This window comes from Pseudotabrizicola sp., assembly GCF_030656345.1.
Lineage (GTDB): Bacteria > Pseudomonadota > Alphaproteobacteria > Rhodobacterales > Rhodobacteraceae > Pseudotabrizicola.
In genome coordinates, this window is record NZ_JAUSNR010000002.1 from 284982 (window position 1) to 341984 (window position 57003).

A 57003-nucleotide genomic window follows, 5' to 3' on the forward strand; every position below is an offset into this window, starting at 1 on the left:
CCCTTCCAGCACCGCGCGACGCAACACGGCCAGCGCCGGGGTGCGGTGGATGTTCGGGATCAGGTCGATGATGGACAGCGCCGGTTTCATGCGCGTCCGGATTTCCCACAGCATGGATCTTTGCCCTTTCCACAGCGCAAGCGGCTGCAAGGCTGTGGTCTATAGCTCAGGTTGCGCCGCAGTGCCACCCGCTGCGCCCGGTCCGGCTTTGCCCTTTCTGTGCCGCAATCAAGGCATGGTCATGCCGTGAAGCCATGGCAAGACCCGCAGCAGCGGCAAGACAGGGGGCACGATCCGTGCTATCGCCGCCCCGGAAAGCAGCAGCCAGACACCGATGCCGATTGCGAATACGCTTGCCTATCTGATGCTGGCCCTGTGGCCGGTGGCTTCGTGGATACTGTTCACGAAGCTTGATCCGGCACGCGCGCTGATCTGGACAGTGCTGGGCGCCTATATGCTGCTGCCGCCGGTCATCGCGCTTGATATGCCGGTGGTGCCGGGCATCGACAAGGATGCGGTGGCCGGGCTGGCGGCGCTGCTGGCGGTGCTGTTTTTGCTGCGGCAGCGGGTCGGCGTCCTGCCCGCATCGCGCATCGGGCGTGGGCTGATCGTGCTGTATATCCTCAGCCCGTTTGCCACCGTGCTGACCAATGGTGACGAGATCTGGTTTGAGGCCTCTGGCCTGCAGGCGCTGCGGATCTATGACAGTGTGGCGGTTGTGGCCAATCAGGCGATTGCGCTGGTGCCGTTCTTTCTGGCCCGGCGGTTTCTGGCGACAGATCAGGCGATGCGGGCCATCGTGGTGGCGCTGGTAATCGCCGGGCTGATCTATTCCCTGCCGATGTTGTTTGAAACGCAGATGTCGCCGCAGCTGAACCTGTGGATCTATGGCTTTTTCCAGCATGAATTCAGTCAGGCCATCCGGTTTGGCGGCTACCGGCCCTTTGTGTTCATGCCGCACGGGCTGTGGGTCGCGTTCTTTGCGATGATGTGTTTCATCGCGGCAGTCACGCTGATGCGGGTGGGGCCAGCGGCCTCGCGGCCGGGGCAGGTGCTGGTGGCGGGCTATCTGTTGGTGGTGCTGCTGCTGTGCCTCAGCGCCGGGCCGGTTGTCTATGCCCTGCTGCTGGCCCCGCTGGTGCTGATCGCGCCGCCACGGTTGCAGATATTGGTCGCAGGTCTGATGGTTGCGGTGGTGATCACCTATCCGCTGCTGCGCGGGCTGCAAATGGTGCCGGTGCAGGACTTGCTGACCTTCTTCACCGGGATGAACGCCGAACGCGGGGCCTCGCTGGCGTTCCGGATCACTAATGAAGAGCTGCTGCTGGACCGTGCGGCAGAGCGCCCGTGGTTCGGCTGGGGCCTCTACGGGCGCGGGTTGTTGCACGACCCTGTCACCGGCCAGATCAATGTGATCGCCGATGGCGGCTGGATCATCACGCTGGGCACCTTTGGCTGGGCCGGGTATATTGCGGAATTCGGCCTGCTGTCCCTGCCTGTGGGGCTGATGGCGCGCGAGGCGTTGCGCCAGCCTGCCGCCCTGCTGTCGCCCTTTGCCGCAGCGGTGGCGCTTTTGCTGGCGGTCAATCTGGTGGATCTGTTGCCCAATGACACGCTGATCCCCTTTACCTGGCTGATGGCCGGGGCAATGCTGGGCCATGCCGAGGCGCTGCGCAGCGCGTGGAAAGCCGGGCGCGGGCAGGCAGCAGGCCACGCCCTGCCGCCGGGGCGGACCGTGATATGAGCCGGGTTTTCCGCCCCCGCGTGTTGCTGCTGGCCGAGGCTGCGAACCCCGAATGGGTATCGGTGCCGCTGGTCGGCTGGTCGATGGCGCAAGCCTTGGCCCGGGTGGCCGATGTGCATCTGGTGACACAGGTGCGCAACCGCGACGCTGTGCTGCGCGCCGGGCTGGTCGAGGGCACGGATTTTACCGCGATTGACTCCGAGGCGTTGGCGCGGCCCTTGTGGAAGCTGGGCAGCTTTCTGACCGGCGGGCGCGGGGGGTGGACGATTCAGCAGGCGGTGGCCACCATCAGCTATCCGTACTTTGAGCGTCTGGTCTGGCAGCGCTTTGGTGCCGACATCCGCGCCGGGCGCTATGACGTGGTGCACCGGATCACACCGCTGTCGCCGGTGCAGCAAAGCCCGATCGCCGCGAAGTGCCGCCGTGCGGGCGTGCCCTTCGTGCTGGGGCCGATCAACGGCGGCGTGCCATGGCCATCGGGATTTGAGGCCGAAATGGCGCGCGAACGCGAATGGCTGTCGCAGGTGCGGGGCCTCTACCGCGCGCTGCCGGGGCGGCAGGGCACTTTGCGGGCCGATGCCATTCTGGCCGGATCGCGGCAAACGCTGCGTGAGATTCCGGCGGCGCATCGGACCCGTGTGATCTACCTGCCCGAAAACGCGGTGGACCCGGCGCGGTTCAACGCGCTTGCCAGCCACAACGCGCCGGGGCCGATGCGCGCCTGCTTCATCGGGCGTCTGGTGCCGCTGAAGGGCGTTGATATGCTGATCGCAGCTGCCGCGCCCCTGCTGCGCAGCGGCAGGCTGGTGCTCGACATCATCGGCGACGGGGACATGATGCCCGCGTTGCGCGCGCAGGCCGCCGAATTTGGTGCGGCTGTCACCTTCCACGGCTGGCAGGACCATGCGCAGGTGCAGGATCTCGCCGCGCGCTGTCAGCTGCTGGCCTTTCCGTCGATCCGCGAATTCGGCGGCGGCGTGGTGCTGGAGGCGATGGCGCTGGGCCTTGCCCCCATTGTCGTCGATTACGCGGGCCCGGCAGAGCTGGTCACCGATGCGACCGGCTGGAAGGTCCCCATCACCGGGCGCACGGGGGTGATCGCCGGGCTGTCCGCGCGGCTGGCATATTGCGTGGACCATCCGGACGAGGTGGCGCAAAAGGGGCAGGCCGCGCGCGACCGGGTGCAGGCGTTGTTCACATGGGACCGCAAGGCGGCGCAGATCCTCGACATCTACCGCTGGGTGCTGGACCCGGCGCAGCCAAAGCCCGCGCCGTTCGGCCCGGGTTAAGTCAGTAAAAGTTCCTTATTTCGGCCAAGTTTATTCTTTATCCACAGCACCGATTGTGCCTTCTGAGTATGCCAATAATGTCCGATACCCCGCCGCGCACCGACCTGTCCGACACCGACATCGCGATAGTCGGTATGGCCGCCCATCTGCCGGGGGCCGAAGACATTGCCACCTACTGGCGCAATCTGCGCGACGGGGTGGACTCGATCCGCGTGCTGGATGAAGCGGCCCTGCTGGCGGCAGGTGAAACCCGCGCCCGGATGGCGCGCCCGAATTACGTGCCATCAGCGGCGGTGCTGGACGGGTTCGAACGCTTTGACGCCGAGTTCTTCGGATTTTCCCCGAAAGAGGCCGCCATCCTCGATCCCCAGCACAGGCAGTTCCTTGAGGTGGCATGGGAGGCGCTGGAAAACGCCGGCCACCCGCCCGAGAATTTCCCCGGCCCCATCGGGGTCTGGGCCGGCTGCGGCATGGGGTCGTATTTCTATTTCAACCTGTGCTCGCATCGCGATCTGGTCGATCAGACCGGCATGTTCCTTTTGCGCCACACTGGCAATGACAAGGATTTTCTGGCCACCCGCGTCAGCCATATCCTTGATCTGAAAGGGCCAAGCATCAACGTGCAGACCGCCTGTTCCACGAGCCTTGTGGCGGTGCATTACGCGTCGCAGGCGCTGCTGAACGGCGAATGCGATATGGCTTTGGCAGGTGGTGTCACCATCGAGCTGCCCCATGCGCGCGGCTATCTGTACACCGAGGGCGAGATCCTGTCGCCTGACGGCCATTGCCATGCCTTCGACCACCGGGCGCAGGGCACCGTGTTCGGCTCGGGCGCGGGCTGTGTGGTGCTGCGCCGCGCGCAGGATGCCGTGCGGGATGGCGATCACATCTGGGCCATCCTCAAGGGATCGGCCGTCAACAATGACGGCGCGGCCAAGGCGGGCTATCTGGCCCCGTCGGTCGATGGTCAGGCCCGCTGCATCGCCGAGGCGCAGGCGGTGGCCGGGGTTACGGCGGACTCCGTCACCTACGTCGAATGTCACGGCACCGGCACCTATCTGGGCGACCCGATCGAGGTGGCAGCCCTGACCGCCGCCTTCCGCGAAACCACCGATGCGGTGGGCACCTGTCGCATCGGGTCGGTGAAAACCAACATCGGCCATCTGGATACGGCGGCAGGTGTGGCCAGCCTGATCAAGGTGGCCCTCGCGTTGCACCACCGCGAACTGCCGCCCTCGCTGGGGTACGAGGCCCCGAACCCCTCCATCGACTTTGAAACCTCGCCCTTCCGCGTCAATGACCGGCTGACCGCGTGGAATGCGCCGGTGCTGCGGGCCGGGGTGAACAGCCTTGGCGTCGGCGGCACCAATGCCCATGCGGTGCTGGAACGTGCCCCGCCCCGCCCCGCATCGGGGCAAAGTGACTGGCCGTTCCAGCCGCTGGTGCTGTCGGCGCGCAGCAAGGCCGCGCTGGACGGCGCATCGGCCCGGCTGGCTGCGCATCTGCGCACAAACCCCGATCAGCCCTTGGCAGATGTGGCCTATACGCTGAAAGAAGGCCGCCGCGCCTTTGACAAGCGCCGGGTGCTGGTGGCAGGCAGCCATGAGGCCGCCGCCGATATCCTTGACAGCAACGATCCCCGCCGCGTCTTCACCCATGACCATCTGGGCGATGACCCGCAGGTCATCTTCATGTTCCCCGGCGGCGGCGCGCAATATGCAGGCATGGCACGCGATCTGTATGAAACCGAGCCGGTGTTCGCCGACTGGATGGACCGTGGCCTCGCTGTGCTGGACCCCAAGCTCGACTACGACATCCGCGCGCTGTGGCTGCCCGAAGCCGGGGCCGGACCAGCGGCAACCGAGGCGCTCAAGCGCCCCTCTGTCCAGCTGCCGCTGATCATGATCACCGAATATGCGCTGGCCAAACTGTTTGAGAGCTGGGGCATCACCCCCACCGCCCTCGTCGGCCATTCAATGGGCGAAAACACCGCCGCCGCGCTGGCCGGTGTCATGCGCTTTGAAGACTGCATCGGCCTCGTCCACCTGCGCGGCACGCTGTTTGATACGATTGCGCCGGGCGGTATGCTCTCGGTGCCGCTGTCTGAACCCGACCTGCGCCTCCGGCTGACCGACCGTGCCATTCATCTTGGCGAAAGTACTCCGGGGGCCCGGGGGCTGGCCCCCGGTTCACCGCCTCAGCTGGACATCGCCTCGGTCAATGCGCCTGACCTTTGCGTCGTCTCCGGCCCCGATGCCAGCCTCGCCGAGCTTGCCGCAAAGCTCGCCGCCGAAGGCATCGAGACCCAACGTATCGCCATCGACATCGCCGCGCATTCCGCGATGCTGGACCCGATCCTCACAAAATTCGGCGATTACCTCCGCGCCATCCCGCTCAACCCGCCGACCCTGCCGATCATCTCCAACCGCACCGGCGTTGCGCTGACACCGCAGCAGGCGACGGACCCCGACTATTGGGTGCAGCACCTGCGCGGCACGGTGAACTTCCGCGCCTGCATGGCGACGCTGATGGCGGAGCCCGGGCGGGTTTATCTGGAAATGGGGCCGGGCCGCGCGCTGTCATCCCTGGCGCAGGCCAATGGTGTGGCTTCCGGTCAGGTGATCCCGGCCTTGCGCCACCCGGATCAGACCATGGCCGATGACGCCTGGCATATGGTCACGCTCGCCCGGCTCTGGGCCTGCGGCGTGGCGGTGGACTGGGGGCAGATCTGGGGCGACGCACCCCGGCAGCGCGTGCCGCTGCCCGGCTATGCCTTTCAGCGCAAACCCTATTTCATCGCTCCCGCCGAAACCCAACACACACAGGTCGAGGCTCCGCCCGTGCGCATTGACGACCTGTCAAACTGGGGCTGGGCCCCGCATTGGCGGCCCGTGGCGGCGGGGTTCGATCTGGATGACCTCTCTCTCACCCCGCCCGAGACTTGGCTGATCTTTCTGGATGACACCGGCCCGTGCGCCAGCGTGGCCGACCGGCTGGTGCAGGCCGGGCACCGGGTGGTGCGGGTGCGTCCGGGCGATGCCTTTGCCCGCGATGCGCAGGGTGATTACCGCTTGTCGCCCGAATGCGGGCGCGAAGGCTATGACAGCCTGATCCGCGATCTGGTGGCGCGCGGGCTGGCCCCCAGCCGGATCGTGCACGGCTGGCTGGTGACGGCCAAGGAAACCTTCCGCCCCGGTTCCAGCTTTCTGCACCGCAATATCGAGCAGGGGTTCTACGCCCTGCTGTTCCTTGGGCAGGCACTGGCCGAAGAAAACCTGCCGCGCCCGATCCGCATCACGGTGCTGACCACAGGGGCGGCGCAGGTGAAGGCTGAGCGGCTTTCCTATCCCGAAAAAGCCATGGTGCTCGGCCCCGCCCGCGTGATCCCGCGAGAGGTGCCGGGGGTGCTGGTCGGCCTCCTTGATCTGGGTCCCGGCGATGCGGCGGATGTGGTGCTGGAAGAGGTGCTGTCGGACCAGCCCGCGATTGCCGCATGGCGCAAGGGGCGGCGATACGAGTCTGCCATCAGGGCCGTGGCCCTGCCTGACACCGGGATTGACCTGCCAAAAGGCGCGCATGTGCTGATCACCGGCGGCTTTGGCGGCATCGGGCTGACCATCGCCGAAGACCTGATCCGGCGCTTTGGCGTGAAAATCACCCTGATCGCGCGGCGGCCCTTGCCCGAACGTGCGCGCTGGCCTGCCATGTTGGCCAAGGCATCCCCCGATGATCCGCTGGCCCGGCGCATATCGGCGCTGCAACGGCTGGAAGCCTTGGGCGGGCAGGTGCTGGTCGCCCGCGCCGATGTGGCCAATGTCGATGAGATGCAGGCGGCACGCGCGGCGGGTGAGCAGCGCTTTGGCGCTGTGCATGCGGTGATCCATGCGGCGGGCGTGGTTGATGACGGGCCGCTGCTGGTCAAGACCAGTGCCGAGGTGGAAGAGGTGTTCGCCCCCAAACTGCACGGCACGCAGGTGCTGGAGCGGTTGTTCCCCGACGGGTCCATCGCGCTTTTGGTGCTGTTCTCCTCCACCTCCACCGTCACTGGCCCTGCCGGGCAGATCGACTATGTGGCGGCGAATGAATACCTCAACGCCTATGCAAAACACCGGGCGGGCGGCAAAACCCGCGTGGTCGCGCTGAACTGGGGCATCTGGCAGGGCGTCGGCATGGCCGCAGAGGCGCTGGCCGACCGCACGGGGCGGGTGGAGAGCCCGCGTGTGCCGATTGCATCGCCGATGCTCGACGAATCCGGGTTCGACCGCCACGGCAACCGGGTGTTTCACGCGACCTATGGCCTTGACCGCTGGGTGCTGGACCAGCACCGCACCAAAGATGGCACGGCACTGGTGCCCGGCACCGGCTATCTGGAGGTGATGGCCGAGGCATGGGCGGCGCAGGGCGAAGGCGACGGGTTCGAAATCCGCGATCTGACGTTTTTCCGCGCGCTGGATGTCGGCGCGCAGGCGCTGCCGGTCCGGGCACGGCTGCTGCGCAGTGACGAAGGCTATGGGTTCGAACTGCACTCCGGCCTGACGGTCAAGGCCCGCACCGGCTGGCTGCTGCATGCATCGGCCCGGCTGCTGCCGCTCACCGATCCGGCCCCGCGCATCGACGTGGCCGCAATTGCGGCGCGTCTGCCGCCGCCGGAAACCGGCGACGGCCTGCGCAGCCCGCAAGAGGCGCATCTGAACTTTGGCCCGCGCTGGCGCGTGCTGCGCTCGCGCACCATTGGCAGCGGCGAAGGGCTGGCGCATCTGGCCTTGCCGGATGCCCACCGGGCAGAGCCGGATCAGGGCTGGCGCATCCACCCCGCGCTGATGGATCTGGCAACCGGCTGGGCGATGGGGCTGATCGACGGCTACCAACCCGATCATCTGTGGGTGCCGGTGTCTTATGCCCGGGTGCGGGTCTACCGCCCGCTGCCCGCCCGCATCGTCAGTCATATGCGCAACGCTGGCCACAATACGGCGGCACGCGGCGCGGCGGTGTTCGACATCACACTGGCCACGCCTGAGGGTGAGGTCTGCATCGAGGTCGAGGGCTTTGCCATCCACCGGCTGGACGGCGGCTTGACGCTCACCGCGCCCGACCCGCGCAGCCTTGAGTTTGATGACGTGCAGGCAAAACCCACCTCCACCGCCGAAGGCCGCCTGCTGCACGCCTTCTCGCAAGGCATCCGCCCGGCAGAAGGGGCCGAGGCCTTTGGCCGCGCCTTGGCGCTGGGGCAAAGCCAGATCATCGTCTCATCGCTCGACCTGCCCGCGCTGATCCGCAGCACGCAGGTGGTTGAAGCCACGCGGGCCGAGGGCACCAGCTTTGACCGCCCCGATCTGGACAGCGATTATGTCGAGCCGAGCAATGACATTGAGCGCACTCTGGTCGGGTTCTGGCAGGATCTGCTGGGCGTGGCGCGGGTGGGGGTTGACGACAGTTTCTTTGATCTTGGCGGCCACAGCCTGATTGCGGTGCGGCTGTTTGCCATGGTCAAAAAGGCCTACCGCGTCGATTTCCCGATTTCTGTGCTGTTCGAGGCCCCGACCATCGCCGCCTGCGCCGCGCTGATCGAAGCGCAGATCGGCCCGCAGGAAACTGGCACGGCCAAGCCGGTGGCAACGCCCGCCCCGCGCCGGTTCACCCATATCGTGCCGATGCACCGCGGTGAAGGCGGGGCCAAAACGCCGTTCTTCCTTGTGGCCGGCATGTTCGGCAATGTGCTGAACCTGCGCCATCTGGCGCAGCTGCTGGGCGGCGACCGGCCATTCTATGGCTTGCAGGCGCGCGGGCTATACGGCGATGCGCGACCGCATTCAGACTTTGTCGCAGCGGCGCGCGACTACATTGCCGAGATGCGGCAGGTGCAGCCACATGGCCCCTACCTTCTGGGCGGGTTTTCGGGCGGCGGATTGATCGCCTGGGAAATCGCCCGGCAGCTGGAGGCGGCAGGCGAGGCAGTGCCGCTGGTTGTCCTGCTGGATACCCCGGTGCCGCTGCGCCCGGTGCTGAGCAAGCTCGACAAGCTGATGATCCGCGCGGCGGAACTGCGGGCCGAGGGGCCTGCGTTCTTTGCCCGCTGGTGGCGCGAAAAACAGGCCTGGAAACAGGCGCAGGGGGCCACGTCCACCGATGACATCGCCTTCCACAATGCCGCGATCGAAGCGGCGTTCCGCGCCGCCCTGCCGCTCTATGACATGACAGCGCGCCAAGGGCCGACCGTGCTGTTCCGCCCGGCGCTGGACCGGCAGTGGCAGGTGACGGGCGGGCGCTGGGTCAGCAAAGCGCGGGAATTTGTGGTGCCCGACAATGATCTTACCCCCTTCGCCCCCGCGCTGGAGGTGATCGAGGTGCCGGGAAACCACGACTCGATGGTGCTGGAACCCAATGTGCGGGTGCTGTCGGCCCGGATGCGCGCGGTGATTGCGGCAGCCGAAGGCCCGGCGTCCCCTTTGGCACAGGCGGCGGAATAGCATGGCCAGCGTGCTGACAGTCATTCTGAACTGGCGGACGGCAGAGATGACCCTGCGCTCGGCCGAGGCCGCGTTGGTGGCGATGCAGGGCATCGACGGCGCGGTGGTGATCGTGGACAACGATTCCGGCGATGGCAGTTTTGAGCAGATGACATCAGAAGTGGCCGCGCGCGGCTGGGACTGTGGCCCGCACGCCGTGCGGGTGCTGCAATCGGGGCGCAATGGCGGCTTTGGCGCGGGCAACAACTTTGGCATCAGGGCCGGTCTGCCGGGGGGCGCGCAGCCTGATTATGTCTACCTTTTGAACTCCGATGCCTTTCCGGCCCCCGATGCCATCGGTGCCCTGCTGGCGCATCTGGAGGCCCATCCGGCCACCGGCTTTGCCGGCAGCCGCATTCATGGGACCGACGGCGTGCCGCATCACAGCGCCTTCCGCTTTCCGTCGATTGCGGGCGAATTTGAACAGGCCGCGCGCTTTGGCCCGATCACCCGCCTGCTGCGCGGATCAGTCGTGGCACCCCCATTGCCCGAAGCCACGGGCCGGGTGGACTGGCTGGCCGGGGCCAGCCTGATGATGCGCAGCACCGTGCTGGACCGCATCGGGTTGTTTGATGAGACGTTTTTCCTGTATTTTGAGGAAACAGAACTGTGCCTGCGCGCCGCCCGCGCCGGGTTCCCCACCGATTATGTGGTGGAAAGCCAGGTCACGCATATCGGGTCGGTGTCGACCGGCATGAAAGGGTGGCAGCGGGTGCCAGGGTTCTGGCTGGATTCTCGGATGTATTATTACACCCGTTCGCATGGCCGGGCCTATGCGCTGGCGGCCACAGCGGCGCATGTGGCGGGCGGGCTGATCTGGCGGCTGCGGGCGGTGATCCAGCGTAAAGATGTGATCGACCCCGCGCATTACCTTCGGGATATGTCTGCCCACGCGCTGCGCTGGGCGGTTTCCGGCTTCCGGCCGGTGGCAAAGTAAAGCCGCTGCGGCGGCGAGGAGAGTGTGATGGGTCTGACAGCGCTTCTGATCGGCAATGAAAGTCTGACACAGGCCTGCGGGGCCGCATGGCTGGCGCGCGGGCATCGGCTGGTGGCAGTGGTCACGCGTGATCCGCAGGTGCGCACCTGGGCAGTGGCGCAGGGTCTGCGGGTCGAAGCGCCGGGTGCGGGGCTTGAGGCGCGGCTGGCGGGGCTGTCGTGTGACTGGCTGCTGTCGATCGCCAACCTGTCACTGGTGCCTGCGGCGGTGCGCGGCATGGCGGCGCGCGGCGCGGTGAATTTTCACGACGGCCCCCTGCCACGCTATGCCGGGCTGAACGCGCCGGTCTGGGCATTGCTGGCAGGCGAGCCGCAGCACGGCATCACCTGGCATTTGATGACCGACGGCGTGGATGAGGGCGACATTCTGGAGCAGCGTCTGTTTGATGTGCTGCCCGGCGATACAGCGCTGACCCTCAACACGCGGTGCTTTGGGGCGGGGGTGGAAAGCTTTCCGGCAGTGATGGCGCAGATGGAAAGCGGGCTGCGGCCCGTGGCGCAGGATTTCAGCGCGCGTCGGGTGTTTGCCCGCGCCGACCGGCCAGCGGCCTTCGGGCGGCTGGACTTTGCGCAGCCCGCCGACACGGTGGCGCGGATGGTGCGGGCGCTGGACCATGGCCGCTACTGGAACCCGCTGACCACGGCCAAGATTGAGGGCGCGTTCGGCGTGCTGAACGTGGGCGCGGCGGATGTGGCGGATGGGCAGGGGGTGCCGGGGGCGGTGCTGTCGTCCTCGCCCGAAGGGGTGGTGGTGGCTTGCGGGTCGGGCGCGGTGCGCCTGCACCGGCTGACCTGCCAGACACGCGGTCTGCCGGTGTGCCCGTCTACGGTGCGTGATCTGGCACCTTTGACCGATGCGGGCGCACTGACCGACGCCTTGGCAGCCTTGGTGCCGGTTGAGGCCGGGCTGCGCAAGCGGCTGGCGGCGATGTCGCCGCTGGTGGTTACAGGCGCGGGCGAGGGCGCCGGCTGGCTGCGGCTGGAAGTTGCGGGCGACGCCACCACGCTTGCGGTGGCCATGGCGCGGGTGTCGGGGCAGGACAGCCCCGATGTGGCGCTGTCCGTCGCACCCGGGCTGGCGGGCTATACCAGCGGCTGGGTGCCGGTGCGGGTGGCGACCCATGGTACGGTTGGTGCTGCGCGCGCCGCGTTGCTGGCCGAACGCGCGCCGGGGTTCCCGCTGGACCTGATGACGCGCGACGCGAGCCTGGCCGATCTGGCGATGCCGCAGGTGGCGGTGTCGCTGCACGGCGCGCCGGTGCCGGGCGCTGTGATCACGCTTGCCGATCGCGCATTGCATGCCGACCTGTCGAAGGTCTCTGAGGCCGAGGCGCGGGCGCTGGCCGGGCGTCTGTCTTACGTCGCGGGGGAGGCCCGCGATGCAGATGCGATATCGTCGCTGCCCATGCTGTCACCGCACGAACGTCATGCTGTTTTATACGACGTGAACCATACGTTTGCCATACGTGAACCATACTGCGTGCATCAGGCGTTTGAGGCGCAGGTGCAGCGCACACCGGACGCCCCGGCAATCAGCTTTGAGGCGGTGGAACTGACCTACGCCGCCCTGAATGCGCGGGCGAACCGGGTGGCCCATGTGCTGCGCAATATGGGCGTGGGGCCGGGGGTGCTGGTCGGCCTGCACATCCGCCGCAGTGTCGATATGCTGGTGGGCGCGCTGGCCATTCAAAAGGCAGGCGGGGCTTACGTTCCGATGGACCCGGCCTATCCCCTTGAGCGAACAGCGCTTTTTATTGAGGATTCCGCCTGCCCGGTGATTGTGACCACCAGTGATCTGGCGGCTGACCTGACCGGGCAGGCGCCGCCGCTGTGTCTGGATACCGATGGGCGGATCGCCGGGGCGTCTGATGCAAACCCCACATCTGGTGTCACTCCGGGCGATCTGGCCTATATGATCTACACGTCCGGCTCCACCGGGCGGCCCAAGGGCGTGATGGTCGAACACCGCAACGTGGCGAACTTCTTCACCGGGATGGACCAACGTATCGGCACCGATCCGGGGGTCTGGCTGGCCGTCACCTCGCTGTCGTTCGACATCTCGGTGCTGGAGCTGTTCTGGACCCTGGCGCGCGGGTTCAAGGTGGTGATTTCGTCGGATGAGAACCGGGCACTGGTGTCTTCGGGGCGCATCGTTTCGGATAAAAAGATAGATTTTTCATTGTATTACTGGGGGAATGACGATGGCATCGGCCCCAAGAAATACGAGCTGCTGCTGGAAGGTGCCAAGTTCGCCGACAGCCACGGCTTCGTGGCCGTATGGACGCCTGAACGGCATTTCCATGCTTTTGGCGGCCCATATCCGAACCCCTCGGTAACAGGCGCGGCCGTTGCGGCGGTCACCAGGAACATTGGCGTGCGGGCGGGGTCTTGCGTGGTGCCGCTGCACCATCCGGCGCGGATTGCCGAGGAATGGGCGGTGATCGACAACCTGACCGGCGGCCGCGCCGGGATGGCGATTGCCAGCGGCTGGCAACCGGATGACTTTGTGCTGCGCCCGGAAAATACCCCGCCAAACAACAAGTTGGCAATGTATGCCGCCGCCGATCAGGTGCGTCGGCTGTGGCGCGGCGAGGCGGTGGAATTCCCCACCGCTGACGGCACGATGTTCCCGGTGGTGACCCAGCCGCGCCCTGTGTCGGCGGAACTGCCGCTGTGGGTGACCACGGCGGGCAACCCCGAGACATGGCGCGAAGCGGGGGAAATGGGGGTCAATGTGCTGACCCACCTGCTGGGCCAGTCGGTGGATGAGGTGGCGGGCAAGATCAAGATCTACCGCGAGGCGCGCGCCAGGGCGGGCCATGACCCGCAGGCGGGCGTGGTGACCTTGATGCTGCATTCCTACGTCGGGCGCGACCGGGCGCAGGTGCGGCGCGTGGCCGAAGCACCGATGAAAGCGTACCTCGCGGCGGCGGTCGGGCTGGTGAAACAATATGCCTGGGCCTTTCCGGCCTTCAAGAAACCCCACGGTGTAACCAACCCGATGGAGATCGATCTGCGGTCGCTAAGTGCCGAGGAAAACGAGGCAATTCTGGATTTCGCCTTTCAGCGCTATTTTGAGGATTCGGGTCTGTTTGGCACGGTTGACGATGCCTTGGCGCGGGTCGAACAGCTTAAGCGTATCGGCGTGGGCGAGGTGGCCTGCCTGATCGATTATGGCATCGCGCCCGAGCAGGTGATGGAGGGGCTGTACCCGCTGGCCGAAGTGGTGCGGCGCGCTAACGCGGGCGGCGGGGTTGCGGCGGATGATTATTCCATCGCGGCGCAACTGATCCGGCACCGGGTGACCCATCTGCAATGCACGCCATCCATGGCGCGGATGATCGCGATGAATGAAGACTCGCGCGGCGCGCTGGCGGGGGTGAAAACCCTGATGGTGGGCGGCGAGGCGCTGCCGGGGGCCTTGGTGCAGGATCTGCGGGCCGCCTGTAATGCGCGCATTCTGAACATGTATGGGCCCACGGAGACCACGATCTGGTCTTCGGTGGAAGAGGTGACCACCACGGAAAGTGTGTCGAACATCGGCACGCCCTTGGCCAATCAGCAGATGTATGTGCTGGATGCGGCGCAACAGCCTGTGCCGGTTGGCACTGCGGGCGAGTTGTGGATCGGCGGCGATGGCGTCTCGCGCGGCTATTGGCAGCGCGACGATCTGACGGCAGAGCGGTTTGTGGATGACCCGTTCGTGACGCCAGACCGGGCCTGCCCATGGCGCGCGCAGATGTACCGGACCGGCGATCTGGTGCGCAGGCGCCCGGATGGAAAAATCGATTTCCTTGGCCGCACCGACCATCAGGTCAAGCTGCGCGGCTACCGGATTGAACTGGGCGAGATCGAGGCGGTGCTGGAGGCGCAGCCGGGGGTGCGCCAAGCCGTGGTGATGGCGCGCGAGGACAGCCCCGGCGATGTGCGGCTGGTGGGCTATGTGACCGGGACGGCACAAGAAGTTGCGCTGCGCGCGGCGCTGGGCGCGGTGTTGCCCGACCATATGGTGCCCGCGCATATCGTGACGCTGGAGGCATTCCCGCTGACCCCCAACCGCAAGGTGGACCGCAAGGCGCTGCCGATGCCGGGGGTGCGGGTGGCCGAAGCGGCGGCTTTTGTCGCGCCCACATCGGATATTGAGGCGCAGATCGCCGCGGTCTGGGCGCGGGTGCTGGGGGTGCCAAAGGTCGGGGCCAGGGACAACTTCTTTGCGCTGGGCGGCCACTCCCTGCTGGCGGTGCAGGCGCATCGTGAGATCCGCGAGGCGCTGGGGGCTATGAGGCTGTCGATCACCGATATCTTCCGCTTTCCCACATTGTCCGCCTTGGCCGCACATCTGGATGACGGGCCAAAGCCGGTGGCAGTGGTGACCCTGCCCGCCGGGCTGGCCGGGCAGGCGGGGGCGCGGGTGGATGCCATGGCGCGCAGGCGTGCGATGCGGGCAGGGCGGACGGGCGTGGATGCCTGACGCGGGCCTGCTGGCCGCCCTGCGGGAGATTGCTCCCGGGGGTGCCGGGATCGGCTGGGCCGATCCGCGCGCCGAATATGCCCTGATGCCGGGAGAGGTTTTGCCGGGCGCAGTGCCTGCGCGGATGCGCGAATTTGCGGCGGGGCGGACGGCGGCGCGCACCGCCTTGGCCGGGATCGGGCTTGCGCCGCTGGCCATTGGGCAGGGGGCTGATCGTGCGCCGGTCTGGCCTGCAGGGGTGGCCGGGTCGATCACCCACAGCCGCAGCCAGTGTCTGGCGGTGGTGATGTCCGCGCAACTGTGCCGGGGGATTGGGATTGATCTGGAGGAGGATACCCCGCTGGAGCCTGCCTTGTGGCCTGATATCCTGCGCCCCGAGGAACAGGCGGGGATCACCGGCGCGCAGGCCAAGGCGGTGTTCTGTGCCAAGGAAGCGGCGTTCAAGGCGCAGTACGCGGTCAGTCGCACGCTTTATGGTTTTGACGGCATGCGGGTAGAGATGGAGGGCGACCGCTTTGCCGCCGTTTTCATGCGAAGCGTGCCGCCCTTTGCCATCGGCGACCGGATCAGCGGGCGCATTCTGCGGGCCGGGGGCCATGTGCTGACGCTGGCCAGTCTTTGACGTTGTCCTGTCATTGACGCAGGGCGGCGACGAATTGTCGCGACAGGCGCGCGCGATGCGCTATCCTGCGCCAACCCGCATGCCTTGAGGAGGGGATGCGGTGTCTGGGAGGATGCAATGAACAAACTTGTCGCGGTTGCCTGTGTGATCAGCTGGTCGGGTTTCTGGGCCTTTGGCTATCTGGCGCTTTCGGCCGATATTCAGGATCAGGGGCAGATTCTGGTGGCCAGCCTGCTGGCGGCACTTGGGTTTTTGTCGGGGATGTTTGCCTATATCAGGCTGGCCCGCGACCGGCCGGTGGATTACACCCGTGTGCGGCAGGGCTAAACCCGGGCCAAACGCCGCTTTGCCCTTGTTCGGGGGCGGGGTCCGACTTACCTCTGGGGCATGAAGCACCTCATCCCCTTTTTGCCCAAACCGCCCCTTGTCGCCGTCATCCGCCTGCAGGGCGCGATTGGCACCGGCGCGCGCAGCCTGTCTGATCAGGCCCTTGCCCCGTTGCTCGAACGGGCGTTTTCCCGTGGCAAGCCGGCGGCGGTGGCGCTGGTCATCAATTCTCCGGGCGGATCGCCGGTGCAATCGTCGCTGATCGCGGCGCGCATCCGGCGGTTGTCGCAAGAAAAGCGGGTGCCGGTGCATTGCTTTGTCGAAGATATCGCGGCCTCGGGCGGCTATTGGCTGGCAACGGCGGCGGATCAGATCTGGGTGGATGAGTCGTCGCTGGTCGGATCTATCGGGGTGATCTATGCCAGTTTCGGGCTTCATGAGCTGATGCAGAAAAACGGTGTCGAACGCCGGGTTCATACGGCGGGCAGGTCGAAATCTTTTGCCGACCCGTTCAAACCCGAACGACCCGAAGATGTGGAACGCATCCACAAGATGCTGGCCCCGCTGCACGAGAATTTCATCGCGCAGGTCAAGGCGCGGCGCGGGGTGCGGCTGAAACCGGACGCCGATCTGTTCAACGCCGATATCTGGGTGGGTCGTGCCAGTGTGGACAACGGGCTGACCGACGGGGTTGCGCATCTGGTGCCCAAGATGAAAGAGCTGTTCGGCGACAAGGTGCGGCTGGTGCCCTATGGCCAGCGGCGCGGCTTGTTGCAGCGCTTTGGGATGACGATGGGTGATACGCTGATGGCCTCGGTCGAGGAGCGTGCCCTGTGGGCGCGCTATGGGCTGTAGATGCTGTTCAAGATCATCCTGATCTTTCTGCTGGCCATGGTGCTGGTCGGCATGGTGGGCAAGCTGGTGTTTCCGTCGGCGATTGACCGGATGAAGTCCAAAGCACTGGGGCGCGGGCCTGTGTGCCGGTCTTGCGGGCGCTATATCATCGGCAAACAGTGTGATTGCGAAAAGAAGGGCTGAGGCATGGCGGCTTTGGTAACCGGGGCGGGCAAGCGGCTTGGCCGCGCGATGGCGCTGTATCTGGCGGCGCGCGGACATGATGTTGCGGTGCATTACGACTCATCCGCCGATGAGGGGCGGGCGGTGGTGGAGGAGATCACCGCCATGGGCCGCCGCGCTGTGGCCTTGCCGGCCGATCTGCTGGTTGAATCGCAGGTGGAAACACTGGTGCCGCGTGCGGTGGCGGCTTTGGGGCCGCTGACAGTTCTGGTGAATAACGCGTCGATCTTTGAGTATGACACGGTACAGACCGGCACGCGGGCCAGTTGGGACCGCGCGATGGAAAGTAACTTGCGTGCGCCCTTTGTGCTGATTCAAGGCTTTGCCGCGCAATGCCCGCAGGCGGTGCCGGACGCGCAGGGCGAGCCGGTGGCGCAGGGGCTGGTGGTGAACATGATCGACCAGCGGGTGCAAAAGCTGACGCCGGAGTTTGCCAGCTACACCCTTGCCAAGATGGGGCTTTGGGCACTGACGCGGACGGCAGCGCAGGGGCTGGCCCCGCATGTGCGGGTCAATGGCATCGGGCCGGGGCCGACCTTGCAGGGCGGCCGCCAGTCTGCCGACCACTTTGCACGGCAACGCGCTGCCACTGTTCTGGGGCGGGGCGCGAACGCCTCCGATGTGACGGCGGCGCTTGGATTTTTCCTCGATTCCCCTGCCGTGACCGGGCAGATGATCGCGGTGGACGGCGGGCAGCATCTGGGTTGGAAAACGCCTGATGTTCTGGGTGTCGAGTGATCCTGACAAGGACACCGGCTAAAGTTGTCCACTTTTCTTAAGACGTTCACACATCCGTTACACAAGCCCCTGATTTTGCATATCTTTACTCTGATGAGAAAATTATATCCAACATTTTCAGTATCTTATGTTTTTGCCCAAAAAATGGGCATGTTAACGAAATGGGCGAAATACAAGGGAAATTCGGCGCTGATGAAACTTTCTCCGCAGAGTTATCCACAGAAACGGTGGACTTCTTCCCCCTTGCCCCCCGCGCGATATCATTGCAGCGGTAGGGCAGAATCGATGACTTTGAACCGGATCTTTTCAGGGGGTCTGATGTGAGCGACGAAAACCCGCAGACCGAGGTCGTAGCCACCGGGCAGGCGGTGATTCAGGGCTATCTGAAGACTCTGGATGCCTCGCCCGGCGTGTACCGCATGCTGAACCCCAAGGGCGAGGTCCTGTATGTCGGCAAGGCGCGCAACCTCAAAGCGCGGGTGTCGAATTATGCACGCGGCACTGGGCATTCAGCCCGGATCGCGCGGATGATATTCGAGACCGCCAGCATGATGTTCCTGACCACCCGCACCGAGGTGGAGGCGCTGCTGCTGGAGCAGAACCTGATCAAGCAGCTGAAGCCGCGCTACAACGTGCTGATGCGGGATGACAAAAGTTTCCCCAACATTCTGATTTCCAAAACCCATGCCTATCCGCAGTTGAAAAAGCACCGTGGGAAGAAGACGGAAAAGGGTGCATATTTTGGCCCCTTTGCCAGTGCGGGCGCGGTGAACCGGACGTTGAACCAGTTGCAGAAGGTTTTTTTGCTGCGCAATTGTACTGACGCGATGTTTGAATCGCGCACCCGGCCCTGCCTGCAATACCAGATCAAACGCTGCGCTGCGCCCTGTGTCGGCAAGGTGTCGGGTGAGGGATATGCCCAGTTGGTGGCCGATGCCGAACGGTTCCTGCAAGGCAAGACGACCACGGTGCAGGCCAATCTGGCGGGTGAGATGGCCCGTGCGTCAGAGGAGATGGAGTTTGAACGCGCCGCCGCCCTGCGCGACCGCATCCGGGCGCTGACGCAGGTGCAGCAGACGCAAGGCATCAACCCGCGCGGCGTGGCCGAAGCGGACATCGTGGCGCTGCATCTGGAGGGTGGGCAGGCCTGCGTGCAGGTGTTTTTCATCCGCGCCAACCAAAGCTGGGGCAACCGCGACTTTTACCCCCGCACCGGGGCGGGGGCCGAGGAGGCGGAGATTTTAACCGCGTTCCTGACCCAGTTCTACGATGACAAGGACCCGCCCCGGCTGATCCTGCTGTCGCACGCGGTCGAGGACGAGGATCTGGTGGTGCAGGCGCTGTCAGATCGCGCCGGTCGCAAGGTTGAGCTGGCGGTACCGTTGCGCGGTGAAAAGGCCGAGCTGGTGGAAAACGCCACCCGCAACGCACGCGAAAGTCTGGCCCGCAAGATGGCCGAGGGAGCCACGCAGAACAAGCTGCTGGCCGGGCTGGCGGAGGCGTTCGATCTGGATGCACCGCCCACGCGCATCGAGATCTACGACAACGCGCATATTCAGGGCTCTGATGCGGTGGGTGGCATGGTGGTTGCCGGGCCGGAAGGGTTTGTGAAATCGCAGTACCGCAAGTTCAACATCAAATCGGCGGCGGGGGCGAACTCGGATGACTTCGGCATGATGAAAGAGGTGCTGACCCGGCGGTTCGAGCGGCTGATCAAGGAAGACCCCGACCGCAAATCCGACATGTGGCCTGACCTGTTGCTGATCGACGGCGGGGCGGGGCAGGTGTCAGCCGTGGGCGAGATCATGGCCGAGCTGGGGGTCGATGATGTGCCATTCATCGGCGTGGCCAAGGGGATCGACCGTGACGCGGGCAAAGAGGAATTTCACCGCCCCGGCGTGCGGCCCTTTGCCCTGCAGCGCAATGACCCGGTGCTATATTTCGTGCAGCGCCTGCGCGATGAGGCGCACCGCTGGGCCAACGGCGCACATGTGGCCAAACGGGCCAAGCAGGTGGGGGTGACGCCGCTGGATGATATTCCGGGCGTCGGGGCCACCCGCAAACGGGCGTTGCTGGCGCATTTTGGCAGTGCAAAGGCGGTGTCGCGGGCCGGAGTGTCGGACTTGACGGCGGTGGACGGCATATCCGAGGCGATGGCGCAGGTGATCTACGACACGTTCAACGCACGCGGCTAAGCGGCTCGCGCTGCCAGTCGGGGGCGTAATCGCAGGTGGTGCCACTGGCAAGGGCGGCCAGCCGGTCCAGCTCGCGTTCCAGTCTGGCAAGCCGGGCCTTGGTCAGCCGGATGCCCGGTTCCGGCCAGAAGGCGCGGATGCGCAGGGTGGCGCTGCTGCGGTCTGCCTTTGCGTCGATGCGGCCGATCAGTGTCGTGCCTTCCAGAACTGGAAAGACGTAATAGCCGTATTGGCGCTTTGGTTCGGGTACGAACACCTCAATCCGGTAGTGAAAGCCGAACAGACGTTCGATCCGCGCCCGGTCACGCAGGGCGGGGTCAAAGGGCGACAGGATGCGCAACCCGGCGGGGGTGTCGGGCAGGGCCTGCACGCGTGCCGCCAGATCGGGGCGGGCGAGGGCGGGGCGCGGGCTGCCATCGGCCTGTTCAACGGCAATGCGGATCAGCCGACCGGCGGCGATTTCCGCCCGCACCCAATCCTGCACCGCCGCTTTGTCAACGGCATGCCAGTACCGGGCGATTTCCGTCTCGTCGGCAAAGCCGAGGTTGGCAAGCGCGGTGGCGCAGGCCCAGTCGCAATGCTGTCGGGGCGAGGTTTCGGTGCGGTAAATCTCTGCCGGGATGACATTTTCGGTCAGGTCATAGACCTTGCGGAAGGCATCGCGGCGGGTGACGGCGATCTGCCCGGTGCGCCAGAGCCATTCCAGCGCGGTTTTGGACGGGTGCCAGTCCCACCAGCCGCCTTTGCCGCGCTCTTCCCCGATACCCACATCGCTGCTGCTGACCGGGCCATGCGCGGCGATATGGTTCAGAATGGTGTCAAATTGTGCAGCGTACCCGTCACGGAACCAGCGCTGCCAGTTGGCGTGCAGGCGGGTGGCGTCGCGGGCAAAGCGGTGCTTCCACTGTGGGAACAGGTCCATTGGGACAAGAGAGGCATCATGCGTCCAGTGTTCGAACAGGGCGCGGTCCCGTTCCAGCAGGGGTTTCAACGCCGGGGGGCGGTAGCTGTGTCGCCTTGCCCAGAGGATCATGTGATGCGCGCGTTCCACCGTGGTGATGCTGTCGACCTGTACAAAGCCGATCCGGTCGATCAGCCCCGACAGATGCGCGCCCTTGGCCGGGCCGCTGCGCGGTTCGGTCAGGGCGTGGTGGTGCAAGAACAGGTGGCGGGCGGTGGGGTTGGGCAGGTGCATGGCGTCAGAAAACGCCGGGTGGCCGGTGCGGTCAATGAGGATTCGTATGCACCCGAAGTTGCCAGGCTTGCGAATGGCCGGGGAAAGGGGCGTGAAATTTGCGCAACAGTGCAGAATAGCTGTGGCCGAGTTCAGAGCCTTTGCAGAGCCGTTCGCCTTGCGGATGGGTGATCAGCACCAGCCCGCCGCCGGATTCTGCCAGACGATAACCCTTGGCAATCAGGCGCGATTGCAGATCTTGCCAGCCCTGCGCATAGGCAAAATCATTAGCGAGGAGCGCCCGCAAGGGAGCGACGAGCCGCTCATCCGCCCTGACGGGCGTCTTCGCTGAGGCGCGGCGGCGCAATTCACGCTCCACCGCGTCGCGGATCAGCTGGCCCGGCGTCACATAATCCTGTTCGGCCAGCCGCTTCAGTGCCGCGACAGTGGCGAGGGGCAGTTTCAGTGTTAGGTCTTTGGTGTCCATGCGCCGAGTTTCCCAGCACATGGTTAAGGTGGGGTTAAGCCCCTCAGGCCGCCTGAGCCGCCCGGGCCTGATGCGCTTCGCGGAAGGTGACCAGACGGCGGCCTGCTTCGTCCCACAGGTGCAGGCGGGCGCAGGACAGGCTTTCGCGCAGGGTCAGCACCTGGGCTTCGGCCAGCACCGGATAATCGCGCAAGATCTCGGACAGGCGGTAGAACGGGATGCGGCTGTACAGGTGATGCACATGGTGGATGCCGATATTCGCGGTCATCCAGCGCAGGGGCTGCGGGAGTTTGTAGTGTGAGCTGCCCAGCAGCGCCGCATCATGCATCTGCCAGTCGGCTTCGTTGTCCCAATAGGTGTCTTCGAACTGATGCTGCACAAAGAACAGCCAGACCCCGATGGTGGCAGCAGCGACGACAGTTGGAAAGAAGATCACCACCGGAAGCTGCCAGCCGCCCAACAGGTACAACCCGGTGATCAACCCGGCCAGCACCAGATTGGTGCCCATGGCCGACAGCCAGTAGCGCCAGCCTGCGGTCATCAGACCCAGTGGCAGGCGGTATTCCAGAATGAACAGATAGGCGGGGCCGATGCCGAACATCACGATCGGATGGCGATAGGCCCGGTACAGAAGGCGGCCAAGCCAGCTGCGCTGGTTGTATTCGTCAATCGTCAGCGTCATCACGTCACCGATGCCGCGCCGGTCCAGATTGCCGGCATGGGCGTGGTGAATTGAGTGCGTGCGCTTCCACACCGTATAGGGCGTCAGCGTCAGCACGCCGATGGCGCGGCCAACCCAGTCATTCACCTCGCGATTGGCAAAGAACGACTGATGGCCGCAATCATGCTGGATCAGGAACAGCCGCACCAGCCAGAAGCCGTTCAGCACGGCAATGGCGAGCGCCAGCCAGGGGCTGACCGACAGCGCCGCCCAGGCTGCGGCCCAGAAGGCCAGAAATCCGGCCAGCGTGACCGCCAGTTCAAACAGCGAACGCTTGGTCGAAGGATCGCGGTATTTGGCCAGCAACGGCACCCATTTTCTGGCGCTCGCCTCTTGGGCTTGCGCCAGGTCGTTCTGCATCATCGTCATTCAGGGGCCTTTGCGGCTTGTCGTTCGGGTGTCTTTACAGATCCGGACCGTAGCGGAACGGTCCCGGACTGGTATGTCGGGTAACACAAATATGCTACAGAAATTTGCACAACAGCGGGAACGCGGCAATTTGCCCACCCGGCGTTATCCATGCGCAAGACCCGCCTCGGCCGCGATGGCGCGTGACGATTTGCGGGCGCGTTCGGTCGCTGATTTCAGCTGGCCGCAGGCGGCCATGATATCTTCACCGCGCGGGGTGCGGATCGGGCTGGCGTAGCCGGCCTGATAGATGATGTCGGCAAAGGCATGGATGCGGTTGCCGCTGGACCGTTTGTAGGGCGCGCCGGGCCATTCGTTGAACGGGATCAGGTTGACCTTGGCCGGAATGCCGCGCAGCAGTTCGACCAGTCGATGCGCGTCTTCCTTGGTGTCGTTCACCCCGTCCAGCATCACATATTCAAAGGTGATCCGTTCGGAATTCGACAGGCCCGGATAGTCGCGCAGCGCATCCAGCAGTGTGGCGATGTTCCAGCGTTTGTTGATCGGCACCAACTGGTCGCGCACCTCGTCAGTCGTGGCGTGGAACGACACCGCCAGCAGACAGCCGATTTCAGTCGCGGTGCGGGCGATTTCGGGCACGACACCGCTGGTGGACAGGGTGATGCGGCGGCGGCCAAGGGCAATGCCTTCGTTGTCCATCACCACTTTCATCGCGTCGCGGACGTTGTCGAAGTTGTACAGAGGCTCGCCCATACCCATCAGAACGATATTGCTGATCAGCCGGATCTCATTCTTGGGGTCGCCCTGCACCGGCCATTCGCCCAGATCGTCGCGCGCCAGCATGACCTGACCGACAATTTCGCCCGCCGTCAGGTTGCGCACCAGTTTCTGGGTGCCGGTGTGGCAGAACGAACAGGTCAGCGTGCAACCGACCTGAGAGCTGATGCACAGCGTGCCACGGTCGGTTTCGGGGATGTAGACCACCTCTACCTCGTGCCCGCCCGCGATGCGCACCAGATATTTGCGGGTGCCATCGGTAGAGACCTGTTTGCTGACCACCTCGGGCAGCTCGATCGTGAAGTGGTCGGCCAGCAGGGCGCGGTAGTCTTTCGCCAGATTGGTCATCTGCGCAAAATCGCGCACGCCCCAGTGGTAGACCCATTGCCAGATCTGCCCCAGCCGCATTTTCGTCTGCTTTTCCGGGGTGCCTGCCGCGATCAGCGCGTCGCGCAGCTGGTCGCGGGTCAGGCCGATGATATTGGTCAGCCCCCCCTCGGGCAGCTTGCGCGGCAGGGTCAGCACATCCTGAGTGATCGGGGCAGTCGGGGTCATCGGCGTTTCCATTGGCGGGCTAAGGCATTCATATAGGGGATTCGGTGCCAAAACGGAACCGGGCAAACGAAACCGTGCGATTCAGCACACCGGACCGTTGGGGCGGGAAACGCAAAACGCCCCGGGGTGGCCGGGGCGCCGTGTCTTTCCTGAGCCCGGGGCTTATTTGCAGCGGGTTTCAGCCTCTGTCATGGCGGCGGTAAAGCCGCGCAGGCTGAAGGTATCCTGGGTCTGGGTGCCGCGCCCGGATGCGCCGGTGATCACCGCAGTGGCCCCGCGCTTCATCGCGGTGAGCAGGGCACCGTCGGCCTCGGCGCTTGCGGGCCAGGCCCATTCGCCATCGGCAAACAGATCATAGCTTTGCCCGTCGATCACGACTTTGACGGTCGAGCCGTTGGCAAAGGGGTAGCCGCCGGTGAACGACACTTCGCCGCGCGCACCTGCGCCCGGACGGAAGGTCACGAACAAAAGGATATCGCCCCGGCGCACGGAAACCGCCTGGCCATCACGGCTGTTCACGGTTTCCTTCGGGCTGGACACGCCCCAGCATTCCTTGGGATTTTCTTCTGTAAACACGCTCCAGTCCGTGAGGGTGGCGACGCGGTTCGTCGATTCTTGCGCGAAGGTGGACGATGCGGCCAGGGCCATGGCAACGCCAAGTGCGGTGCGCACGAAGATGGATGTCATAATGTTACAGCCTCCAAGCTGTCCTTTGCCTCTGCCCCTCCGCCGCCGTTTTTGTGATACGGCTTTTCCTGTGGCATGGGGGCGTTCAACCCGATATCCCACCCATAACGCAAAAAGGCCAATCCGCGAAAGCCCCATGGGCAACAAATCGCGCATCTGTGAGGGGGGACGCTGATGAAAAACGCGGTGCCGATGGTAGAGCTGTGGCGCGGCGGGCGGCTGGAAAGCTGCCACGCAGGTCATGCGGTGATCTGGGATGAGGGCGGCGTGCGGGAAAGCTGGGGCGATCCGGCGACCATCATCTTCCCCCGGTCGTCGTGCAAGATGATTCAGGCGCTGCCCTATGATTCAGGCGCTGCCCTTGGTCGAAAGTGGTGCCGCAGATGCGGCAGGTCTGACCGACCGGCATCTGGCGCTGTCCTGCGCCAGCCATCAGGGTGCGGCTTTGCATGTGGGGATGACCGGGCAATGGCTGGCGGAGCTGGGTCTTGCCGAGGCGGATCTGCGCTGCGGGTCGCACGAACCCTATGACCGCGAAGAGCGCAACCGGCTGATCCGCGCGGACGACCCGCCCTGCCAGTTGCACAACAATTGCTCGGGCAAGCATTGCGGTTTTCTGACCGCCACGCAGTACATGAAAGCCGGGCCGGAGTATGTGGAGATTGACCATCCGCTGCAACGCGCGATCAAGGCCGCAACCGAAGAGGTGACGGGTGAATCCGTGGCGGGCTACGGTATCGACGGCTGTTCGGCCCCCAATTTTGCGATGTCTTTGGCGGGTCTGGCGCGGGCGATGCAGGGCTTTGCCGCTGCGCGCGACAGTGGCGATGCGCGGCAGCGGGCCATGGCCCGGCTGCGCGACGCGATGGCGGCGCATCCTGAAATGGTGGCGGGCGAAGGCCGGGCCTGCACCGAACTGATGCGGGCCATGGGCGGGCGCGTGTCGATCAAGACCGGGGCCGAGGCGGTGTTTGTCGCGATGATCCCTGAGCAAAAGATCGGCATTGCGTTGAAGATCGCCGACGGGGCCACCCGCGCATCCGAGGCGGCGGTGGTGGCGCTTCTGGTGCGGCTGGGGGTGCTGGCGGCAGATCATCCGATGGCACAAAAGCGGCTGCCCGGCGTGCAGAAGAACTGGCGCGGGCTGGAAACCGGCGAGGTCCGGCTGGCGGCTGGATTTACCTGACAGGCGCGGTGACCGGCACGGGCAACAAAAAAAGCCCCCGTCACGAAGACGGGGGCTTTGTGTCGCGGCGTGACGGTCCGGGGACCGGGCATCTGGGCGGGGGCAGTCAACACCCGATCCCCGGACTTTACTCACACAACGTAGGCTCTGTATCGCGGGGTGGTGTGGCGGCAATCGGGTCGGCCCGCGGCAGGGCCGGGGTCTTTTCATGGTGGAAGTGGGGCAGCGCATCCGGGCTTGATTTAAACGGCCCCGGCAGTAAGCTGATCGGATGACGGTTCAACCCCCGAGCCACTACCCCTTCACCACATCCCTGCCCGAGCAGGTGTGTTTCGACCGGCCGGAGTTGTCGGCGATTCTGGCGCTGTATGGCCGGATGGTGGCTTTGGGCGAATGGCGCGATTATGGCATTTCCACCCTGCGCGATTTCGCGGTGTTCGAGGTGTACCGGCGCACGGCCGAACAGCCGCTGTACCGGATCGAAAAGCGCCCGAAGCTGCGCGGCAAGCAGGGGATGTATGCGGTGGTGGGCATGGATGGTCATATCCTGCGGCGCGGCGGCGATCTGGCGCAGGTGCTGCGGGTGCTGGAACGCAAGCTGATCCGGCCGATAGACTGACCGGGCGCTCCTCCGCTCTGTCCTGTTTACCGAAGATCGACCGTCAGGGAGAGATGAGACGTCGGCGCGCCGTCACCGGGCCGCCGTCCTGCGCCAGAATGCGGGCGATGGCACCGGCGATCGGCTCGTAGGCCACGGTCATCGTGTGGCCATTGGCATGAAGAATGCGCCGGGCATCCACCACCCATGCGACATGTCCGGCCCAGAACATCAGGTCACCGCGCTGCACGGCCATGTTATCGGCCAGATCCTGACCCAAGGATTGCTGCTGGTCGCTGTCACCGGGGCAGGGCAGGCCGCAAGCCAACAGCGCCGCCTGCACCAGCCCGGAACAGTCGATCCCCGCTGCCGAGTTCCCGCCCCACAGATAGGGCGCGCCCAGAAAGGCTTCGGCCACCGCCACCGGATCATCCGGGCGGTCGTGCGTCCCGCGCAGATGGGCCAGCGGCACGAACCCCATCTGGGTTTCGGCAAAGCTGCCAAGGATGCCCGACACGGTCAGCAGCGCGCCGAACGGCAGCGCCTCGCGTTCTGGGGCCTGCACCTTTGGCCGGGAATACAGATGGCTGGACCGGGCGGCGACCCAATGGGTGGGGGTTGTGGCCGGGCCGATGGCCGATGCCGCCAGCCAGCCGCAATAGCCGTCCTTGGCGGCCTGCACAAAGGCGTGGTCGTCCTGCAGGTCGATCACCGTCACCGCATCGCCCATCAGCAATTGCCGGTCCCGCGCCCCGCCCGGATGGGCCAGCAGATCGGCGAGCGGTTGGCGCACACGTGCCGCCTCGCCTTCGGTAAAGGTCGCCTCGACCTGCCCGCGCAGGGAGGGAAGGGCCAAGCGGCCCGAAAACGGGGTGGTGCGGCGGTCCATCATAGGCCGAGCATGCCTGGCAGTGCATGAAACAGCGCCCGGGCACCCTGACCGACCCCGCCCTTTGGCCGCGCGGGCAGGTCGGCGGGGGTATGGCCGTAAATGTCAAAATGCGCATAGCGCGGGGTGTTCACAAAGCGGCGCAGGAACAGCGCGGCGGTGATCGCCCCGGCAAAGCCGCCCGACGGCGCATTGTCCAGATCGGCGATGCCCGGTTCGATCATCGGCTCATAGGCATCCCAGAACGGCAGCCGCCAGACCGGATCGAACCCTGACGCCGCCCCTGTGGCAATCGCATCTGCCATGGCGGGATCGTCGGTGAAATAGGGGGCCAGATCCGGCCCCACCGCCACGCGGGCAGATCCGGTCAGCGTGGCCATCGATATGATCGTGGCACCTTCTTCCTCACTCGCATAGGTCAGCGCATCGGCCAGTATCAACCGGCCCTCCGCATCGGTGTTGTTGATCTCGACCGTCAGGCCACGTCGTGAGGTCAGAATGTCGCGCGGGCGCATCGCGGTGCCGGATACGCTGTTTTCCACTGCCGGGACCAGCACCCGCAGCCGCAGCGGCAGGCCAAGCCGCATGACCATCAGCGCAAGACCCATGACCGTGGCGGCCCCGCCCATATCCTTCTTCATCAGCAGCATCCCGGACGATGGCTTCAGATCCAGCCCGCCGGTGTCAAAACACACGCCCTTGCCCACCAGCGTCAGCTGCGGGCCTGTGGTGCCCCAGCGCATCTCCAGCAGGCGCGGCGCGCGCGGCGAGGCGCGGCCGACCGCGTGGATCATCGGGAAATTCTGCGCCAGCAGGTCATCGCCGACAATCGCGGTGGCAGTGGCCCCATATTCTTTGGCCAAAGCAAAGAACGCGGCCTGCAGGTCATCGGGGCCCATGTCATTGGCGGGGGTGTTGATCAGGTCACGGGTCAGATACTCGCCCGCAGCCATCGCCAGAAGGGTTTTGCCATCCATTCCGTCCGGCACTTTCAGCCGGGGGAGCGGCGCCCGTTCCTTGCCGGGGCGGTAGAGGTCAAAGTGGTAGCTGGCCAGCAGCCAGCCCAGCACGGCCTCTGTCCGGGCAGCGTCGGTCAGCGTGCCTGAAAGATGCCAGTCGCCCGGTGGCAGGCCAGCCACTGCCTTGGCCAGCCCAAACCGCCCGCGCGCCCGCGCCGGGGCGGCGCCGCTGCCGATCACGGCCCCGGCAAGGCCAGATGCCCCGGGCAGCAGGCGCAGATCACCCAAGGCCGCCTTGAATCCCGTTGCGTCAAGCCACCCCGCCCAAGCCTGCCCCGGCCCCGCCAGCCAATCCGGCAGATCATCGGGCGCGATGACATGCAGGGGCAAGGATGCGGCATCAGCAGGCGCAAATTCGGGCAGGGCGGTCATGGTCGGAGGCATCGCAGGGGGCATCTGGGGCGGGGTCATCTGACGGTTCCTTCTGGGTCGCCAAAGCCTAGCCTTTCCCGCGCCACCCGCAAGCCCCCGCTAGATGAGTGAGCGGTCCAGCCACTCTTTGTCGGGCGACAGCGCCCCTTCGGCAATGCGGATCAGCCGCGCCCAGACCGCCGCAAATGCAGTCGAATCGCCCGAGGCCAGGCAGCTCCGCACATCGCCCGCAACCAGCGCGAGCGAGATCATGCCCAGATTGTCCGCCATCCGCTGCAACCGGCGCAGATGCCGCGACAGATCGGACATGTCATGCGCATGCACCTGACTGGCCAGCCCGGCCATGGTCACCGCTACCTGGGCCAATGCCCGCATCACCACCTGTTCTGCCGAATCCGTGCCCAGATCGCGGTAAATCGCGGCGATCGGCTCGGCATCGTGCCGCAATCTTTCCTGCGGCCGAAGCCGTACCACATTGCCAGCCTGCATATCCCACACCTCTTGTTCACACCCGTCGTCAGACTGGGCGCTGTCTGTTGAAGAAAAGGTTGCAGCTGCAGAATAATCCCTCTCGAATTTTCTGCGATTGCTGCGTATCAGGACATGTTGCCCATTTCAGGAGGCCGTTCGGCATGGATGCAGCCCGCCCCCTTCCGCAGTATCTGATCCAGCGCTTTCATGGCTGGCGCGCAACCACCTATCAGGACAACAAGGCATGGTTCCGCCGGCTCGCCGCCAGCGGTCAGCATCCGCGGGCCATGGTGATTTCCTGCTGCGACAGCCGGGTGCATGTCACCTCGATCTTCGGCGCGGATGAGGGCGAGTTTTTCATTCACCGCAATGTCGCCAATCTGGTGCCGCCCTATTCACCCGATGGCACCTATCACGGCACCTCGGCCGCGGTGGAATATGCGGTGACCTCGCTTGGTGTCGCGCATATTGTCGTGCTGGGGCATTCCAATTGTGGTGGGGTCAAGGGCTGCCACGACATGTGCATGGGCCACGCCCCGGCGCTGGAGGAAAAGACATCCTTTGTCGGACGCTGGATGGACATTCTGCGCCCCGGGTTTGAACGGGTGCGCGATCTGCCGGATGCCGACCGCCCGCGCGCGCTGGAGAAAGAGGCGGTGCTGGTCAGTCTGGAAAACCTGATGAGCTTTCCCTTCGTGAAGGATGCGGTCACCGATGACCGGCTGACGCTGCACGGGCTGTGGAATGACACGGGCGAGGGCACACTGGAACATTACGATCCGCTGCGCGGGTTTGTGGCTGTCTGATCTTGTCATAGATTAATCGCTCCCCATATCGGCGCGAACAGGGGGCTTCAATGCAGGATATTCTCTCTCTGGCGGCAGACAATCTGCTGTCTCCCATGATCCTGTGCTTTGCACTGGGGTTGTTCGCCGCATTGGCGCGGTCAGAGCTGACGGTTCCAGAGGCGGCGGCCAAGGCGCTGTCGATCTATCTGCTGTTTGCGATCGGCTTCAAAGGTGGGGTTGCGGTGGCCGATCACGGGGTCGATGCGCGGCTGATCTCGGCGCTGCTGGCCGGGGTAATGCTGTCTTTCGCGCTGCCGCTTGTGGCCTTTGCCCTGTTGCGCGGGCTGACGCGGATGTCGGTCACCGATGCGGCGGCAGTCGCGGCGCATTACGGCTCAATCTCGATTGTCACCTTTGTCACAGCCACCTCGGTGCTGGCCTCGCAGGGGATTGCGTCCGAAGGCTATATGGTTGCCGTTGCCGCCGCGATGGAGGCCCCTGCGATCATATCGGCGCTGTGGCTGGTCAGCCGCGCGGGCAGCGGCGCGCAGCGGATGGATGCCGATCTGTGGCGCGAGATTTTGCTGAACGGGTCGATCGTGCTGCTGGTCGGATCTTTCGTGATTGGCATGGTGACCGGACAGGACGGCATGGTGCGGATCGAAAGCTTCATCGTCTCACCGTTTCAGGGCGTGTTGTGCCTGTTCCTGCTGGATATGGGGCTGGTCGCCGGGCGGGGCCTGCGGGCGTCGCGCGGGGTGCTGACGGCGGGCGCGCTGGTGTTCGGCGTGGTGATGCCGCTGGTGGGTGCGCTGGCCGGGCTGGCGGTCGGGATGCTGCTGGGGCTGTCCACCGGGGGTGTCGCGCTGATGATGGTGCTGGCGGCATCTGCCAGCTATATCGCAGTGCCCGCTGCGATGCGGGTGGCGCTGCCCGAGGCGAATCCGTCGATCTATCTGACCCTCTCGCTGGGGGTGACCTTTCCGTTTAACCTGACACTTGGGATTCCGGCCTATATCGCCGTGGCCCAGGCCCTGACCGGAGGCTGACAGATGCAGACCCATGCCGCCAAACGTGTTGAGATCATTATCGAAGCCCCGATGCAAAGCCGGTTGACCGATGCGCTGACCCGCGCCGGGGTGACTGGCTACACCGTGCTGCCGGTTTTGGGCGGTTCAGGCCGGTCAGGTGAGTGGACGCGCGAAGGTCAGGTCGGGCGCGGTGGCATGGTGGCGGTTGTCTGCCTGATCCGGCCGGAGCGGCTGGAGCATCTGCTGGATGCCGCCTTTGCCGTGGTCGAGCGGCATATCGGCGTGGTCTCTGTCAGCGATTGCGAAGTGCTTCGGGCCGAACGGTTCTGAGCGCGCCCGGTGGGGCAGCCATGAAAAAGCCCGCCGGAGGGCGGGCTTTTCCGGTCTGATGGCTGAACGCCTCAGCCCTTTTTCAGGCACCGCTGGCCCAGCACTTCGGCGATCTGAACCGCGTTCAGCGCAGCCCCCTTGCGCAGGTTGTCTGACACAACCCAGATGTTCAGGCCGTTCTCGATCGTCTCATCCTGACGGATGCGGCTGACATAGGTGGCATATTCGCCCACACAGTCGATCGGCGTGATGTAGCCACCCGCCTCGCGCTTGTCGACCACCAGCACCCCCGGCGCTTCGCGCAGGATATCGGTGGCTTCTTCCCAATCGAGGTAATCTTCAAATTCGATGTTGATCGCCTCGGAGTGGCCGACAAACACCGGCACCCGCACGCAGGTGGCGGTGACCTTGATTTTGGGGTCGAGGATTTTCTTGGTTTCGACCACCATTTTCCACTCTTCCTTCGTGTCGCCGGAATCGAGGAACACGTCGATATGCGGAATCACGTTGAAGGCAATCTGTTTGGGGTAGACCGAGGGCTTCACTTCCTGACCCGGCACGTAGATGCCCTTGGTCTGGTTCCACAGCTCGTCAATCGCCTCTTTGCCGGTGCCGGAAACTGACTGGTAGGTCGACACCACCACCCGCTTGATCCGGGCACGGTCGTGCAACGGCTTCAGCGCCACCACCATCTGCGCGGTCGAGCAGTTGGGGTTGGCGATGATGTTCTTGTTCTTGTAATGCACCACCTGATCGGCGTTCACTTCGGGCACGATCAGCGGGATCTGCGGGTCGTAGCGGTAGAGCGACGAGTTGTCGATCACCACACAGCCCTGGCTGGCGGCCCTGGGCGCATAGATTTTCGTCGCATCCGAACCGATGGCAAACAGCGCAATGTCCCACCCGGTGAAATCGAAGGTGTCCAGATCCTTGGTCTTGAGGGTCTTGTCGCCAAAGGAAACTTCAGTCCCCAGCGACTTGCGGCTGGCAAGTGCGGTGATCTCATCCACGGGAAATTCACGCTCGGCGAGGATATTGAGCATTTCCTTGCCCACATTCCCCGTCGCGCCCACGACAACGACTCTATAGCCCATCCGTCCCTCCATGCGTCAAACGACGCTGCGCAATACCGCAAAGGGGGGGCAGGGGGAAGGGTTGATGAAGAAAGAGTGGGGGCCAGCCCCCACACCCCCGGGATATTTTCGAACAGATGAAGTCAGTCGGTGCGGTCTTGCGAGAAGGCGTAGACGATCAGGCCCGCCGCAAGGAACAGCGCGATGAAGCCGAAGATCGCGGCGGTGGGGGCCGAGGCCGGATCGGGCGCGGTGGTGGCGTGGATGCGGCCGGTGGCCAGTTGCAAAAGGCCCACGGGCGCGATGCCGAACAGGTTCAGCAGCGTGACGCCGCGCCCGGTCAGATGGGCGGGGATAAAGGCGCGGCCATGGGCGATGACCATCGGAAACGACGCTCCGGCAAAGCCCAAGCCCGTTAGCAGGGCGATGGTCAGGGTGGGGCTTTGCGGCGACAGCCACAACCCGACCAGCGCTGCAAGCGCCAGCGCATTGCCGCCAAGGATCAGCCATTTGCGGGTGCCAAGCGCGCGCTCCAGCGGACCATAGGCAAAGCTGCCCGCCACCATTCCCAGTCCCATGATCAGGCTGACCTGCCCGATCCACGCCGCATCGGCACCAAACACGTCGCGGAACAGCGGCCCGACCCAGAGACCACGGATAGACGCGGCGGGCGCATAGCAGACTGCCATCATGATCAGCATCGGCCACAGCGCGGGCATGCGCAACAGGTCCAGCAGGCTGCCCTTCTGCCCGCCCGGGCTGCGGGCAGGGTCGCGCAGCAGGGCAAGGATCGCCAGTGCCACCAGCGCCGTGATCGCGGCCAGCCCCCAGAGCGAGGCGCGCCAGCCAAAGGCTTCAACCGCCAGTGACAGCGGCACCGACGCCACCAGATTGCCCAGACTGCCGATGCCGACCGTGGCCCCGGCCAGCGTGCCGAACACCACAGGCGAATAGCTGCGCGCGAAGATGTAATAAGACGCCATCAGCACCGGCGAACACCCGACGCCGATCAGCACCATGGCCAGCTTAATCGCCCCCGGCCCGGTCGCCATCGCAAAGATCACCGCGCCCACGGCCCCGATGGCCATCAGCACGGCAGAGGTCAGGCGCGGACCAACTCGGTCCAGCGCCTCGCCCACCGGGATCTGCATCACGGCAAAGGCCAGAAACCACAGGCCAGAGGCGGCAGCCAGATCACTGGCCGTGGCCCCCAGATCGCGGTCCAGCACCGGGGTCAGCACCGCCAGAAAGGCGCGGTAAAACTGGCTGAGGACGTAAGCCCCCAGCAGGGCAGCAATTCCGGCGCGCATCGGGTATCCTCTTGCTTGGCGCGCGACCATTGCAGGGTCGCGCAGGCGGGTCAACCAGCGCAAATACATCGGCCGGGGCCAGAAACCGGCCTTGCCGCAGCGGTGCCCGGCGGGCAGAGTGGCGGCGCATCTGATCGGAGCCCTATAATGCGATTTCTTGCTATGCTGGCCGCAGGGCTTATACTGACAACCGCGCCGGTGGCGCAGGCGAATGATGGCTTCGGCGGTCTGAGCGCGACGGGGCTGACCTTTGGCCAGACCAACGCCATCGCGATGGAGGAAGAAGACCTGTTCGTCAGCCCCGAACAGGTACGGGTCGATTATGTGTTCCGCAACCTGACCGATGCGGATGTCACCGGCGAGGTGATCTTTCCCTTGCCACCGATTGCGCTCAGCTCTCTGATGAACTCGGATTACAATCTGCCCGATGACCCCGGCCAGCCCGATCTGGTCAATTTCCGCGCGGTTGTGGATGGCGTCGAAGTGCCGGTCCGCATCGACCGGATCGCCGTGATCGAGCCTGCGTGGGAAGAGGGCCGCCCGCTGTCGCAGCAATATGACACGCCGGGCGCGGATGTGACGGCGCTTTTGCAGCGCTATGGTCTGCCGCTGGTGCCCGATGCCGATGCGGTGCTGGCAGCGCTGGACCAGATGGATGCCCGCACCTTGCGTGCCATGGCAGAGGATGGGCTGGTAGAGGCATTCAATGACGGGCCTGACCTGACCGGCGAAGACGTGATGCCGCTCTGGTCGGTCGTCCTGCGCTATCACTGGACCCAGACCTTTTCGGCCGGGCAGATGCTGCGCGTCTCGCACAGCTATGACAACCGGCCGCCGGGGGGCATTTTTGTCTGGCAAGACCCGCCAAATGCCGAATGGCTGGCGGGGCTGAGCCAGCAATACTGCATTGATGCCGCCACCTCGCGGGGGCTGGCAAAAACTCTGGCCGCGTCAGCGGCTGATGGCATGGTGACAGGCGCGGCCTGGCACATCTCGTATGTGTTGCGCACCGCGAATTCCTGGGCCGGGCCGATTGGCCGGTTCCGGTTGACGGTGGACAAGGGTGATGCCGGCCATATCCTGTCGCTCTGTGCCAACGGGGTCAAGAAAACCGGGCCGACCACCTTTGTGGTCGAATACCGCGATTTCATCCCGTCGCAGGATCTGGAGATCCTGATTGTCGCCCCGTTCGGGCATTGAGGCATTCCCAAAAGCGCCCGCCTCAGGCCGGCAGCGCCATCAGCGGCTTTTCCCGGATCGGCAGATGGACGATGGCTGAAAACGCCCCGACGCCGACGCCGATCCACCAGACCAGAGTATAGTCGCCGGTGATGTCATACATCCTGCCGCCCAGCCAGACCCCCAGAAACCCGCCGATCTGATGCGACAGGAACACAAACCCATAGAGCGTGCCCATATAGCGCAAGCCATAGATATGCGCGACAAGTCCCGAGGTGAGCGGGACCGTCGCCAGCCACAAAGACCCCATCACGGCGGAAAAGATCAGCACCGATTCCGGGGTGATCGGCAGCAGGATAAAGGCGGCGGCGGCGATGGTGCGCGCCACATAAATGCCGGTCAGCAGGTATTTCTTGGTATAGCGTTTGCCCAGCCAGCCCGCCGTCAGCGTGCCCGCAATGTTGGCCAGCCCGATCACTGAAATCGCCACAGCACCCAGTGCCGAGGTGCTGTTGATCCCCATCCCCGCCAGCATGCCGCCCGGATCAATCGGGCCACACAGCTCGGTCACAAAGGCCGGGAAATGCGCGGTGATAAAGGCCAGCTGATAGCCACAGCTGAAAAACCCCAGAAAAATTAGGCTGAACGACGGGTCCTTGAAGGCGCGGGTCAGCACCGTACCCATGCTTTCCTCCAGTTCCGCCCGGCTGGCAACGTGGGGAGAGCGGATGAAGGGCAGTGCAAACAGGCTGCACAGGATCAGCCCCGCGAAGATCACGAACACCTCTTGCCAGACATAGGATTGCAGGAGGTATTCCGCCAAAGGTGCGCCGAATACCTGGCCCATCGACCCGGCAGCGGTGGCGATGCCCAAGGTCATCGACCGGTGCTCGGGTGCGGCGGCCCGGCCCACCACCGCCAGCACCACGCCAAAGCCGGTGCCGGCAATGCCAAAGCCTACCAGAATTTCCAGAAACTGGTGCTGGCCGGGTGTCACCGCAAAGGAAGACAGCACCAGCCCGGCGGCATAGACCAGCGCGCCCGCCACAATGGCCTTGCGGTCGCCAAACCGCTCGGCCATCGCGCCGAACAGCGGCTGACCAATACCCCAGGCCAGATTCTGGATCGCGATGGCTAGCGAGAATTCTGCCCGCGCCCAGCCGAAATCTTCGGCAATGGGGATCTGGAACACCCCGAAACTGGCGCGGATCGAAAACCCCAGCATCAGGATCACGCATCCGGCGATCAGGACAGGGGTGATGATGGGGGCCTTGGTCTGGGTCATGGCAACGCTCCTGTCAGGCGCGGCACGATGTGCCCGGACCGGGGCGGCGTCAAATGCTGTTTTGTGATGCGCACAATCCGGCGTGCCGATGGGCTTCAGCTGAATGTGCGCGGGTCTGGCCCAAGGCGGGTGCCGGCATCCAGTGTGGCCATCGCCGCCATCTCTTCATCGGTCAGGCTGAAATCGCAGGCCGCCAGGTTCTCCGCCAGCCGCCCGGCATTGGTGCTGCGCGGAATCACCGAACAGCCCAGCTGCACATGCCAGCGCAAGATCACCTGCGCCGGGGACTTGCCGGTGCGGGCGGCCACTGCCTGCACCGGGGCCGCATCAAACGACTGGCCCTTGCCAAGCGGTGTCCAGCATTGGGTGACAATGCCCAGCCGGTCATGCAGGGCCCGCAGTTCGGTCTGCTGCAACGCCGGGTGCAGCTCAATCTGGTTCAGCACCGGGGTCACGCCGGTTTCACCGATCAGCCGCTCCAGATGGTCGCCCATGAAGTTCGACACACCAATAGATTTGACCCGCCCCTCTTCGCGCAGCCGGATCATCGCGCGCCAGGTGTCCAGATACAGACCCTTTTCCGGGCAGGGCCAGTGGATCAGCACCAGATCCGGCTCCATCCCCAGCCGCGCCACCGACTCGTCAAAGGCGCGCAGCGTCTCGTCATGGCCCTGACGGTCGTTCCAGATCTTGGTGGTGACAAACAGCTGATCGCGCGCCACAGACCCGTCGCGCACGCCCTGACCAAGACCCGCTTCATTGCCATAAATCGCCGCCCCGTCGATCAGGCCATAGCCCATGCCGATCGCAAAAGACACGATGCGCGCGGTCTGATCTGCCGGAATCTGCCAGATGCCAAGCCCGAGCGCCGGAATCCGGTTTCCATCATTCAGCTTCAAAACCGTCATCATCGTCTCCAGAAAGTCTGGGCGCAGGGAACAGATTTCGAGGTCAAGATGCAAGCGCGAACTGCCCTTTCCATCCCGGCTTTGCAGCTTTTCCAAATACTCCGGGGGAGTCGCGCGCCGGTGCGGGCCGGCTGGCCACGGGTGCTTGCGCCGCGCGACGGGGGCAGCGCCCCCTGAAAAAACGGCTTGCCCCCGCCCTTCGCGGGGGCGCAATCAGATCACCTCTGGTGGCCTTGCGCAGCGGTCGGGGCATAGGCGGCACGGGTCAGGTCTACCGCCTGCCCGGTCGCGGCACTTTCCTGCGCCGCCATGCCGATGGCCACCGCCCACCAGCCATCCAGCAGGCTGACCTCGGGGGTCTGCCCGTCGCTTACCACGCGGGCAAAGCCCTGATGCTGGTAAAAGGTGCTGCCATTGTGATCGCCCGCCGCCAGCAGTCCCGGGTCCACCGGCACGTCCAGTTCCTGCGGGCCCTTGGGGTCGCGCGGGCTGACGATCACCTTCGGCACCGGGGCTGCGCCCAGATGCGCGGGCCAGAACCGCCCCGGGCCGGGGACAAGACAGTCGATCCGGCCCTTTGGCCCCACCGCCGTGATCTCTTCCTGATAGCGCGCGCCTTCGGCGAACATGCACAGTTCCAGCATGGCGCGCAGGCCGTTTTCAAATTCGACAATCACGAAAGCATTGTCCCAGATATCAGGGATCTGGCCGTCATAAAGCTCGTTCAGATGGTTCACTGCCTGACCCGCCGAGGCCATCACCCGCACCGGATCGCATCCGGCGATCAGCCGCATCAGGTCAAAGAAATGGCAGCATTTTTCCACCAGCGTACCGCCGGTGTTGCAGTTGAAGCGGTTCCAGTCGCCGACTTTCTCCAGAAACGGAAAGCGGTGTTCGCGGATGGTCAGCATCTTTATCCCGCCGGTCGCGGCTTTGGCCTGCGCGATCAGATGCGCAACGGGCGGCATGTAGCGATATTCCATCGCCACCCAGATCGGGGCAGGGTAGGCGCTGCGCAGCGCGGCCAGACGCGGGGCATCCGCCGGGTCGGTGAACAGTGGTTTTTCACACAGGATCGGCAGGGGGCGGATCGCGGCAATCTCCTCCAGCTGCGCAAGATGCATATAGTTCGGCGACACGATCAGCAGGCAGTTCACCTGCGCATTGGCCACCACATCGGCCAGATTGTCCGCCATCACCGCGCCCGGTGCCAGCTTTGCCGCCTCTGCCCGCATCGCAGCGTCCGGCTCGAAGATCGCGGCCACGCTGGCACCGTCGATCAGCGCGATGTTGCGCAGATGCTCCTGCCCCATCATGCCGCAGCCGATGATACCGTATCTCAGATCCATGTCAGCCTCATTTCAGGCGGGCCACATAGGCCACGCGGTCAGGGTCATACCAGGTAAAGGACGCCTCGACCGACTGGCCGTCCTGTCCTTCGGTGATGCGGGTGATTTTTGGCAACAGGGTGCCGGGGGCGTGCGGAAATTCCGCCGGGGCCCAGCCGGGCAGGGGGCCAAGGCCGATGCGGTCTTCGGCGCGCGCGATCCAGAGGTTCAGGCGCTGGCGGTAAAACAGATAGAGCGATTCCGACAGATCCTCTGGCGCAATCCTGTCGACCAGCGCGCCGTCCAGCCAGATCTCCTCCACCGCCGCCACCACGCCGGACAGGAACCGCAGGCGGCGGATGCGGTGGCCTTCACTGCTGATACCAAAAGCGGGCAGGGCGGGGTCTTTCGGCAGCCGGTCCACCGACAGCACCCGGGCGGTTGGCAGACCGCCGCCTTCCAGCAATTCGATCCGCAGCAGCGCATAGACCGACGTCGGGTCCGCCTTGGCGCGGATGTAATTGCCCGACCCCTGTATCCGCTCTACCAGCCCTTTGCCCGCCAAGGCCTTCAGCGCCTGCCGCAGGGTGCCCACGGCAATGCCCAGACCGGCCGCCATGTCGCGTTCGGGCGGCAGGCGTTCGCCGTCGATCAGCCGCCCCGCCGCGATATCACGGATCAAAAGCTCGCTGATCTGCAGATACAGGGGCAATGCGCCGGGGGATGACATATCGGTGCCGTAAATTGATACAGGATTGATCTATATCATTTCCAGTGCTACGCAAGAAAAAACGTGGGTCTGATGCGCGGGTTTTCAGGGAGGAAAATGTGATGACAGTGGTGCCAGTCACCTCGGCTGATCTGGACGCGAGCGAGGTCAGCTGGTTCGCCGCCCTGTGTTCGGACGATTACGCATACCTCGGCGTGCCCGATCCGGCGATGCGGTCCAGCTGGGCGCATTGTTCCGGCATCGTGCAGCGCGCCGAAAGCCACGGCTTTCGCAACATTTTGTGCCCGTCATCCTATCAGGTCGGGCAGGACACGCTGTCCTTCGTTGCGGGCTGTGCGCCGATCACCGAACGTATCAACTTCCTCGCCGCCATCCGCTGCGGCGAGATGCAGCCGGTGATGCTGGCCCGCACCGTGGCCACGCTGGACCATATGCTGCAGGGCCGGCTGACACTGAATGTCATCAGTTCCGACTTCCCCGGAGAGGTCGAGCCAAGTGCATTCCGCTACAAGCGCAGCCATGAGGTGGTGGAAATTCTGCGGCAGGCCTGGACACAGGACCACATCGACTATGCGGGCGAGGTCTATCAGATCAGCAAGATCAGCGCCGACCCGGCCCGGCCCTATCAGCAGAACGGCGGACCTTTGCTGTATTTCGGCGGCTATTCCCCCGATGCGCTGGAACTGTGTGGCGCGCAATGCGACGTCTACCTGATGTGGCCCGAAACCAAAGACATGCTGGCACAGCGGATGCGCGATGTGCACGCCCGCGCCGCCGCCCATGGCCGCACGCTCGACTACGGGCTGCGCGTGCATATGATCGTGCGTGACACCGAGGCCGAAGCGCGGGACTACGCCGAACACATTGCCAGCAAACTGGATGACGAATACGGCAAGCTGATCCGCGACCGGGCGCATGATTCCATATCGCTGGGTGTCGCGCATCAGGCGCGTGCACGCGAATTGGCCGACCAATTCGGCTATACCGAGCCGCACCTGTGGACCGGCATCGGCCGGGCGCGGTCGGGCTGTGGTGCGGCGCTGGTCGGCTCCACCGATCAGGTGCTGAGCCAGATTGAAGAGTACCGAAAAATGGGCATCCGGGCTTTCATCTTTTCGGGGTATCCCCATCTTGATGAATGTGACCATTTCGGCACCAAGGTGCTGCCACAGCTGAAAACCTGCTCGCTCCCCCACGCATATGGCCGCGTGCCCGCCAGCACCCCGGCCACCCCTTTAGGAAACGGACCACGCCGCTGATGGAAAAGATCGCCCTTTCGCCCGACGTCTCGCTCTCGCGCCTTGTCTATGGCATGTGGCGGCTGGGCGATGATGAAAACACCACCCCCGCCCATGTGCAGGCCAAGGTCGAAGCCTGCCTTGCCCAAGGCATCACCACGATGGATCAGGCCGACATCTATGGCGGCTATACCGCCGAGGCGCTCTTTGGCGCGGCCCTGAAAGCCGCCCCCGCCCTGCGTGACCAGATCGAGATTGTCACCAAATGCGATATCATCGCCCCCGCAGGCCGCCATGCCGCCGCGCGGGTCAAGCACTACGACACATCGGCGGCGCATATCACCGCATCGGTCGAGGCATCCTTGCGCGATATGGCGACCGACCGGATTGATCTTTTGCTGATCCACCGCCCCGATCCGCTGATGGACCATCACGAAACCGGCGCGGTGCTGGATGCGCTCGTGGCTGGCGGCAAGGTGTTGTCTGTCGGCGTGTCGAACTTCCGGCCCTGGGATTTCCAACTGCTGCAAGCGGGCATGACCACGCCCTTGCGGACAAATCAGATTGAGCTGAACCTGATCTCAAACGCCGCCCTGACCAATGGCGATATCGCCTTTCACCAGCGCCACGGGCAGCCCCTGATGGCGTGGAGTCCGCTGGCCGGTGGCAGCTTGCTGTCGGCATCGCAAACGCCGCTGCGCGCGGCATTGCACCGGATCGGGGTGGAACAGGGCACTGACTGGTCGGCGGTCGCGGTGGCATGGCTGCTGCGCCATCCGGCACGCATTTTGCCGGTGATGGGCACCAACAGCCTTGACCGGATTGCGAAACTTTCCGACGCCTGCCGTGTTGAAATGGATCGCCAGACGTGGTTCGAGCTCTATACCCATGCCATAGAGCATGAAGTGCCGTGATGGCAGACGGCCAATGCGCCGATGGAGCGATGATGACAGAAACGGTGTTTACCCCCGAAGCCAACCCGCGCGCGTTCCGCGACGCGCTTGGCCGTTTTGCCACCGGGGTGACCGTGGTGACCTGCGCCACGGCAGAGGGGCCGATGGGTTTCACCGCCAACAGCTTTGCCGCCGTGTCGCTCGACCCGCCGCTGGTGCTGTGGTCGCCGGCGCGATCGTCCAGCCGGTTTGAGCATTATGCCCAAGCGCAACATTATGCGATCCATGTGCTGGATCTGGCGCATGCCGACTGGCTGGCCCGCTTCGGGCGCGGCGGCGCGGGGTTCCACGGGCTGAGCCATGAGCTGACGCCGGAAGGGGTGCCGGTGATCCACGGCGCGCTGGCGCGCTATGAATGTGTGCAACACACCACGCATGACGGCGGCGATCACCTGATCGTGGTGGGCCGCGTTTTGCGCGCGGCATACCGCGAGGGCGCGCCACTGGTGTTTTCGCAGGGCAGCTATGGGCAGTTCGCTGAGGTGTGAGTGTGCGCCGGTGGGGGAGGGCGGGCTGGGGCTCTGCCCCAAGCTCATTGGTCTCTTGAACCAATGGCGAAACCAATGAGCAACCCGGGATACTTAGGGACTGAAAATGGGCTGGAGCATGGCCTGAAAAGGCGCTTCAGACCGGGATATTGTCGATCAGCCGCACACCGTCCAGCCAGCAGGCGGCCAGCATCCGGCGCGGGCTGGCGGGATCGTCTGATGGCATCAGGGTCGCGGCATCGCGCAGCTCGATATATTCCACCCGTTCAAACCCCGCCGCTCGGATCGCCTCGGCGGCCTCCCGGATCGCCATACGGTCGGATTGTCCGGCGCGGATGTCTTCTGCCGCCGCCGTGATCGCGGTGTAAAGCACCCCGGCCTTCGCCCGCCCCTCTGGCGTCAGGCGGACATTGCGTGACGACATCGCCAGCCCGTCGGCCTCGCGGATGGTTTCACAGCCGACGATCTGCACCGGCATGTTCAGATCGCGCACCAGCCGCAGCACGACCTGCAGTTGCTGCCAGTCTTTCTGGCCGAAATAGCCACGGTCGGCCATGGTCATGCCGAACAGTTTGCTGACCACGGTGGCCACCCCGTCGAAATGCCCGGGCCGCATGCGGCCTTCCAGCGGTTCGGACACACCCGCCACCGACACGGTGGTCTTGAACCCCTCGGGGTAGACCTCATCGCGCGTGGGTGCAAAGATCAGGTCCACCGGCACGGTGGCCAGCAAGGCCGCGTCTGCTTCTTCGGTGCGAGGGTATTTCAGCAGATCATCGGGGTTGTTGAACTGCATCGGATTGATGAAAATCGTCGTGATCACCCGATCACACTCTGCCCGCGCCGCACGGGCAAGGCTCAGGTGGCCGTCATGCAAAGCGCCCATGGTGGGGACGACGCCGATCACCTGTCCGGCCGCCCTCCACGCACGGGTATGGGCGCGCAATTCGGCGACGGTGCGGACGATTGTGAGAGGACTCACGATTTGGCCTTGGCGGGCAGCACATCGGCAAAGGCATGTTCGGGGCCAGGGAAGGCCCGTGCGCGCACGTCGGCGGCATAGGTGGCGATGGCGGCATCGGCGAGTTTGCCCAGCTCGGCGTACCGTTTGACGAATTTTGGCCGGAAGTCGGTGAACAGGCCCAGCATGTCGTCGATCACCAGCACCTGCCCGTCGCAGTCGCCCCCGGCACCAATGCCAATGGTCGGGATGCTCAGCGCGGCCGTGATCCGGCCCGTCAGGCCCTGCGGCACCTTTTCCAGCACGATGGCGAAGGCGCCCGCCGCTTCACACGCGCGGGCGTCGGCCATCACCTTGTCGGCCTCTGCGTCGCGGCCCACCACCTTATAGCCGCCCAGCGTGTTGACCGATTGCGGCGTCAGCCCGATATGCGCCATCACCGGCACCCCGCGCGCGGTCAGAAACGCGATGGTCTCGGCCATATGCGCCCCGCCTTCCAGTTTGACACAAGGCGCGCCGGTTTCGGCCATCAGCCGTGCTGCGTTGCGGAAGGCCTGCTGCGGGCTTTCCTCATAGCTGCCGAAGGGCAGGTCGATGACCGGCATCGCCTTGGTCAGCCCGCGCATGACGGACCGGCCATGCAGGATCATCATCTCCATCGTCACGCCCACGGTTGATGGCAGGCCATGCAGCACCATGCCAAGGCTGTCGCCCACCAGCACCATATCGCAATGCGGATCAACCAGACGCGCCACCGGCGTGGTATAGGCGGTCAGCATCACCAAGGGCTGGCCGCCCTTGCGGGCCGTGATGTCTGGCGGCAGAACCGGGCGGACGGGTGTGGTGGCGCTCATGATCGTCTCCTGCCTGTGACACCCGGCAGCGGGGCGTCCTTAAACTGCCTGACATCAGTGCATGACCGCGCGGGGATGCGCAAGAATATTGCGCCGCACTGCGGCACATCGGGGAGCTGCAGCAAGGGGCGGGCTTGACGCGGGGCCGCCCGCCGTGCCCCATGGCCGCAACATTTGCCGGAGGCCACCATGTCCCTGATACAACCCGTCACCCGCGAAGGCTCCATGCCCGAGGAAGAACGCCCGAACCCCGACAAGCTTGTTTCGGGCGATCCGGTGCATACCACCTGGAACCTTGAGGAGGTGGACGGGCTGTATTGCGGCATGTGGCAATCCACCCCCGGCGCGTGGCGGGTGTCCTATGCGGAATGGGAATATGTGCATATCCTGTCCGGCCATTCCATCCTGCGCAGCGAGGACGGGTCGGAAACCCATCTGCGTGGCGGCGACAGCTATATCATCCGCCCCGGGTTTGCTGGCGTCTGGGAAGTGGTGGAAACCACGCTGAAGGATTACGTCATACGGGCTTAGGCGGTTTTGCCTTGCGGCTGACCAGCGCCACGCCTGCCCCTGCCAGGGCCAGCCCGGCCCAGGCCATTGGCGGCATCGCCTCGCCCAGAAGGGGCCAGGCGAACAGCGCCGACATTGCGGGCACCAGATAGAACAGGGCAGACACCCGGCTGACCTCTCCCACCCGGATCATCGCCAGCAGCAGCGACATTGCCAGCAGCGAATTGCCGATCACCAGATAGGCCATCACCGCGATGAACTCCGCATCCCAGGACACCGCCATGGTTTCGGTCAGCAGTGCGATCGGCAGGGTAAAGGCGGCCCCCACGGCATATTGGATCATGTTCGACGTGACCGGGTGCAGAGTGATGCCGAACCGCTTTTCATACAGCGTCCCGGCGGTGATCCCGAGCAATCCCCCGACCGCCAGCAGCAGCCCCCATGGGTTTTCCGCCTGCACCTTCGACCGGGCAAGGATCACCACCAGCGCGCCCGCGAGGCCAAGGCCCAGACCCAGCCACGCCCGGGGGCTGACCACTTCGCCCACGAAACGCGGCGCGATCAGGGCGACAAGAATCGGCTGCAGGCAGACCACAATTGCCACCCCCGCCGCCGAGACCCCGGATTTGAACGCCAGATAACACAGGCCGAAATAGCCGACCTGTATCAGAAAGCCGACCACGGCCACATCCAGCCATCCGCGCGCCGTGGCGGGCATCGGCGGGCGCAGGGCCACGACAAAGGGCAGCAGCACCACCAGCACAAGGCAGTAGCGCAGCGCCAGAATGGTCATTGGTTCAGCGTGGCCCAGCCCCAGTTTGGCGATGGCAAAACCCGCCGACCACAGCACCAGAAACACGGCAGGGGCGGCGATCAGCCAGAGGGGGCGCGAAACTGTCATGCGGCGGACTATTGCCGGGCCGCCGGGGAAAGAAAAGGGGGGCCGCGCCGCCCGTGGCAAATGTCACGGGCAGCGCCTGAAATTACAGCGTAACGTAGTCGCCGCCGGTTGCCGGCATACCGTCGCGCGGGTCGTCGAACACCGGGGGCTGCGTGTTTGCAGACGGGCCGTAGATCAGTTCGGGGTCCACGGTGCGTGACGGCAAGTCAACGCCGCGTCCGAAGTTTTCCGGGTCCACCCGCAGCGCCTCTGCCTCGGTGCGGACGTGGACCGGGGTGCCGATCGGCACCAGTTCGAACAGGTGGATGATGTCCTGATTGAACAGGCGAATGCACCCTGCCGACCCGGAATTGCCGATGGATTCCATGTCATTGGTGCCATGAATACGGAAATAAGTATCCCGCCCGCCTTGATACAGATACAGCGCCCGCGCGCCCAAGGGGCTGCGCAGACCACCCGGAATGCCGCCGGAAAACGGGCCGTAGACCTCGGGCTCGCGGCGGATCATGTTCTGGGTGGGGGTCCAGCCCGGCCATTTGCGTTTCAGCTGGATGGTGCCATTGCCGGCAAAGGCCAGACCCGCGCGGCCAACACCAACCGGATAGCGCACGGAATTGGCACCCTCCTGCACGAAATACAGGAACTTCGAGTATGGATCGACGTCGATGGTGCCAATCGGTTGCTCGCCCAGATATTGCCCGGTGATCCGGCGGTTCGGGCTTTGGGTGTATTGGCCCGGAATGCCGGGCAGCGTGTAGCCGCTGTCAAATACCGGGCCGTAACCGGGCAGGAACCCGGCTGAGAACATTGGTTGATCCGAACCGGGCACCGCAGGGGCGCAGGCGGACAGGGCCGCAAAACCAGTCAAAGACAGAAAGCTGCGGCGGCTGAGAGGGTCAAAAGACATGGGAAGCCTTGCTAATACGAGTCGCCTTTACCTAACACGCCGTTTTGCAAAACGGAAAGACCCGGACAGGGTTTCCTGTCCGGATCGGCAATCGGTGGCGTTTTTGTGATGGTCCGGGCGCGGGAAACCCTTCCGCGCCCGGGTTTTGCGCCCGCGCTTAGTTCATCGTGCCGATGGACCAGAACAGCGTCTCACCCGAAGAGTCGTCCACCCCGTCATTGTCGGTGACAACCCATCCGGTGCCTGCAGCGTCGATGGCGAAGCCTTCGACCTTGTCCATGGCATACCCGCTCAGCACCGCCAGATCGGGCAGGAAATCGTGCACCAGTTCTTTGGTCACCACTGGCAGGGTGCCCCCCAACTCGGCCGCCTGCATGTCGGCCACCGGAACGCGGTACAGCTTTTTGGTCACAGCCTTGTCTGCGATCTGATTGTCACGCTCGACAATATAGACCCAGTCGCCATGCAGGGTGATTTCCGACAGACCCATCCATGCGCCCTCGGCGGGCGTGTCCAGCGGGTAATGCACGGCACCCCAGCTTTTGTCAGCAGTGTTATAGGCCAGCAGTTTGACCATGCCTTTCGGGTCGTCTTTCCACTCGCGCTGCACCGCCATCCACAGCCAGTCCCCGGCCACGGTAATGCCTTCGAAGCCAAAGCGGATTTCATGCGGCAGCAAGGCTTCGGGCAGGGCGATTTCCTGCTTGATCTCGCCCTTGTCGTTCACGTTGTAGATCGCGTGCGGGATCAGCCGGTCGCTGCGGCCTTCGGATGCCAGCCAGAACCCGCCCTTGCCATCCGGGGCAATGCCTTCGATATCCAGCTTCTGTGCGGGATGGCCGCCGCGGGTGATGTCCAGCGCGGCGGTGATCTTTGCCGGCGTCTGGGTGGCATCAATGGTGTAGATGCGCGGCATCGCACCGTAAACACTGTCCGACACGGCATAAAGCTGGCCGGGTTCGGTGCCAGCGGTCAGGCCCGACAGCGCGCCCCAGCCGATCAGCGGATCAGAGCCGGCGCTGGTCAGCATCGGGTAGACGGCGGCCCCCTCGGCGCGCTCATAGATCATCACATGCGCAGGGGCGAGACCGTCGGCCCGCAGGTCCAGCTCATTCGCGGTGATCAGCAGGTTGCGCGCCGGGATGGTCGCAATGCCTTCGGGCGAGATGCCCGAGGGCAGCAGTTGTTTCAGCACCGGGCTGGTCGGATCGGTCAGGTCATAGACCGCAATCACCGAGCCGCGTTCCGATGCGACAAAGGCCATCGGTACGCCGTCGAACGTATCGAACTTCACCGATTCCAGCTCTGTGCCCTTGGTGTGGCTGCGATGTTCCGGATAGTGACCGATTTCGGCAATCGCGCGTTCCAGCGAGGCACCGGAATCCCAGACGACGGTGCCGTCCTTGTGGAAGATCGTCCAGGTGCGGCTGCCGCCCTTCCAGTCGCCCTCGTTCGCGGTGGCAAAATGATCACCGTCGATCCAGGCAACCGCATCGGGTTCGCGCGGCACCGCGCCCTTGGTGTCGGTGAACTCAAGACGGCCATCACGCTTGGTGTCGATTCCTGCGACCTCGACCTCACCGGCGCTGAAATGGCTGGCTACGGTGCCATCGGCCCCGATCACCACGATGTGGTTGTTTTCCTGCAGGGTGACAACAATCTCACCTGCCGCGTTCACGTCGACATATTCCGGTTCCGGGTCTTCGGCCCCGATCTCGGCCAGCCCGGTCATGTCAATCCGCAGTTGCGCGTCGCAATCGGCCACGCCATCCACCACAGGCAGCTTCACGACATAACCGGCGGGCATCTGCGGCAGGCCGCCGTCGCCCGCCTCTTCGTCACGCTCATTCTCGATGGCGATGGCAAGGAAAGAGCCATCCGGGGCCTTGGCCACCGAATCCGGCTGACCGCCGATGTCGCATTCCGCCGTGATGGCGCGGGTCGCGGGATCAATCGTCACCAGCTTGCCTGACGGGTTGGTAAAGCTCTCGCTCGTGTTCACCCCGGAAAAGATCATGTTGCCGATGAACACGGCGGTGGTCGGCTCGCCGCCCACGTCGATGTTACCCATGGCTATCGGCGCGCGGGCATCGGTGATGTCGATCAGACCGATCGCCCCCAGCGGGCTGTCTGTGTACACCAGCGTCATGCCGTCTTCTGATGCCGAAATGATCTCGGCACTGGTCTCGCGGGCCAGATCCTCGCCATCGACCATGTTCTGTGGCGTGGCAAAGCTGGCAATACGGTTGAAGTTCATTTCGGCCAGCGCCGGAAAGGCGGCAAAAATGGCCAGGGCAGAGGTCAGGCCAAGGGTCTTGATCGGCATCGGGGTCATCCTCGTTCAGATCGGAAAGCTGAGCGAGCCATGGACCGCAGAGGTCAAAGCCGGATGACGCAAACATGTCAGCCGTATGAATTCTGACATCGGCGAGATTTTGCCGGGAACCTTTTGGCGGCTTCAAGAGTTTGTGAGGACAACCCCCGCAAGCGGGGTCTCAGAAAGGGACAACAATGACCATTGAAGCACTTCTTATCATCCTGCTGATCGGCGCGATTGCCGGCTGGCTGGCCGGCCTGATCGTCAAGGGCTACGGCTTTGGCCTGCTTGGCAACATCGTCGTCGGTATCGTCGGCGCATTGGTCGCAAGTTTCCTGTTCCCGGCTGTGGGGCTGCGCCTTGGCAGCGGCATCGTCGGTTCCATCATCGCGGCCACGCTGGGTGCGGTGATCCTGCTGTTCCTGATCCGTCTGATCAAGCGGGCCTGATCCAGGTTTAATAAAAAGTAACAGTGCTACAAGAGATTGAATGACGATCAAAAGGCCGGGGAAAACCCCGGCCTTTTCTTATCCCACCACGTTGAAGCCGGGACCGTAGGGATAGTGCGTGATATCCTCGGCCCCCTCTTCAGTGATGATCAGGATGTCATGCTCGCGGTAGCCACCCGCCCCCGGTACCCCGTGCGGGATGGTCAGCATCGGTTCCATGCTGATCACCATGCCGGGTTCCAGCACGGTGTCGATATCCTCGCGCAATTCCAGCGCCGCCTCGCGCCCGTAGTAATGCGACAGGATGCCAAAGCTGTGGCCATAGCCAAAGGTGCGGTATTGCAGCATGTCACGCTCGGCCAGAAAGGCGTTGATCTTGGCCGTGATGTCAGCACAAGTGCTGCCCGCCCGCAGCAGGGTCATGCCATATTCATGCGCATCGATGTTGTGCTGCCAGACCGCCATGCTGGCCGCATCCACCTCGCCCACGAACAGCGTGCGTTCCAGCGCGGTGTAATAGCCGCTGATCATCGGAAAGCAGTTCAGGCTGAGGATATCTCCATGCCGCAGCTTGCGATTGGTTACCGGATTATGCGCGCCATCGGTGTTCAGCCCCGACTGGAACCAGACCCAGGTATCGCGGTACTCGGCGTCGGGAAAGCGCTTGGCAATCTCGCGCTCCATCGCGTCGCGGCCTGCGATGCTGATTTCCAGCTCGGTCGCCCCCACCCGGATCGCCTCGCGGATGGCATAGCCGCCGACATCGGCCACATTGGCCCCGTGCTTGATCAGCGCGATCTCGGCCGGAGATTTCATCATGCGCTGCTGCATGGTCGCGGGGGCAATATCCATGCCGCGTTTGGGTTTCAGGAAAGTGTTCAGCTTTTCTGCCCGGTCCATCGTCAGATGGTCCGCCTCGCAACCTATTGCCTTGGCCGTGCCGGTGATCCCCGCCACCACGCGCCAGAAATTGTCGCGTGTCCAGTCCGTGTAGGTGATGTTGTCGCCCACCGACCGCCGCCAGGGCTGGCCCGCATCAATGCCCGCGCTGACCGTGATGCAATCGGTTTTCGTCACCACACAGGCATAGGGCCGGCCAAAGCTGCAATACAAAAAGCCCGAGTAATAGGCGACGTTGTGCATGCTGGTCAGCACCACGGCATCAAGGCTGTGCAGTTCCATGATGTCGCGCAGACCGGCGAGGCGGTCGGCGTATTCCGCATCGGCAAACGGCAGGGCATCCTTGGCCCCGCCATTGTGAAGGCGGTAGTGTTCAGGGCGGATCAGTTCCATGTCAGACCTCATGTCTGGGGCCGGACGTTGCGACCGGAACCCCGAAAGGTCCCGGCGTACAGGACGGAGGCGGCAAGGCCGCAAGCGGTGGGGCAGGCCCCTGTGGCGACGCCATCGCCACGGCTCGGGCACATCATGCCGCGACAGGACTGTGCCTGCAAGGGGATAGGGCGGGGGTCTCCCCGCCCTCTGCCATCACAGTTTATCGAAATCCGCCGCCGAATGGCGCTCGGGCAATTGTTCATGCGGTTCGCCCCAGTCGCGGTTCACCTTGCGGCCACGAACCACCGCCGGGCGGGCGTCGATCTTTTCGGCCCATTTCAGGACGTGTTTGTAGGATGTCACATCCAGAAACTCGCCCGCGTTATAGGCCCGGCCCAACACCATCCCGCCATACCATGGCCATATCGCCATATCGGCGATAGTGTACTCATCGCCCGCCACAAATTGGTGCTCGGCCAGTTGCCGGTCCAGCACATCCAGCTGGCGCTTGGTTTCCATCGCATAGCGGTTGATCGGGTACTCATATTTCTCCGGCGCATAGGCGTAGAAATGGCCAAAGCCGCCGCCCACAAACGGGGCTGACCCCATCTGCCACATCAGCCAGTTGATCACCTCGGTCCGCGCGGGCCCCGATGCGGGCAGGAATGCCCTGAACTTTTCCGCCAGATGCATCAGGATAGACCCCGATTCAAAAACCCGCAGCGGCGTATCCCCGGAATAATCCATCAAGGCCGGGATCTTGGAATTGGGGTTCGCGCCGACAAAACCCGACCCGAACTGATCGCCATCGCCGATCTTGATGATCCAGGCATCATATTCGGCGGCGTGCCCAGCCTCCAGCAGCTCTTCAAACATCACCGTGACCTTCACGCCATTCGGTGTGGCCAGCGAATACAGCTGAAACGGATGCGCGCCGCGTGGCAGATCCTTGTCATGGGTTGGCCCCGCTATGGGGCGGTTGGTGCTGGCAAACTGCCCGCCGTTTTCCTTGTCCCAGGTCCAGACCTTAGGCGGAACATAAGTCGAGTTGGTCATTGTGGTTCCCATCTGATTGGTACGCGCTTGGGTGAAAACCTAAGCCCTCTGCCTGCTCTCGGCAATGGCAGCCCGCTACGGGGCGTCTGTGCGCTGATGCAGTCAACGCCGGATCACAAACCGCCCTGGTCCTGCGGCGGCAAGGATCAGCAAGCCCCCGGCGACCGACCAGTTCTTGACCATGATCGTCACCTGCCAGGGGTCCGCCCGCAACTGCCAGTGGAAAAAGCTGGTCATCACGCAGTAACCCGCCAGCCCGAGCGCCCAAAGCGCCACACGCGGCCCCAGAACCAGCCCCGCAGCGGCCAGCAGATTGAACAGCGCCACCAGCCAGACCAAGGCCGCGGGCAGACCCACGCCCGCCAGCATCGCCTGCGCCGGGGCCGGGTCCAGCAGCTTTTGCACCGCACCCCCGGCAAACAGCACCGCGATCAGCAGCCGCCCCGCCAGATTGAGCGCGTCATTCATCACAGCGCCCCCTATACCGACCGCGTGATCCCGCCATCCACCCGCTCCCTTACCGCTCTGGCGCACCCTGTCATGGGCTGCGCGTCGGCGAAAGGGCTTGCCAAAGGGCGCGGTTTGCGGCCCCCTTGGCCCATGCGACCCGGACCAAGAAATCTGATCACCGATGTCCCCGGCCTGCTGGTCGGGCAGGCGCAGGATGCGGCCTTGCGCTCCGGCGTGACCGTGCTGACCGCCGACCGCCCGTTCACGGCGGCGGTGCATGTGATGGGCGGGGCACCCGGTACGCGCGAAACCGATCTGCTCTCCCCCGACCGGCTGGTGCAGAAGGTGGACGCGCTGGTGCTGTCTGGCGGCTCGGCCTTTGGCCTCGACGCCTGCTCTGGCGTGGCCGATGCGCTGCGCGCCATGGGGCGCGGCTTTGCGGTTGGGGATCAGCGGGTGCCGATTGTGCCCGGTGCCATCCTGTTCGATCTGCTGAACGGCGGCGACAAGGGGTGGACCCGCAACCCCTACGCCGCATTGGGGCAATCCGCCCTGCACGCCGCCGCGACAGATTTCACTCTTGGCACCGCAGGGGCGGGGTATGGCACCGCCACGCAGAACTGGAAAGGTGGTATCGGCTCTGCCTCTGCCGTGCTGCCCTCGGGCCTGACGGTCGGCGCGTTGGTCGCGCTCAACGCGCTCGGCTCCACCACCGTGGGCGGGACCCGCCACTTCTGGGCCGCGCCGTGGGAAGAGGGCGACGAATTCGGCGGTCTTGGTCCTGCCCCGCGGCAGCGGCCCGAAAGCGCGCCGCTGCCGCGCAAACGCATGGGCGAATCCACCACCATCGCCATCGTCGCCACCGATGCGGCGCTGACACAGGCGCAGGCCCAACGCATGGCCATCGCCGCGCATGACGGCATGGCACGCGCCATTGTGCCGTCGCACACCCCGCTTGACGGAGATCTGGTGTTCGCCGCCGCAACCGGCGCGCGCGCCCTGAGCGACCCGCTGTCCGACAGCTTCCAGCTCGGCCATGCCGCCGCCACCTGCCTTGCCCGCGCCATCGCCCGCGCGGTGTTCAGCGCCTCTGCGCAGCCCGGCGACCTGCAACGCACATGGTCCTCCCGCCCCTGAATTGCTGCTTGCCAAATACTCCCGCCGGAGGCGTCGCCCGCTCCGTTCAGCGCAACGCCTGCAGAATCTCCAGACTGGCATAGCCATCCGGCACCATCCCGCCCGCCCGTTGAAACGCCTTGACCGCCGCAATCGTGTTCGGCCCGATCCGGCCATCCACCCCTTGCGGATCAAATCCCGCAGCCCCCAGCCGCTCTTGCAACTCCATCCGCTCCGCCAGCGACAGCGCCCGCAATTCGCGCGGCCAGCTTGCTGCAATCGCAGGCCCGCCGCGCAGCCGGTCGGCCAGATGGCCCACAGCGATGACATAGGCATCGGCGGTGTTGTAGCGCTCGATCACCTGAAAGTTGGAAAAGATCAGAAACGCTGCCCCGCGCGCGCCACCGGGCAGCAGCACTGACGCCAGCCCATGGTCTGGCAGCACGCCGCCCGCCATCGGCACCACCCCCAGCGCCTGCCACTCCGCGACCGGCTTTTTCACCCGCTCGGTGGTCTGGTCATAGTCGAAGCCGTCGGGCAGCCGCACCTCCAGCCCCCATGGCGCACCGCTGGTCCAGCCCCAGTGCCGCAGATAGGCGGCTGCCGAGGCGAGGGCGTCAGCCGGATCATCCGACCAGACATCGCGCCGCCCGTCGCCGTCGAAATCCACCGCATGGGCCCACCAGCTGCTGGGCATGAACTGGGTGTGGCCCATCGCCCCGGCCCAGCTGCCGCGCATTGCCTGCGGCGTCACATCGCCGTTGCCGATGATTTTCAGGGCCGCCATCAGCTCGGCCTCAAAAAAGGCGGCGCGGCGGGCGTCATAGGCCAGCGTCGCCAGCGCCCCGATGGTGGGGATATCGCCGCGAAAGCTGCCATAGGCTGATTCCAGCCCCCAGATTGCCGCCACCACGTGGCGGTCTACGCCATAGTCTGCCTCGATCCGCGACAGCAGCGCGCCGTGCTGCGCAAGGGCACGCTGGCCATGGCGGATGCGGTCCTCAGACACGGCGGTGTCCAGATAGTCCCAGATGGTCTTGGTGAATTCGCTCTGGTTGCGGTCACGCTCTACGATCTTGGGGTCGAACCGGGCCTGCGCCAGTGCACGGTCCAGCACATCCGGAGCAATGCCCGCCGCAACCGCGCGGGGGCGGAAGCCCGCGAGCCAGTCTGCAAAGCCCTGTTCGCTGCCGATGGGTTTCATCTGTGTCCTCTCTGCCGGGGCATCGCCTTCTGATGTGTTCAGCGACTGCGCCGCCACGGGTTGCGCCAGCAGCACAACCATCAGACCCGCCCCGAATATCCCTGCCCGTTTCATACCCGCCCCGTTTTGCAGACAGCCTAACCGCAGCCTGCGCCAAGGGCAAATGACAGCTCCGCGCGCCCGCCGGGCGTTTGGCGCGATGACGGACGGATACGGGACCGATGCGTCCCACCACGCATCATCTGCGACCGCAGATGTCGCAACCGGGGGTGATCTTTGCCGCCGCTTGGCCTAGCTGAGGGCAAAAGCAGCGGGGTCGGCAGGCGATGGGTTACTTTCTGGGGGTGGATACGGGCGGCACCTATACCGATGCGGTGATCGTCGATCAGGATGCCACCCGCGTGATCGGCAAGGCCAAGGCGCTGACCACCCGCAACGATCTGGCGATCGGCATCGGCGGTGCGGTTGATGCGGCTTTGGCCCTTGCCGGGGTTGCGGCCAGTGAGATCACGCTGGTCTCGCTGTCGACCACGCTTGCCACCAATGCGCTGGTCGAAGGGCAGGGCGGGCGCGTGGCGCTGGTGTTCATCGGCTTTGACGCGGGCGATGAGGCCCGCGCCGGGCTGGACGAGGCGCTGCGGGGTGATCCTGTGCTGCGGTTGACCGGCGGCCATGGCCATGCCGGGCAGGAACTGGCCCCGCTGGACCTTGCCACGCTGGAACAAACGTTGCGCGACACGGGTGATCAGGTGATGGGCTATGCCGTCGCCGCCCGCTTTGCCACCCGCAACCCCGCGCATGAAATTGCCGCCCGCGATCTGATCCGCCGTATCACCGGGCGGCCCGTCACCTGCAGCCATGAGCTGTCGGCCAATCTCAACGGCCCAAAACGTGCGCTGACCGCCGTGCTCAACGCCCGGCTGATCGGCATGATCGACCGTCTGGTCGCGGCGTGTGAGCGTCACCTTGCCGCCATCGGCATAGACGCGCCGCTGATGGTGGTGCGCGGCGATGGCGCGCTGATCTCTGCCGCCATGGTGCGCGAACGGCCTATAGAGACCATCCTGTCCGGCCCCGCCGCCAGTATCGTCGGCGCGCGTTGGCTGACCGGGGCGACTGACGCGCTGGTCAGCGACATCGGCGGCACCACCACCGATGTGGCCCTGCTGCGTGACGGTCTGCCCGGAATCGACCCGCAGGGCGCGCGCGTTGGCGGGTTCCGCACCATGGTCGAAGCGGTGGCGATGCGCACCACCGGCCTTGGCGGCGATAGTGAGGTGCATCTGATCACCGAAGGCCTGAGCGGCGGCCTGCGCCTTGGCCCGCGCCGCTTGGTCCCTGTTTCCCTGCTGGCGCAGGACCATGGGCCGATGGTGCACGCGGCACTTGACCGGGCGCTGTCCAGCGACGTCTCGGGCGAATACGATGGCCGTTTTGCCATCCCGATGCAGGGCGCGACTGGTGGGCTGACCCCGCGCGAGGCAACCCTTCTCGCCCGCATCACCGCGCCGATGCCGCTGGCACAGGCCCTGACCTCGCGGCTGGAGGCGGCGGCGATGGACCGGCTGGTCGCGCGCGGGCTGGTGATGATCGCGGGCGTCACCCCATCTGACGCCAGCCACGCCCTTGGCCGGCTGGGCGCGTGGGATGCGCAGGCGTCGGAAAAGGCGCTGCGCCTTCTGGGCCGCCGCCGCACCGGCGCGGGCGAGCGGTTTGCCACCGATCCGCTGGCACTGGCGCAGGCCATCATCGACCAGCTGACCACCCAGACCGCCGAGTGCCTGCTGGAGGCCGCCTTTGCCGAAGACCCGGCCTTTGCCGGGGATGCGCCCGAAACCCTTGCCCGCCACCCCCTGACCCGCGCCGGTCTGCGCGGGCATCACGGCGTGATGCAGATCACCGCCCGGCTGGCGGTGCCGGTGATCGGCCTTGGTGCCTCGGCCCCGGCCTATTACGGCGCTGTGGGGCAGATGTTGGGCTGCCAGATGATCCTGCCCGAGCATGCCGGGGTGGCCAATGCCATCGGCGCGGTTGTGGGACAGATCAGCCAACGGGCAACCGGCAGCGTCACCAGCCCGTCCGAGGGCCGCTTTGCCGTGCATCTGCCCGGCGGGGTCGAGACCTTTGCCGATAGCAGCACTGCCCTTGCCGCGCTGCACGCCGCCCTGACCGCCGATGCCTCTGCCCGCGCCCTGCGCGCCGGTGCCGTGGACCTGCACCTGACCACCACCCGCGATATCCGCGAAGCTGACGTGGAAGGCCGCACCATGTTCATCGAAGCCACCCTGACCGTCACCGCCTCCGGCCGCCCCCGCGTCGCCCGCGCGTCCGGGGATGCACCCCCGAAAGCCTTGCAATGACGAATAGGCCTTGACGGGCGAACACGGGCACAATACGACGCCCGCCAATGGCTAGGTAGCTCAGCTGGTTAGAGCACGTGACTCATAATCACGGGGTCGGGGGTTCGAGTCCCCCCCTCGCCACCACTTTTCCCTTGCAGCACGACTATGAGTATGTGCCGCGGCCTGCGGTGCCCTTGGGGCTGTTGCGCGTGACTGGCCGCGGGCAAGGTGCTGTTCAAACGGGCAGGGGTGGTCAAATCTTGGTGGGGACTCTTTCCCTTTGGTATGATGGGTCTATGATCCCGGCAGGAAATCCTGTGTCATGACGGATATGTCGCCGATCTGAAAACCGCCCCACCCGAAGACTTCCCCGCGTGAAAGGGACCATACCCCGCATGAAACTTGTGCCGCAACTTGTGGCAATCGCTGTGATTGTCGCAATAGCCACGCCGCTTGCCGGGCGCTTTGTGCCCGGGACCCGTCCCTGGCTGGATCAGGTGGGCCTGCTTGATCCGCTGACCGCGCTGGGGGTTGTGCCTGCCGATGCGGCGGGGGCCAGCAGCCTTCAGGGCGGGCCAAGGCCCGGCACCGCCACACAGGTCATCGCGGCCGAGGCCGAGCGTCGGGTGCTCAGCAACATGATCGACGCCATCGGGTCGGCGCGCGGCGCGCAGTCGGTGGCGCTGTCCTTTGGCGTGACCGGCCGGATCACCGCGCTGCAGGTGGCTCCCGGTCAGCCGGTCACGGCGG

The 57003-nt window shown here is 65.0% G+C and carries 48 protein-coding genes, 1 tRNA gene and 1 pseudogene (2 of these 50 running past the window's edge); 26 read left to right on the plus strand and 24 right to left on the minus strand.

Translation table 11 applies throughout. The features are described from left to right. Window positions 1-114 carry the start of a hypothetical protein gene (locus Q7J44_RS01340; protein ID WP_304876264.1) on the minus strand. Its footprint begins 489 nt before the window's first position, so the window shows 114 of its 603 coding nt (coding positions 1-114); its start codon is at window positions 112-114; the stop codon falls past the left edge of the window. Window positions 115-334: 220 nt separating this feature from the next. Here Q7J44_RS01340 and Q7J44_RS01345 point away from each other — a divergent pair, with 220 nt between their 5' ends. The 11 genes from Q7J44_RS01345 (at window position 335) to uvrC (ending at window position 19965) form a co-directional block, all read left to right on the plus strand. Then, complete coding sequence (locus Q7J44_RS01345; protein ID WP_304876266.1) at window positions 335-1744, plus strand: hypothetical protein; 1410 nt, start codon at window positions 335-337, stop codon at window positions 1742-1744. After that, window positions 1741-3033 (plus strand): glycosyltransferase family 4 protein, encoded by a 1293-nt coding sequence (locus tag Q7J44_RS01350; protein ID WP_304876268.1) that lies wholly within the window; start codon window positions 1741-1743, stop codon window positions 3031-3033. The genes Q7J44_RS01345 and Q7J44_RS01350 overlap by 4 nt, the downstream gene beginning before the upstream one ends. A 68-nt stretch (window positions 3034-3101) precedes the next feature. Beyond that, complete coding sequence (locus tag Q7J44_RS01355) at window positions 3102-9500, plus strand: type I polyketide synthase (RefSeq protein WP_304876270.1); 6399 nt, start codon at window positions 3102-3104, stop codon at window positions 9498-9500. A 1-nt stretch (window position 9501) separates the two neighbouring features. Beyond that, window positions 9502-10476 carry a glycosyltransferase family 2 protein gene (locus Q7J44_RS01360; protein WP_304876272.1) on the plus strand — a complete coding sequence of 325 codons (975 nt, stop codon included), beginning with the start codon at window positions 9502-9504 and terminating at the stop codon, window positions 10474-10476. 27 nt (window positions 10477-10503) lie between these two features. Next, complete coding sequence (locus Q7J44_RS01365; RefSeq protein WP_304876275.1) at window positions 10504-15006, plus strand: MupA/Atu3671 family FMN-dependent luciferase-like monooxygenase; 4503 nt, start codon at window positions 10504-10506, stop codon at window positions 15004-15006. Beyond that, on the plus strand, window positions 14999-15628 hold the full coding sequence (locus tag Q7J44_RS01370) for a 4'-phosphopantetheinyl transferase (protein ID WP_304876277.1): 630 nt from the start codon (window positions 14999-15001) through the stop codon (window positions 15626-15628). The genes Q7J44_RS01365 and Q7J44_RS01370 overlap by 8 nt, the downstream gene beginning before the upstream one ends. Window positions 15629-15745: 117 nt before the next feature. Continuing rightward, window positions 15746-15955 (plus strand): hypothetical protein, encoded by a 210-nt coding sequence (locus tag Q7J44_RS01375; protein WP_304876279.1) that lies wholly within the window; start codon window positions 15746-15748, stop codon window positions 15953-15955. Between the two features lie 60 nt (window positions 15956-16015). After that, complete coding sequence (locus Q7J44_RS01380) at window positions 16016-16810, plus strand: S49 family peptidase (RefSeq protein WP_304876281.1); 795 nt, start codon at window positions 16016-16018, stop codon at window positions 16808-16810. Further along, window positions 16811-16993 (plus strand): hypothetical protein, encoded by a 183-nt coding sequence (locus Q7J44_RS01385; protein ID WP_304876283.1) that lies wholly within the window; start codon window positions 16811-16813, stop codon window positions 16991-16993. It abuts the gene before it with no gap. A 3-nt stretch (window positions 16994-16996) separates the two neighbouring features. Then, window positions 16997-17770 carry an SDR family oxidoreductase gene (locus Q7J44_RS01390; protein ID WP_304876285.1) on the plus strand — a complete coding sequence of 258 codons (774 nt, stop codon included), beginning with the start codon at window positions 16997-16999 and terminating at the stop codon, window positions 17768-17770. 320 nt (window positions 17771-18090) lie between these two features. Further along, window positions 18091-19965, plus strand: a complete 1875-nt coding sequence (gene uvrC / locus Q7J44_RS01395; protein ID WP_304876286.1) for an excinuclease ABC subunit UvrC — start codon at window positions 18091-18093, stop codon at window positions 19963-19965. On the opposite strand, the gene Q7J44_RS01400 is transcribed toward uvrC, so the two are convergent. The 5 genes from Q7J44_RS01400 to Q7J44_RS01420 all read right to left on the minus strand — a co-directional run bounded on the left by Q7J44_RS01400 (window position 19949) and on the right by Q7J44_RS01420 (window position 24735). Beyond that, complete coding sequence (locus Q7J44_RS01400) at window positions 19949-21160, minus strand: winged helix-turn-helix domain-containing protein (protein ID WP_304876288.1); 1212 nt, start codon at window positions 21158-21160, stop codon at window positions 19949-19951. The genes uvrC and Q7J44_RS01400 overlap by 17 nt on opposite strands. A gap of 31 nt (window positions 21161-21191) precedes the next feature. Beyond that, window positions 21192-21626: a CopG family transcriptional regulator gene (locus tag Q7J44_RS01405; RefSeq protein ID WP_304876290.1), complete on the minus strand. Its 435-nt coding sequence runs from the start codon at window positions 21624-21626 to the stop codon at window positions 21192-21194. Between the two features lie 43 nt (window positions 21627-21669). Further along, window positions 21670-22707 carry a fatty acid desaturase gene (locus Q7J44_RS01410; protein WP_370692934.1) on the minus strand — a complete coding sequence of 346 codons (1038 nt, stop codon included), beginning with the start codon at window positions 22705-22707 and terminating at the stop codon, window positions 21670-21672. A 153-nt stretch (window positions 22708-22860) separates the two neighbouring features. Further along, window positions 22861-24048, minus strand: coding sequence for a 23S rRNA (adenine(2503)-C(2))-methyltransferase RlmN (gene rlmN / locus Q7J44_RS01415; RefSeq protein WP_304876294.1), 1188 nt, complete (start codon window positions 24046-24048; stop codon window positions 22861-22863). Window positions 24049-24210: 162 nt separating this feature from the next. Continuing rightward, window positions 24211-24735, minus strand: coding sequence for an invasion associated locus B family protein (locus Q7J44_RS01420; protein ID WP_370692931.1), 525 nt, complete (start codon window positions 24733-24735; stop codon window positions 24211-24213). A 174-nt stretch (window positions 24736-24909) separates the two neighbouring features. Here Q7J44_RS01420 and Q7J44_RS01425 point away from each other — a divergent pair. Together Q7J44_RS01425 and Q7J44_RS01430 are read left to right on the plus strand one after the other, a co-directional pair. Next, a pseudogene (locus tag Q7J44_RS01425) lies at window positions 24910-25921 on the plus strand (asparaginase). 271 nt (window positions 25922-26192) lie between these two features. After that, the gene (locus tag Q7J44_RS01430; RefSeq protein ID WP_304876296.1) at window positions 26193-26540 is read left to right on the plus strand and encodes a DUF2794 domain-containing protein; all 348 of its coding nucleotides are present in this window, start codon (window positions 26193-26195) and stop codon (window positions 26538-26540) included. Window positions 26541-26583: 43 nt separating this feature from the next. On the opposite strand, the gene Q7J44_RS01435 is transcribed toward Q7J44_RS01430, so the two are convergent. The 3 genes from Q7J44_RS01435 to Q7J44_RS01445 are packed head-to-tail and all read right to left on the minus strand — an operon-like array spanning window position 26584 to window position 29288. After that, window positions 26584-27408, minus strand: a complete 825-nt coding sequence (locus Q7J44_RS01435; RefSeq protein WP_304876374.1) for a C40 family peptidase — start codon at window positions 27406-27408, stop codon at window positions 26584-26586. Next, window positions 27408-28838, minus strand: coding sequence for a M17 family metallopeptidase (locus Q7J44_RS01440; protein ID WP_370692932.1), 1431 nt, complete (start codon window positions 28836-28838; stop codon window positions 27408-27410). Before Q7J44_RS01440 ends, Q7J44_RS01435 begins: the two co-directional genes overlap by 1 nt. Window positions 28839-28898: 60 nt before the next feature. Continuing rightward, window positions 28899-29288, minus strand: a complete 390-nt coding sequence (locus Q7J44_RS01445) for a hypothetical protein (protein WP_304876298.1) — start codon at window positions 29286-29288, stop codon at window positions 28899-28901. Between the two features lie 143 nt (window positions 29289-29431). On the opposite strand from Q7J44_RS01445, the gene Q7J44_RS01450 reads away from it, so the two are divergent. From Q7J44_RS01450 to Q7J44_RS01460, 3 genes are read left to right on the plus strand one after another with little or no spacing between them, the layout of a single operon-like run. After that, window positions 29432-30076, plus strand: coding sequence for a carbonic anhydrase (locus Q7J44_RS01450; RefSeq protein WP_304876300.1), 645 nt, complete (start codon window positions 29432-29434; stop codon window positions 30074-30076). A 50-nt stretch (window positions 30077-30126) separates the two neighbouring features. Then, window positions 30127-31107: a sodium-dependent bicarbonate transport family permease gene (locus Q7J44_RS01455; protein WP_304876302.1), complete on the plus strand. Its 981-nt coding sequence runs from the start codon at window positions 30127-30129 to the stop codon at window positions 31105-31107. Window positions 31108-31110: 3 nt separating this feature from the next. Continuing rightward, window positions 31111-31419, plus strand: coding sequence for a transcriptional regulator (locus Q7J44_RS01460; protein ID WP_304876304.1), 309 nt, complete (start codon window positions 31111-31113; stop codon window positions 31417-31419). A gap of 71 nt (window positions 31420-31490) precedes the next feature. Here the strand turns inward: Q7J44_RS01460 and Q7J44_RS01465 are convergent, their stop codons facing one another. Together Q7J44_RS01465 and Q7J44_RS01470 are read right to left on the minus strand one after the other, a co-directional pair. Next, on the minus strand, window positions 31491-32513 hold the full coding sequence (locus tag Q7J44_RS01465) for an aspartate-semialdehyde dehydrogenase (RefSeq protein ID WP_304876306.1): 1023 nt from the start codon (window positions 32511-32513) through the stop codon (window positions 31491-31493). A 122-nt stretch (window positions 32514-32635) separates the two neighbouring features. Next, complete coding sequence (locus tag Q7J44_RS01470; protein ID WP_304876308.1) at window positions 32636-33802, minus strand: MFS transporter; 1167 nt, start codon at window positions 33800-33802, stop codon at window positions 32636-32638. Between the two features lie 147 nt (window positions 33803-33949). Between Q7J44_RS01470 and Q7J44_RS01475 the strand changes: the two genes are divergently transcribed. Further along, the gene (locus tag Q7J44_RS01475) at window positions 33950-35002 is read left to right on the plus strand and encodes a DUF4424 family protein (protein WP_304876310.1); all 1053 of its coding nucleotides are present in this window, start codon (window positions 33950-33952) and stop codon (window positions 35000-35002) included. 22 nt (window positions 35003-35024) lie between these two features. On the opposite strand, the gene Q7J44_RS01480 is transcribed toward Q7J44_RS01475, so the two are convergent. From Q7J44_RS01480 to Q7J44_RS01495, 4 genes are all read right to left on the minus strand, one after another. Next, a complete protein-coding gene (locus Q7J44_RS01480) occupies window positions 35025-36266 on the minus strand; it encodes an MFS transporter (RefSeq protein ID WP_304876312.1) in 1242 nt (413 codons plus the stop codon). 95 nt (window positions 36267-36361) lie between these two features. Beyond that, window positions 36362-37174 carry an aldo/keto reductase gene (locus Q7J44_RS01485; protein ID WP_304876314.1) on the minus strand — a complete coding sequence of 271 codons (813 nt, stop codon included), beginning with the start codon at window positions 37172-37174 and terminating at the stop codon, window positions 36362-36364. A 218-nt stretch (window positions 37175-37392) separates the two neighbouring features. Continuing rightward, window positions 37393-38523, minus strand: coding sequence for a Gfo/Idh/MocA family protein (locus Q7J44_RS01490; RefSeq protein WP_304876316.1), 1131 nt, complete (start codon window positions 38521-38523; stop codon window positions 37393-37395). Between the two features lie 7 nt (window positions 38524-38530). Further along, entirely contained in the window at window positions 38531-39232 is a 702-nt protein-coding gene (locus tag Q7J44_RS01495; RefSeq protein ID WP_304876318.1) for a GntR family transcriptional regulator, read from the minus strand. A gap of 101 nt (window positions 39233-39333) precedes the next feature. On the opposite strand from Q7J44_RS01495, the gene Q7J44_RS01500 reads away from it, so the two are divergent. Genes Q7J44_RS01500 through Q7J44_RS01510 form a run of 3 tightly spaced genes read left to right on the plus strand, consistent with a single transcriptional unit; the run spans window position 39334 to window position 41911 of the window. Then, window positions 39334-40491, plus strand: a complete 1158-nt coding sequence (locus tag Q7J44_RS01500) for an LLM class flavin-dependent oxidoreductase (RefSeq protein WP_304876320.1) — start codon at window positions 39334-39336, stop codon at window positions 40489-40491. After that, on the plus strand, window positions 40491-41384 hold the full coding sequence (locus Q7J44_RS01505; protein ID WP_304876322.1) for an aldo/keto reductase family oxidoreductase: 894 nt from the start codon (window positions 40491-40493) through the stop codon (window positions 41382-41384). Before Q7J44_RS01500 ends, Q7J44_RS01505 begins: the two co-directional genes overlap by 1 nt. Window positions 41385-41413: 29 nt before the next feature. Then, on the plus strand, window positions 41414-41911 hold the full coding sequence (locus Q7J44_RS01510; protein WP_304876378.1) for a flavin reductase family protein: 498 nt from the start codon (window positions 41414-41416) through the stop codon (window positions 41909-41911). 136 nt (window positions 41912-42047) lie between these two features. On the opposite strand, the gene panC is transcribed toward Q7J44_RS01510, so the two are convergent. Then, complete coding sequence (gene panC / locus Q7J44_RS01515) at window positions 42048-42893, minus strand: pantoate--beta-alanine ligase (RefSeq protein ID WP_304876324.1); 846 nt, start codon at window positions 42891-42893, stop codon at window positions 42048-42050. Continuing rightward, a complete protein-coding gene (gene panB, locus Q7J44_RS01520) occupies window positions 42890-43726 on the minus strand; it encodes a 3-methyl-2-oxobutanoate hydroxymethyltransferase (protein ID WP_304876326.1) in 837 nt (278 codons plus the stop codon). The genes panC and panB overlap by 4 nt, the downstream gene beginning before the upstream one ends. A gap of 189 nt (window positions 43727-43915) precedes the next feature. Here panB and Q7J44_RS01525 point away from each other — a divergent pair, with 189 nt between their 5' ends. Beyond that, a complete protein-coding gene (locus tag Q7J44_RS01525) occupies window positions 43916-44257 on the plus strand; it encodes a cupin domain-containing protein (RefSeq protein WP_304876328.1) in 342 nt (113 codons plus the stop codon). Here the strand turns inward: Q7J44_RS01525 and Q7J44_RS01530 are convergent. The 3 genes from Q7J44_RS01530 to Q7J44_RS01540 all read right to left on the minus strand — a co-directional run bounded on the left by Q7J44_RS01530 (window position 44244) and on the right by Q7J44_RS01540 (window position 48370). Next, the gene (locus Q7J44_RS01530; protein ID WP_304876330.1) at window positions 44244-45137 is read right to left on the minus strand and encodes a DMT family transporter; all 894 of its coding nucleotides are present in this window, start codon (window positions 45135-45137) and stop codon (window positions 44244-44246) included. The genes Q7J44_RS01525 and Q7J44_RS01530 overlap by 14 nt on opposite strands. A gap of 82 nt (window positions 45138-45219) precedes the next feature. Next, complete coding sequence (locus Q7J44_RS01535; protein ID WP_304876332.1) at window positions 45220-45945, minus strand: L,D-transpeptidase; 726 nt, start codon at window positions 45943-45945, stop codon at window positions 45220-45222. Between the two features lie 256 nt (window positions 45946-46201). Then, the gene (locus tag Q7J44_RS01540; RefSeq protein ID WP_304876334.1) at window positions 46202-48370 is read right to left on the minus strand and encodes an esterase-like activity of phytase family protein; all 2169 of its coding nucleotides are present in this window, start codon (window positions 48368-48370) and stop codon (window positions 46202-46204) included. Window positions 48371-48555: 185 nt separating this feature from the next. Here Q7J44_RS01540 and Q7J44_RS01545 point away from each other — a divergent pair, with 185 nt between their 5' ends. Further along, window positions 48556-48810: a GlsB/YeaQ/YmgE family stress response membrane protein gene (locus Q7J44_RS01545; protein WP_304876336.1), complete on the plus strand. Its 255-nt coding sequence runs from the start codon at window positions 48556-48558 to the stop codon at window positions 48808-48810. Between the two features lie 78 nt (window positions 48811-48888). Here the strand turns inward: Q7J44_RS01545 and Q7J44_RS01550 are convergent, their stop codons facing one another. The 3 genes from Q7J44_RS01550 to Q7J44_RS01560 all read right to left on the minus strand — a co-directional run bounded on the left by Q7J44_RS01550 (window position 48889) and on the right by Q7J44_RS01560 (window position 51609). Further along, the gene (locus Q7J44_RS01550; RefSeq protein ID WP_304876380.1) at window positions 48889-50097 is read right to left on the minus strand and encodes a M24 family metallopeptidase; all 1209 of its coding nucleotides are present in this window, start codon (window positions 50095-50097) and stop codon (window positions 48889-48891) included. Between the two features lie 201 nt (window positions 50098-50298). Next, a complete protein-coding gene (gene yghU / locus Q7J44_RS01555) occupies window positions 50299-51141 on the minus strand; it encodes a glutathione-dependent disulfide-bond oxidoreductase (protein ID WP_304876338.1) in 843 nt (280 codons plus the stop codon). Window positions 51142-51243: 102 nt separating this feature from the next. Continuing rightward, window positions 51244-51609, minus strand: a complete 366-nt coding sequence (locus Q7J44_RS01560; protein WP_304876340.1) for a DoxX family protein — start codon at window positions 51607-51609, stop codon at window positions 51244-51246. A 132-nt stretch (window positions 51610-51741) separates the two neighbouring features. Between Q7J44_RS01560 and Q7J44_RS01565 the strand changes: the two genes are divergently transcribed. Continuing rightward, entirely contained in the window at window positions 51742-52728 is a 987-nt protein-coding gene (locus Q7J44_RS01565; RefSeq protein WP_304876342.1) for a P1 family peptidase, read from the plus strand. Between the two features lie 46 nt (window positions 52729-52774). Here Q7J44_RS01565 and Q7J44_RS01570 read toward each other — a convergent pair whose 3' ends face one another. Next, window positions 52775-54025 carry a lytic murein transglycosylase gene (locus Q7J44_RS01570; protein WP_304876343.1) on the minus strand — a complete coding sequence of 417 codons (1251 nt, stop codon included), beginning with the start codon at window positions 54023-54025 and terminating at the stop codon, window positions 52775-52777. A 212-nt stretch (window positions 54026-54237) separates the two neighbouring features. Here Q7J44_RS01570 and Q7J44_RS01575 point away from each other — a divergent pair, with 212 nt between their 5' ends. From Q7J44_RS01575 to Q7J44_RS01585, 3 genes are all read left to right on the plus strand, one after another. Continuing rightward, a complete protein-coding gene (locus Q7J44_RS01575) occupies window positions 54238-56271 on the plus strand; it encodes a hydantoinase/oxoprolinase family protein (protein WP_304876344.1) in 2034 nt (677 codons plus the stop codon). A gap of 49 nt (window positions 56272-56320) precedes the next feature. Further along, window positions 56321-56397 (plus strand) — tRNA-Met (locus Q7J44_RS01580). Window positions 56398-56648: 251 nt separating this feature from the next. Next, window positions 56649-57003, plus strand: partial view of an efflux RND transporter periplasmic adaptor subunit gene (locus Q7J44_RS01585; RefSeq protein ID WP_304876346.1) — the 5' end (the start) only. 782 nt of this gene lie beyond the right edge of the window; only the first 355 of its 1137 coding nucleotides appear in the window; its start codon is at window positions 56649-56651; its stop codon lies off the right edge, out of view.

What these genes read in the sequence shown, in the direction of transcription:
- rlmN (WP_304876294.1), bottom strand. Translation starts at nt 24,048, where the DNA reads ATGACCCCGACTGCCCCGATCACTCAGGATGTGCTGACCCTGCCGCGC.
- Q7J44_RS01545 (WP_304876336.1), top strand. Translation starts at nt 48,556, where the DNA reads ATGACCATTGAAGCACTTCTTATCATCCTGCTGATCGGCGCGATTGCC.
- Q7J44_RS01465 (WP_304876306.1), bottom strand. Translation starts at nt 32,513, where the DNA reads ATGGGCTATAGAGTCGTTGTCGTGGGCGCGACGGGGAATGTGGGCAAG.
- Q7J44_RS01475 (WP_304876310.1), top strand. Translation starts at nt 33,950, where the DNA reads ATGCGATTTCTTGCTATGCTGGCCGCAGGGCTTATACTGACAACCGCG.
- Q7J44_RS01530 (WP_304876330.1), bottom strand. Translation starts at nt 45,137, where the DNA reads ATGACAGTTTCGCGCCCCCTCTGGCTGATCGCCGCCCCTGCCGTGTTT.
- Q7J44_RS01410 (WP_370692934.1), bottom strand. Translation starts at nt 22,707, where the DNA reads ATGCAGAACGACCTGGCGCAAGCCCAAGAGGCGAGCGCCAGAAAATGG.
- Q7J44_RS01535 (WP_304876332.1), bottom strand. Translation starts at nt 45,945, where the DNA reads ATGTTCTCAGCCGGGTTCCTGCCCGGTTACGGCCCGGTATTTGACAGC.
- Q7J44_RS01500 (WP_304876320.1), top strand. Translation starts at nt 39,334, where the DNA reads ATGACAGTGGTGCCAGTCACCTCGGCTGATCTGGACGCGAGCGAGGTC.
- Q7J44_RS01460 (WP_304876304.1), top strand. Translation starts at nt 31,111, where the DNA reads ATGCAGACCCATGCCGCCAAACGTGTTGAGATCATTATCGAAGCCCCG.
- Q7J44_RS01470 (WP_304876308.1), bottom strand. Translation starts at nt 33,802, where the DNA reads ATGCGCGCCGGAATTGCTGCCCTGCTGGGGGCTTACGTCCTCAGCCAG.
- Q7J44_RS01450 (WP_304876300.1), top strand. Translation starts at nt 29,432, where the DNA reads ATGGATGCAGCCCGCCCCCTTCCGCAGTATCTGATCCAGCGCTTTCAT.
- Q7J44_RS01540 (WP_304876334.1), bottom strand. Translation starts at nt 48,370, where the DNA reads ATGCCGATCAAGACCCTTGGCCTGACCTCTGCCCTGGCCATTTTTGCC.
- Q7J44_RS01490 (WP_304876316.1), bottom strand. Translation starts at nt 38,523, where the DNA reads ATGGATCTGAGATACGGTATCATCGGCTGCGGCATGATGGGGCAGGAG.
- Q7J44_RS01495 (WP_304876318.1), bottom strand. Translation starts at nt 39,232, where the DNA reads ATGTCATCCCCCGGCGCATTGCCCCTGTATCTGCAGATCAGCGAGCTT.
- yghU (WP_304876338.1), bottom strand. Translation starts at nt 51,141, where the DNA reads ATGACCAACTCGACTTATGTTCCGCCTAAGGTCTGGACCTGGGACAAG.
- Q7J44_RS01360 (WP_304876272.1), top strand. Translation starts at nt 9,502, where the DNA reads ATGGCCAGCGTGCTGACAGTCATTCTGAACTGGCGGACGGCAGAGATG.
- Q7J44_RS01400 (WP_304876288.1), bottom strand. Translation starts at nt 21,160, where the DNA reads ATGCACCTGCCCAACCCCACCGCCCGCCACCTGTTCTTGCACCACCAC.
- Q7J44_RS01375 (WP_304876279.1), top strand. Translation starts at nt 15,746, where the DNA reads ATGAACAAACTTGTCGCGGTTGCCTGTGTGATCAGCTGGTCGGGTTTC.
- Q7J44_RS01430 (WP_304876296.1), top strand. Translation starts at nt 26,193, where the DNA reads ATGACGGTTCAACCCCCGAGCCACTACCCCTTCACCACATCCCTGCCC.
- Q7J44_RS01575 (WP_304876344.1), top strand. Translation starts at nt 54,238, where the DNA reads ATGGGTTACTTTCTGGGGGTGGATACGGGCGGCACCTATACCGATGCG.
- Q7J44_RS01565 (WP_304876342.1), top strand. Translation starts at nt 51,742, where the DNA reads ATGCGACCCGGACCAAGAAATCTGATCACCGATGTCCCCGGCCTGCTG.
- Q7J44_RS01435 (WP_304876374.1), bottom strand. Translation starts at nt 27,408, where the DNA reads ATGGACCGCCGCACCACCCCGTTTTCGGGCCGCTTGGCCCTTCCCTCC.
- Q7J44_RS01560 (WP_304876340.1), bottom strand. Translation starts at nt 51,609, where the DNA reads ATGAATGACGCGCTCAATCTGGCGGGGCGGCTGCTGATCGCGGTGCTG.
- Q7J44_RS01485 (WP_304876314.1), bottom strand. Translation starts at nt 37,174, where the DNA reads ATGACGGTTTTGAAGCTGAATGATGGAAACCGGATTCCGGCGCTCGGG.
- Q7J44_RS01380 (WP_304876281.1), top strand. Translation starts at nt 16,016, where the DNA reads ATGAAGCACCTCATCCCCTTTTTGCCCAAACCGCCCCTTGTCGCCGTC.
- Q7J44_RS01405 (WP_304876290.1), bottom strand. Translation starts at nt 21,626, where the DNA reads ATGGACACCAAAGACCTAACACTGAAACTGCCCCTCGCCACTGTCGCG.
- Q7J44_RS01480 (WP_304876312.1), bottom strand. Translation starts at nt 36,266, where the DNA reads ATGACCCAGACCAAGGCCCCCATCATCACCCCTGTCCTGATCGCCGGA.
- Q7J44_RS01440 (WP_370692932.1), bottom strand. Translation starts at nt 28,838, where the DNA reads ATGACCCCGCCCCAGATGCCCCCTGCGATGCCTCCGACCATGACCGCC.
- Q7J44_RS01355 (WP_304876270.1), top strand. Translation starts at nt 3,102, where the DNA reads ATGCCAATAATGTCCGATACCCCGCCGCGCACCGACCTGTCCGACACC.
- Q7J44_RS01570 (WP_304876343.1), bottom strand. Translation starts at nt 54,025, where the DNA reads ATGAAACGGGCAGGGATATTCGGGGCGGGTCTGATGGTTGTGCTGCTG.
- Q7J44_RS01370 (WP_304876277.1), top strand. Translation starts at nt 14,999, where the DNA reads ATGCCTGACGCGGGCCTGCTGGCCGCCCTGCGGGAGATTGCTCCCGGG.
- Q7J44_RS01505 (WP_304876322.1), top strand. Translation starts at nt 40,491, where the DNA reads ATGGAAAAGATCGCCCTTTCGCCCGACGTCTCGCTCTCGCGCCTTGTC.
- Q7J44_RS01390 (WP_304876285.1), top strand. Translation starts at nt 16,997, where the DNA reads ATGGCGGCTTTGGTAACCGGGGCGGGCAAGCGGCTTGGCCGCGCGATG.
- Q7J44_RS01525 (WP_304876328.1), top strand. Translation starts at nt 43,916, where the DNA reads ATGTCCCTGATACAACCCGTCACCCGCGAAGGCTCCATGCCCGAGGAA.
- Q7J44_RS01455 (WP_304876302.1), top strand. Translation starts at nt 30,127, where the DNA reads ATGCAGGATATTCTCTCTCTGGCGGCAGACAATCTGCTGTCTCCCATG.
- panB (WP_304876326.1), bottom strand. Translation starts at nt 43,726, where the DNA reads ATGAGCGCCACCACACCCGTCCGCCCGGTTCTGCCGCCAGACATCACG.
- Q7J44_RS01345 (WP_304876266.1), top strand. Translation starts at nt 335, where the DNA reads ATGCCGATTGCGAATACGCTTGCCTATCTGATGCTGGCCCTGTGGCCG.
- Q7J44_RS01365 (WP_304876275.1), top strand. Translation starts at nt 10,504, where the DNA reads ATGGGTCTGACAGCGCTTCTGATCGGCAATGAAAGTCTGACACAGGCC.
- Q7J44_RS01350 (WP_304876268.1), top strand. Translation starts at nt 1,741, where the DNA reads ATGAGCCGGGTTTTCCGCCCCCGCGTGTTGCTGCTGGCCGAGGCTGCG.
- Q7J44_RS01385 (WP_304876283.1), top strand. Translation starts at nt 16,811, where the DNA reads ATGCTGTTCAAGATCATCCTGATCTTTCTGCTGGCCATGGTGCTGGTC.
- Q7J44_RS01510 (WP_304876378.1), top strand. Translation starts at nt 41,414, where the DNA reads ATGATGACAGAAACGGTGTTTACCCCCGAAGCCAACCCGCGCGCGTTC.
- Q7J44_RS01445 (WP_304876298.1), bottom strand. Translation starts at nt 29,288, where the DNA reads ATGCAGGCTGGCAATGTGGTACGGCTTCGGCCGCAGGAAAGATTGCGG.
- Q7J44_RS01420 (WP_370692931.1), bottom strand. Translation starts at nt 24,735, where the DNA reads ATGACATCCATCTTCGTGCGCACCGCACTTGGCGTTGCCATGGCCCTG.